52 protein-coding genes (1 of these 52 running past the window's edge) are annotated in these 56319 nt (G+C 71.7%); 31 read left to right on the top strand and 21 right to left on the bottom strand.

The genetic code is table 11. The features are described from left to right. A protein-coding gene (locus tag ACZ7MG_RS20370) for a hypothetical protein (RefSeq protein WP_471389037.1) crosses the window boundary here: on the top strand, positions 1–317 show its 3' portion. 154 nt of this gene lie to the left of the window's left edge; the window shows 317 of its 471 coding nt (coding positions 155–471); its start codon lies beyond the left edge, outside the window; its stop codon occupies positions 315–317. A 16-nt stretch (positions 318–333) separates the two neighbouring features. Here ACZ7MG_RS20370 and ACZ7MG_RS20365 read toward each other — a convergent pair whose 3' ends face one another. The 6 genes from ACZ7MG_RS20365 to ACZ7MG_RS20340 form a co-directional block, all read right to left on the bottom strand. Next, positions 334–702 (bottom strand): DUF952 domain-containing protein, encoded by a 369-nt coding sequence (locus tag ACZ7MG_RS20365; RefSeq protein ID WP_471389040.1) that lies wholly within the window; start codon positions 700–702, stop codon positions 334–336. A 26-nt stretch (positions 703–728) separates the two neighbouring features. Beyond that, positions 729–1448: an SGNH/GDSL hydrolase family protein gene (locus ACZ7MG_RS20360; RefSeq protein WP_471389043.1), complete on the bottom strand. Its 720-nt coding sequence runs from the start codon at positions 1446–1448 to the stop codon at positions 729–731. Beyond that, positions 1445–1912: a cupin domain-containing protein gene (locus ACZ7MG_RS20355; protein WP_471389046.1), complete on the bottom strand. Its 468-nt coding sequence runs from the start codon at positions 1910–1912 to the stop codon at positions 1445–1447. Before ACZ7MG_RS20355 ends, ACZ7MG_RS20360 begins: the two co-directional genes overlap by 4 nt. An 83-nt stretch (positions 1913–1995) precedes the next feature. Then, entirely contained in the window at positions 1996–2832 is an 837-nt protein-coding gene (locus tag ACZ7MG_RS20350) for a helix-turn-helix domain-containing protein (protein WP_471389049.1), read from the bottom strand. A gap of 87 nt (positions 2833–2919) precedes the next feature. After that, on the bottom strand, positions 2920–3222 hold the full coding sequence (locus ACZ7MG_RS20345; RefSeq protein ID WP_471389052.1) for a hypothetical protein: 303 nt from the start codon (positions 3220–3222) through the stop codon (positions 2920–2922). After that, a complete protein-coding gene (locus ACZ7MG_RS20340) occupies positions 3222–3494 on the bottom strand; it encodes a hypothetical protein (RefSeq protein ID WP_471389055.1) in 273 nt (90 codons plus the stop codon). Before ACZ7MG_RS20340 ends, ACZ7MG_RS20345 begins: the two co-directional genes overlap by 1 nt. A gap of 167 nt (positions 3495–3661) precedes the next feature. On the opposite strand from ACZ7MG_RS20340, the gene ACZ7MG_RS20335 reads away from it, so the two are divergent. Next, a complete protein-coding gene (locus tag ACZ7MG_RS20335; protein WP_471389058.1) occupies positions 3662–3925 on the top strand; it encodes a GntR family transcriptional regulator in 264 nt (87 codons plus the stop codon). Here ACZ7MG_RS20335 and ACZ7MG_RS20330 read toward each other — a convergent pair. Then, positions 3850–4170, bottom strand: a complete 321-nt coding sequence (locus ACZ7MG_RS20330) for a hypothetical protein (protein WP_471389061.1) — start codon at positions 4168–4170, stop codon at positions 3850–3852. The genes ACZ7MG_RS20335 and ACZ7MG_RS20330 overlap by 76 nt on opposite strands. After that, complete coding sequence (locus ACZ7MG_RS20325; RefSeq protein ID WP_471389063.1) at positions 4167–4391, bottom strand: hypothetical protein; 225 nt, start codon at positions 4389–4391, stop codon at positions 4167–4169. Before ACZ7MG_RS20325 ends, ACZ7MG_RS20330 begins: the two co-directional genes overlap by 4 nt. A gap of 231 nt (positions 4392–4622) precedes the next feature. On the opposite strand from ACZ7MG_RS20325, the gene ACZ7MG_RS20320 reads away from it, so the two are divergent. From ACZ7MG_RS20320 to ACZ7MG_RS20295, 6 genes are all read left to right on the top strand, one after another. Continuing rightward, complete coding sequence (locus tag ACZ7MG_RS20320) at positions 4623–4883, top strand: hypothetical protein (RefSeq protein WP_471389066.1); 261 nt, start codon at positions 4623–4625, stop codon at positions 4881–4883. Beyond that, positions 4855–5382 carry a DUF6879 family protein gene (locus ACZ7MG_RS20315; RefSeq protein ID WP_471389069.1) on the top strand — a complete coding sequence of 176 codons (528 nt, stop codon included), beginning with the start codon at positions 4855–4857 and terminating at the stop codon, positions 5380–5382. The genes ACZ7MG_RS20320 and ACZ7MG_RS20315 overlap by 29 nt, the downstream gene beginning before the upstream one ends. A 22-nt stretch (positions 5383–5404) precedes the next feature. Next, entirely contained in the window at positions 5405–6256 is an 852-nt protein-coding gene (locus ACZ7MG_RS20310) for a helix-turn-helix domain-containing protein (protein WP_471389072.1), read from the top strand. Between the two features lie 66 nt (positions 6257–6322). Next, on the top strand, positions 6323–6916 hold the full coding sequence (locus ACZ7MG_RS20305; RefSeq protein WP_471389076.1) for a UTRA domain-containing protein: 594 nt from the start codon (positions 6323–6325) through the stop codon (positions 6914–6916). A 115-nt stretch (positions 6917–7031) separates the two neighbouring features. Then, entirely contained in the window at positions 7032–7586 is a 555-nt protein-coding gene (locus tag ACZ7MG_RS20300) for a SigE family RNA polymerase sigma factor (RefSeq protein ID WP_471389079.1), read from the top strand. After that, positions 7583–8965: an outer membrane protein assembly factor BamB family protein gene (locus ACZ7MG_RS20295; protein ID WP_471389082.1), complete on the top strand. Its 1383-nt coding sequence runs from the start codon at positions 7583–7585 to the stop codon at positions 8963–8965. The genes ACZ7MG_RS20300 and ACZ7MG_RS20295 overlap by 4 nt, the downstream gene beginning before the upstream one ends. A gap of 125 nt (positions 8966–9090) precedes the next feature. Here the strand turns inward: ACZ7MG_RS20295 and ACZ7MG_RS20290 are convergent, their stop codons facing one another. After that, positions 9091–10152: an EamA family transporter gene (locus ACZ7MG_RS20290; protein WP_471389085.1), complete on the bottom strand. Its 1062-nt coding sequence runs from the start codon at positions 10150–10152 to the stop codon at positions 9091–9093. Positions 10153–11225: 1073 nt separating this feature from the next. On the opposite strand from ACZ7MG_RS20290, the gene ACZ7MG_RS20285 reads away from it, so the two are divergent. The 9 genes from ACZ7MG_RS20285 (at position 11226) to ACZ7MG_RS20245 (ending at position 23529) form a co-directional block, all read left to right on the top strand. Continuing rightward, the gene (locus ACZ7MG_RS20285) at positions 11226–13145 is read left to right on the top strand and encodes an ABC transporter ATP-binding protein (protein ID WP_471389088.1); all 1920 of its coding nucleotides are present in this window, start codon (positions 11226–11228) and stop codon (positions 13143–13145) included. Between the two features lie 86 nt (positions 13146–13231). Then, a complete protein-coding gene (locus ACZ7MG_RS20280) occupies positions 13232–14110 on the top strand; it encodes a TIGR03084 family metal-binding protein (protein WP_471389091.1) in 879 nt (292 codons plus the stop codon). Then, complete coding sequence (locus ACZ7MG_RS20275) at positions 14107–15798, top strand: acyclic terpene utilization AtuA family protein (protein ID WP_471389095.1); 1692 nt, start codon at positions 14107–14109, stop codon at positions 15796–15798. The genes ACZ7MG_RS20280 and ACZ7MG_RS20275 overlap by 4 nt, the downstream gene beginning before the upstream one ends. Continuing rightward, entirely contained in the window at positions 15753–17399 is a 1647-nt protein-coding gene (locus ACZ7MG_RS20270; protein ID WP_471389096.1) for an acyl-CoA carboxylase subunit beta, read from the top strand. Before ACZ7MG_RS20275 ends, ACZ7MG_RS20270 begins: the two co-directional genes overlap by 46 nt. Before the next feature lie 11 nt (positions 17400–17410). Beyond that, positions 17411–19294: an acetyl/propionyl/methylcrotonyl-CoA carboxylase subunit alpha gene (locus ACZ7MG_RS20265; protein ID WP_471389098.1), complete on the top strand. Its 1884-nt coding sequence runs from the start codon at positions 17411–17413 to the stop codon at positions 19292–19294. Positions 19295–19377: 83 nt separating this feature from the next. Further along, positions 19378–20541 carry an acyl-CoA dehydrogenase family protein gene (locus tag ACZ7MG_RS20260; protein WP_471389099.1) on the top strand — a complete coding sequence of 388 codons (1164 nt, stop codon included), beginning with the start codon at positions 19378–19380 and terminating at the stop codon, positions 20539–20541. A 50-nt stretch (positions 20542–20591) separates the two neighbouring features. Beyond that, on the top strand, positions 20592–22160 hold the full coding sequence (locus ACZ7MG_RS20255) for a 4-coumarate--CoA ligase family protein (protein ID WP_471389101.1): 1569 nt from the start codon (positions 20592–20594) through the stop codon (positions 22158–22160). After that, a complete protein-coding gene (locus tag ACZ7MG_RS20250) occupies positions 22157–22894 on the top strand; it encodes an enoyl-CoA hydratase family protein (protein WP_471389104.1) in 738 nt (245 codons plus the stop codon). The genes ACZ7MG_RS20255 and ACZ7MG_RS20250 overlap by 4 nt, the downstream gene beginning before the upstream one ends. Continuing rightward, a complete protein-coding gene (locus tag ACZ7MG_RS20245; protein WP_471389107.1) occupies positions 22882–23529 on the top strand; it encodes a TetR/AcrR family transcriptional regulator in 648 nt (215 codons plus the stop codon). The genes ACZ7MG_RS20250 and ACZ7MG_RS20245 overlap by 13 nt, the downstream gene beginning before the upstream one ends. Here ACZ7MG_RS20245 and pdxH read toward each other — a convergent pair. After that, positions 23526–24188, bottom strand: coding sequence for a pyridoxamine 5'-phosphate oxidase (gene pdxH, locus ACZ7MG_RS20240; RefSeq protein ID WP_471389110.1), 663 nt, complete (start codon positions 24186–24188; stop codon positions 23526–23528). The two genes, ACZ7MG_RS20245 and pdxH, sit on opposite strands and share 4 nt — an antisense overlap. 157 nt (positions 24189–24345) lie before the next feature. On the opposite strand from pdxH, the gene ACZ7MG_RS20235 reads away from it, so the two are divergent. Further along, positions 24346–25458 (top strand): citrate synthase 2, encoded by a 1113-nt coding sequence (locus ACZ7MG_RS20235; RefSeq protein ID WP_471389113.1) that lies wholly within the window; start codon positions 24346–24348, stop codon positions 25456–25458. Between the two features lie 12 nt (positions 25459–25470). Here ACZ7MG_RS20235 and ACZ7MG_RS20230 read toward each other — a convergent pair whose 3' ends face one another. The 3 genes from ACZ7MG_RS20230 to ACZ7MG_RS20220 all read right to left on the bottom strand — a co-directional run bounded on the left by ACZ7MG_RS20230 (position 25471) and on the right by ACZ7MG_RS20220 (position 29429). Beyond that, positions 25471–26499, bottom strand: coding sequence for an isopenicillin N synthase family dioxygenase (locus ACZ7MG_RS20230; protein WP_471389115.1), 1029 nt, complete (start codon positions 26497–26499; stop codon positions 25471–25473). A gap of 456 nt (positions 26500–26955) precedes the next feature. Beyond that, positions 26956–28455, bottom strand: coding sequence for a PAS domain-containing protein (locus ACZ7MG_RS20225; protein WP_471389118.1), 1500 nt, complete (start codon positions 28453–28455; stop codon positions 26956–26958). A gap of 212 nt (positions 28456–28667) precedes the next feature. Beyond that, entirely contained in the window at positions 28668–29429 is a 762-nt protein-coding gene (locus ACZ7MG_RS20220; RefSeq protein ID WP_471389121.1) for an SIS domain-containing protein, read from the bottom strand. A gap of 446 nt (positions 29430–29875) precedes the next feature. Here ACZ7MG_RS20220 and ACZ7MG_RS20215 point away from each other — a divergent pair, with 446 nt between their 5' ends. Together ACZ7MG_RS20215 and ACZ7MG_RS20210 are read left to right on the top strand one after the other, a co-directional pair. After that, positions 29876–30568: a metal-dependent transcriptional regulator gene (locus ACZ7MG_RS20215; protein WP_033525889.1), complete on the top strand. Its 693-nt coding sequence runs from the start codon at positions 29876–29878 to the stop codon at positions 30566–30568. Between the two features lie 875 nt (positions 30569–31443). After that, complete coding sequence (locus ACZ7MG_RS20210; RefSeq protein ID WP_471393397.1) at positions 31444–32301, top strand: alpha/beta fold hydrolase; 858 nt, start codon at positions 31444–31446, stop codon at positions 32299–32301. A gap of 120 nt (positions 32302–32421) precedes the next feature. On the opposite strand, the gene ACZ7MG_RS20205 is transcribed toward ACZ7MG_RS20210, so the two are convergent. The 3 genes from ACZ7MG_RS20205 to ACZ7MG_RS20195 all read right to left on the bottom strand — a co-directional run bounded on the left by ACZ7MG_RS20205 (position 32422) and on the right by ACZ7MG_RS20195 (position 36621). Then, positions 32422–34794 (bottom strand): hypothetical protein, encoded by a 2373-nt coding sequence (locus tag ACZ7MG_RS20205; RefSeq protein WP_471393400.1) that lies wholly within the window; start codon positions 34792–34794, stop codon positions 32422–32424. A 203-nt stretch (positions 34795–34997) separates the two neighbouring features. After that, positions 34998–35714, bottom strand: a complete 717-nt coding sequence (locus ACZ7MG_RS20200; protein WP_471393403.1) for a DUF6333 family protein — start codon at positions 35712–35714, stop codon at positions 34998–35000. Positions 35715–35937: 223 nt separating this feature from the next. Further along, a complete protein-coding gene (locus tag ACZ7MG_RS20195) occupies positions 35938–36621 on the bottom strand; it encodes a bifunctional DNA primase/polymerase (protein WP_471393406.1) in 684 nt (227 codons plus the stop codon). Positions 36622–36925: 304 nt separating this feature from the next. Here ACZ7MG_RS20195 and ACZ7MG_RS20190 point away from each other — a divergent pair, with 304 nt between their 5' ends. Both ACZ7MG_RS20190 and ACZ7MG_RS20185 read left to right on the top strand, forming a co-directional pair. Further along, the gene (locus ACZ7MG_RS20190) at positions 36926–38308 is read left to right on the top strand and encodes a transcriptional regulator (RefSeq protein ID WP_471393409.1); all 1383 of its coding nucleotides are present in this window, start codon (positions 36926–36928) and stop codon (positions 38306–38308) included. A gap of 163 nt (positions 38309–38471) precedes the next feature. After that, positions 38472–40184, top strand: a complete 1713-nt coding sequence (locus ACZ7MG_RS20185; protein ID WP_471393412.1) for a hypothetical protein — start codon at positions 38472–38474, stop codon at positions 40182–40184. Between the two features lie 164 nt (positions 40185–40348). Here the strand turns inward: ACZ7MG_RS20185 and ACZ7MG_RS20180 are convergent, their stop codons facing one another. Then, complete coding sequence (locus tag ACZ7MG_RS20180) at positions 40349–41653, bottom strand: ABC transporter substrate-binding protein (protein ID WP_471393415.1); 1305 nt, start codon at positions 41651–41653, stop codon at positions 40349–40351. Between the two features lie 128 nt (positions 41654–41781). On the opposite strand from ACZ7MG_RS20180, the gene ACZ7MG_RS20175 reads away from it, so the two are divergent. Together ACZ7MG_RS20175 and purU are read left to right on the top strand one after the other, a co-directional pair. Beyond that, positions 41782–42282, top strand: coding sequence for an SCO4402 family protein (locus ACZ7MG_RS20175; RefSeq protein ID WP_471393418.1), 501 nt, complete (start codon positions 41782–41784; stop codon positions 42280–42282). A gap of 117 nt (positions 42283–42399) precedes the next feature. Further along, entirely contained in the window at positions 42400–43281 is an 882-nt protein-coding gene (gene purU / locus ACZ7MG_RS20170) for a formyltetrahydrofolate deformylase (protein ID WP_471393420.1), read from the top strand. Between the two features lie 168 nt (positions 43282–43449). Here purU and ACZ7MG_RS20165 read toward each other — a convergent pair whose 3' ends face one another. Both ACZ7MG_RS20165 and ACZ7MG_RS20160 read right to left on the bottom strand, forming a co-directional pair. Then, positions 43450–45300, bottom strand: coding sequence for a zf-HC2 domain-containing protein (locus tag ACZ7MG_RS20165; RefSeq protein WP_471393423.1), 1851 nt, complete (start codon positions 45298–45300; stop codon positions 43450–43452). After that, the gene (locus ACZ7MG_RS20160; protein ID WP_471393426.1) at positions 45297–45875 is read right to left on the bottom strand and encodes a sigma-70 family RNA polymerase sigma factor; all 579 of its coding nucleotides are present in this window, start codon (positions 45873–45875) and stop codon (positions 45297–45299) included. Before ACZ7MG_RS20160 ends, ACZ7MG_RS20165 begins: the two co-directional genes overlap by 4 nt. A 500-nt stretch (positions 45876–46375) precedes the next feature. Between ACZ7MG_RS20160 and ACZ7MG_RS20155 the strand changes: the two genes are divergently transcribed. Together ACZ7MG_RS20155 and ACZ7MG_RS20150 are read left to right on the top strand one after the other, a co-directional pair. After that, a complete protein-coding gene (locus tag ACZ7MG_RS20155) occupies positions 46376–46792 on the top strand; it encodes an STAS domain-containing protein (RefSeq protein ID WP_471393429.1) in 417 nt (138 codons plus the stop codon). 157 nt (positions 46793–46949) lie between these two features. Next, entirely contained in the window at positions 46950–47462 is a 513-nt protein-coding gene (locus tag ACZ7MG_RS20150; protein WP_471393432.1) for an EF-hand domain-containing protein, read from the top strand. Positions 47463–47481: 19 nt separating this feature from the next. Here the strand turns inward: ACZ7MG_RS20150 and ACZ7MG_RS20145 are convergent, their stop codons facing one another. Then, positions 47482–48990 (bottom strand): class I adenylate-forming enzyme family protein, encoded by a 1509-nt coding sequence (locus ACZ7MG_RS20145; protein ID WP_471393875.1) that lies wholly within the window; start codon positions 48988–48990, stop codon positions 47482–47484. Positions 48991–49158: 168 nt separating this feature from the next. Here ACZ7MG_RS20145 and ACZ7MG_RS20140 point away from each other — a divergent pair, with 168 nt between their 5' ends. From ACZ7MG_RS20140 to ACZ7MG_RS20125, 4 genes are all read left to right on the top strand, one after another. Then, a complete protein-coding gene (locus tag ACZ7MG_RS20140) occupies positions 49159–50388 on the top strand; it encodes an amidohydrolase family protein (RefSeq protein ID WP_471393435.1) in 1230 nt (409 codons plus the stop codon). Positions 50389–50400: 12 nt separating this feature from the next. Further along, complete coding sequence (locus ACZ7MG_RS20135; RefSeq protein WP_471393438.1) at positions 50401–51531, top strand: acyl-CoA dehydrogenase family protein; 1131 nt, start codon at positions 50401–50403, stop codon at positions 51529–51531. A 136-nt stretch (positions 51532–51667) separates the two neighbouring features. Further along, entirely contained in the window at positions 51668–52555 is an 888-nt protein-coding gene (locus ACZ7MG_RS20130; RefSeq protein WP_471393441.1) for an acyl-CoA dehydrogenase family protein, read from the top strand. Between the two features lie 529 nt (positions 52556–53084). Beyond that, positions 53085–53642, top strand: a complete 558-nt coding sequence (locus ACZ7MG_RS20125) for an ATP-binding protein (protein WP_471393878.1) — start codon at positions 53085–53087, stop codon at positions 53640–53642. A gap of 562 nt (positions 53643–54204) precedes the next feature. On the opposite strand, the gene ACZ7MG_RS20120 is transcribed toward ACZ7MG_RS20125, so the two are convergent. Beyond that, a complete protein-coding gene (locus ACZ7MG_RS20120) occupies positions 54205–55146 on the bottom strand; it encodes a cyclase family protein (protein WP_471393443.1) in 942 nt (313 codons plus the stop codon). Between the two features lie 129 nt (positions 55147–55275). Here ACZ7MG_RS20120 and ACZ7MG_RS20115 point away from each other — a divergent pair, with 129 nt between their 5' ends. Continuing rightward, positions 55276–56187 (top strand): SDR family NAD(P)-dependent oxidoreductase, encoded by a 912-nt coding sequence (locus ACZ7MG_RS20115; RefSeq protein WP_471393446.1) that lies wholly within the window; start codon positions 55276–55278, stop codon positions 56185–56187. Positions 56188–56319 lie beyond the last annotated feature (132 nt).

Raw genomic sequence — 56319 nt, 5'->3', positions numbered from 1 at the left:
CGGCGTGGCCGCTCGGTCTCGTGGTGCACGTGTACGAGTGTGACCTCGGGCCGTACCCCGACCTGCGCCTCGCGGAGCACCTCGGGGAACGGTTCGGCGTGGACGTCCTGTGCGGCGTTCATCCGTCCCTCGTCGATGTCGACCCCTGGGACCCGTACTACGCCCTGGCGCTGGTCGGCGGCCGGTGGTACCTGGCCGGCACCGCCGGTACGCGGCTCATGGGGCCGTACGACGTGTATGACGCCGACGGGGTCCGGGAGGAGCGGGGCGACGAGCCCGTCGAGCTGATCCGGCCGGTCGTGGTCGACACGGGCTGAGCCGCGCTGACCGCCGCTACCCGCGCCGGCTCGCCGCCAGCCCCACCGCGCGCCCCTCCCCGTCCCACCGGATCTCCAGGACCTGTACGACGGCGTCACGGTCGAGCGGCCCGAACACGTGCGGGAACAGAACGTCCGCCCCGACCCCCGGCGGCGGCGCGGGATCTGCCGCCTCGAACTCCACCCGCGCGCCGAGCCGTTCCTCATCGAGCACCAGCACATGCAATGGCTTCGGCGCGTCCCGATAGAAGGCGTTCACGACGGCCAGCGTCGTCCCCTCGTCCGGCGAACAGTGCACGAACCCGTCCTCGGGGAGCGAGGAGGGGGCGTACGGCTGGTCGGGGCGGGCGTTCCAGGCATCGAGGGATACGACGTGGTAGATCATGCGCCTGTTATACGTCCTGGGTACGGCTACGCGCTCCGGGTCGGGAGCCAGGTGTCGATGACCTCGGCGACAAGGGCGGCGCCGCGGCTGTTCTGATGGATGTGGTCGGTCGTGAGCACGAGACCCCGACGCCGCGAGATCGTGTCGAGGCTGCGGTGCGGCAAGGCGCGCCGGACGAGGACGCCGACGCTTGCCGCGGGCGTCGGGTCCCGGTAGGGAATCGGCAGCGGGTCCGCCTGGCGTAGTTCCTCGGTCTGGCGTTCGTGGAGCGGGAGATAGGTCGTGTTGGTGGTGGTGGCGACCTCGGCGATCATGCGGCTGTATGCCTGTGATGCCCGCGCCGCGGCTCCGTCGAGTTGCTGGCCGAGGACCGGGAGGGACAGCAGAGCGATCGTCGCGTCGGTCTGCGTTCGCAGCCGTTCGACGACGGCTCCCAGGCACTGCTGGAACCAGCCGGCCGACGGGCGCTCGGGGAGTTGTTTGCGCTTCATGGCCCGCTCGACGGGGTAACCGGCGAGGCTCGCTCGGGCGTCGTTGGTCCCGATCAGCACGGTGATCACGTCCGGTGGGTCCGCGACGACGGCATCGAGGCGCCGTGCGAGGTTGTGGGCGAAGTCGCCGTTGACGCCGAAGCGGGCGAGCTGTACGTCGCCGGGAGGGCGGCGTCGTTCGAGAAGGTCCAGGTAGTCGACGCTGAGTTGCGCGCGGGTGAGGCTGTCGCCGAGGCATGCGACACGGGTCGTCACGGTGTTCGCGGGCCGGACGTGCCGGTGGGCTCGGTCGGGCGGGCTTCGGTCCGGGAGCGGTGGTCGGTGCCGAGGCCGGCGGTGATGGTCAGGATGGACGTGGGTCCCGCCATGTCGACCGCGTGCCACGTCCCGGCCGGGTTGACGGTGGCCTCGCCCGGCCCGAGCACAACCCGGTCGGGCACTCCGTCCACCTCGCGGGTGACCGTCGCCGACCCGCTGAGGCAGACGACCAGTTCATCGCCGGCGGGGTGGCGCTCCCAATGGTCGCCGAGGCCGTCGCCGTCGAAGATCGTCACCATCCGGCCTTCGGCGCCGTCCGCCGCGACCGCGGCGCTGTAGGCCTGGAGCACCTCCGGGTCCCAGGCGAAGCCCTCGACGGGTTGCGCTCTCGACCCCAGCCCGAGGTGCACGGGGGTGGTCCGCAGGTCGATGGCGTTGGGTTCGTGATCGACGAGTCTCATGCCGACGATCGTCACAGGACAGCCATGGGGTGGTCTTGAAGGAAAGGGAACGGAAGCCGACGCGATGAGCGGCCGGTGGGCGACTAGCCAGTCCCGAGCAGGACTTCGCCGCGACGCCATGCTGTCGGCGATCGGCCCGTGAACTCGCTCCAGTCCCGGACCAGATGGGCTTGGTCGGCGTAGCCGGAGACGGTCGCCACCTCGGCCCACGGAAGCGGGTCGTGCGTGGTGGCCAGTTCGTGAGCGTGCTCGAAGCGCAAAATCCGGGCGAAGGTCTTCGGCGACAGGCCCACCTCACCGCGAAACCGCTCGGTGAGGTACCGACGGCTCCAGCCCAGTTCCGCGGCGACCCCTCCCACCTGGACGCGGCCCCGCGCGGCCAAGAGGCGGCGCCAGGCCTCGGCCACCTCGGGGCGCACCCGGGAGACGGGGTCGCCGCCGGCGCCGCGGCCGACGGCTCGCAGGAGCGACTCGTCCAGCGCGGCGAACCGCGCGGCCCATGTCGTCGCCGCGCGGAGCCGGTCGACCAACTCGACGCCGAGCGCTCCGAGAAGCTCGTCGAAGGGGACCAGTCGGTTGGCGAGATCAGCGGCGGGCATGCCGTAGACGGCCCGGGCCCCGAGCGGTGTCAGCGACACCTTCACGCCTTCCTGGCGTCCGTCGTGGTGGATCGCGACGGACCGGCGCATCAGACCGCCGGCCACGCTGCCGAATCGGGCGACCGGTGCCCCGTCGCCGACGCCCGCCGCCACCTCCAAAGGGCCGGACAGACTGATCACCGTAGTGAGCATGCGGCCCGGCGGACCGCAGTGCACCCCCGCCGGGAACCCACGAAGATCGAAACCGACGTACGAGCCGACGTACCGCCGCAACGCGGGCGCCGGACGTGCGTGGATCCTGGTGGCCGTGTGGTCTTCCACCCTCGCAGTGTACGAACCGGCATGCGGTGACAGCGGCATCCGGCGAGGGGCGCCAGTCCGCCACCGCCACCGCCCCTCACCCGTGCCTCAGTTCAGCCGCCCCGACTGCTCCAACCGCCGCCCCCGACTCTCGGCCACCCGAAGCGCGTCATCGAGCGCCTCGGTCAACCGCTCGGCGAGGAACCGGAGTTCACCGCGCGGAGTGTCCGGCAGGAGGTCGCGGGCGTGGGCGAGGAGTTCGCCGCCCATACCGAGCTGAATGGCCTCGGTGGCGTCGGCGAGCCGAGAGACCGGCCCGCCTTGCCCATCGGTGATGAGAAAGCAGGGCTTGCCTCCGGCACCGGCCCACGGCAGCAGCCGCAACTCCCCCTCCTCCTCCGCTGCCGACATCAGGCCGCCACCTCCGTCCCCTGTGCCCAGTAGGGACCGGGTACGGCGATGACGTACGGGCGTACGGCGATGGTGGCGGCACCGTCGAGGGGGCCGTGCACGCCGTAGGGGCTGCGGTGAACGGGGAGCGGGGAGTCGGAGGTTGGGGGCGGAGGGATGCGTACGGGAGGGGCGGACGGAAGTGTGCCGGGGTGTGCGACGCGACGATGTGCGCCGGTGGGGTTGAGCACGAGGCTCATCCAGGCGAGGAGGCGACCGATAAGGTCGGTCATTGTCATCAGCTCCGATCTGGGTCGGCTGGTGGCCATGCCCCGGGACGGCGGACATCCGTCGCCGGGGTTTTCCGTGTGCTCACGCTACGGGAGGCAATGCAGGCATGCTAGGGATCTTAGGGATTCCATGAATCGCTCAGATGTCCAAGCATGCGCATGATGGAGGGATGATGGAGTTCGTTCCCGACATCCCGCGCTGGCGCCAGGTGGCCAAAGTGGTGCGTGGTCGGATCGCCGACGGCACCTATCCCCCGCGTACGCGCGTCCCCTCCGTCGTCCAGATCACCGAGGAGTTCGGCATCGCGAACGCGACGGCCCACAAGGTCCTCCGGTCGCTTCGCGAGGCGGGCCTCACCTACACCGAACCCGGCCTCGGCTCCTTCGTCGCACAGAACCCACCGGCGGCCGACTCCACCGCGGAGGCGGACTGAGCGCAGGCGCGGCGCGCCATCCCCCAGGCGAGGTTGAGGCGCCGGGCGGTGTCGCAGTCGCCGTTCGCTTGGCCGTCCTCGTCCAGGGTGCGGCATGTGGGGCAGGTCATCCCGTGATCCAGGATGCGTCGGTACGCCGTCTCGGGGTCCTCGTCCACGCAGTCGTACACCTCCACCCGCACCGTGCGGCCGGGGCCCGAGCCGGTGTCGAGCCAGCGTTCCTCGGTACGGCTGTCCACGGTCATCGCCTCGCCTTCGGGCGTTGCGGGTGGTGGGCGCGGATGAGGACGTTGCAGTCGGAGACGCGCGACCAGTCGTTCTCGGCCCGCGCGGATGCCCGCTGCTCGGCCAGGCTCGCGCAGCGCTCGCAGTCGGCCGGCGGTACCGGCTCCTCGTTCGGGAGCCCGAGGAGGGGCGGCGGATCCATCGTGGTCCGCCGGGCCGGGCGGGGGGTGGACATGGCCATGTCGGCGCTCCTCTTGCAGCATTGGCCGCGCCCCGGGGTGTTCACGCACCGCCGGGGTCTTGTCATGCCTGGCAACGCTAGGAACGTGACATCTCCCATGGCCAGCAATGTTCATGAATGTTCGCAACGATTCGTTTCTACAGCTCCCCCGGGGTAGGTCCCCTTGACCGACCGTCTCCAGTGGCTGACGGTGTTGTACATACGTGCACACCAAGAGCGTCGGAGGCGGCGATGACACTACGGTTCGTCGGGATCGACCCGAACACAGGGACGGGCGAGAGTCCCACGGTGTGGGTCGACGAGAGCACCAACGATCTGGTCATCCAGGGGTGGAAGCCGGCACCGGAACTCGAAGCGGAATGCGCCGCGTTCGAGGCTCCGGGGCACGCGGCAGGCATCCCCGACCACGAAGCAGTTGTCCGTATCCCGGCCCGCATGGTGCCGATCCTGAGGAAGGCCTGCGATGTCGCAGAACGTGCCGAGCTTCGCTGAACTCCTCGACGGTGCACAGCACTCGGCCGTGCACCTGGAGATGCGCGACGTCTACGGGGTCAGCGGCGAGGCCGACGACTTCAACCACTGGAACCGCACGGGAGAACGGGACAACGACCCCGGCTCACCGTACTGGGCGCCCTGGGTGGCTCTGGTCCGGCGTACGGTCGGCCGCGGGGTCGTGGTCCGCCGGGCCCGTATCGTCTCGGAGCCGGTCAGTGACTACATTCGGTACGAGCACGCGGGCACCGGCGTGAACGTGGCGGCCGGAGAACGGGTGCGGTGGCTGCCGCGCCGACGCGCCTCCGACATCGCCCTGCCCGGCAACGACTTCTGGCTGATTGATGGCCGTCTCATCCGGTGGAACCACTTCACCGGCAATGGAGCCTCCGGCGGTGGCGAGATCAGCGAGAGCCCCGCTGCGGCGAAGCTGTGCGCCGAAGCATTCGAAACGGTGTGGGAACGAGCCGTCCCACACGAGGACTACAAGATCAGCTAGCGGAAGGTGTCCCGGTCAGCTCATGCCCAACTCCCCGTCCTCCTCGGCCCAGGCCGCGCGCGAGCGGGTCGCGCAACGGCTGCGAGACCTGCGCGCCGATGCGGGCATCACCGGCACGGAGCTGGCCGTGCACTGCGGCTGGACACACCCGAAGACCTCTCGCATCGAGAACGGCCACACAGCCCCGACTCCCGATGACATCCGTCGCTGGTGCCGAGCGTGCGGCGCCGAGGACCAGGCGGCCGACATCATCGTCCAGTCGCGGGACGCCGAGTCCCAGTACGGCGAATGGCGGCGCAAGGTCCGCTCCGGCTTGAAGCGTCTGCAGGACAGCTACGTGGAGCTGTACCAGGCCACCGAACTGTTCCGGATCTACTCGCCCACCCTGGTGCCCGGCCTCCTGCAGACCGAGGGGTACGCGCGTGCCCTGCTCTCCGCCAACGCCCGTCTTCTCGACATCCCCGACGACGCCGACGAGGCTGCCGCCGCCCGTCTCGAACGCTCACAGATCATCCACCAGCCGGGGCACCGGTTCGTCATGCTGATCGAAGAAGGGGTTCTCTTCTACCGGTTGGGTGACGAGGACGCGATGGCCGCCCAGCTCGGTTACCTGCTCACGGCCGGGGCCGTGCCATCGGTGTCGCTCGGCATCATTCCCAGCGCCACACGCGAGCGCGTGCTGTGGCCTCAGGAGTTGTTCCACGTGTACGACGACACCCTCGTGTCGGTGGAGCTGATGTCGGCCCGTGTGAGAGTCACCCAGCCCTCCGAAATCGCCCTGTACCTCAAGGCGTTCGAGCAACTGCGGAGCATGGCCGTGTACGGAGCCGACGCACGCGCCCTGATCCTCAAGGCCATCGCGGCGCTGCACTGATCAGCGGGCCGACCCCTTGGACACGATGGCCAGGTCGGGGAGCCCCCGAGCAGTCAGGAGGACGCGATGAGCGCGAACAGCTGGGTCAGTACCTCGGTGCCGTATCTGACCCCGAGGGGGAAGGGTCAGGGCGACGCCTGGGGTGCGGACGCGGCGGCTCAGGGGCGGCGCGGTGCCCAGCGGATTCTGTACGCGGGGGAGGTCGCGGCCCCGGCCGAGGTGGCGCGGGTGTTCGGGGTGGACGAGGGGGAGGTCGTCGTCGTACGCCGGCGGCTGATCCTTCTCGACGATCAGCCGAACGAGCTGACGGACACGTACTACCCGGTCGCCATCGCCCGCGGCACCGGCCTCGCCGGAACCGCCAAGATCCCGGGAGGGGCCGTCACCCTGCTCGCCGCACTGGGCCATGTCGGCGCCCTCGTCCGTGAGGACGTGACGGCCGACACCCCGGACGACGAGGAGCGCGAGACCCTCCGCACCGCTCCGGGCGAGCCGGTGCTCCGGCTGACCCGGGTCACCCTCGACCGCGACCACCGCCCGATCCAGGTCGACCACATGGTGATGCCGGCGAGGCGTCAGCGACTGCGCTACGAGATCGCACTCGGGACGCGACCGGAGGCTCGGGGCGAAGGTGAGGGCGAGGGCGAGGGCGAGGGCTGATACGGGGAGGGGGCTCTCTCCGTGGGGCGGGCGCACAATCTTCCTCGGCGAGGGATAGCCCGGTGCGGCTCAGCACGTCGTGAGGGGTGCCGAGAAGGGGGAGGGTTGAGGGCTGATGAAGGCGTCGAGTCATGACGAGTTCCGGGAGTTCGTAGCGATGCGCTCCACCGCGCTGCTGCGGCTCGCGGTGCTGCTCACGGGCGGGGACCGGCATGGAGCCGAGGATCTGCTGCAGATCGCGTTGATGAAGGTCTACGGACGCTGGTCGAGCATCGAGCAGCCCGAGGCGTATGTGCGCCAGGTCATGTACCGCCAGCAGGTCAACCGCTGGCGGCTGCGCGGACACCGAGCGGAGACGTCGGTGCCCGTACTGCCCGAATCGAGCACCGACGCCGACGCCGGGGCGGAGTCCGAGCTGCGGATCGCGCTGTGGGCGGCGCTCGCGCGACTGACGAAGCGCCAGCGGGCCGTGGTCGTCCTGCGCTACTTCGAGGACCTGCCGGAGGCCGAGGTCGCGGCACTGCTGAGGTGCCCGGTCGGCACCGTGCGCAGCACGGCCCACAGATCGCTCGCCAAACTCCGGGCCCTCGTACCGGAACTGGGGCCCGCCGGGCCCGCGGACGAACAGTCGCAGCAGCTCAGCTTTACGCCGAAGGGGGCTCAGGGATGACGACGGAACTGGTGGAGCAGAAGGTCCGCGAGACGCTGCACGCCGTCGACCTGGACCGCGTACGAGCGCCCGGCGACCTGGTCGAGAAGGTGCTGCGGCGGCGCGCCCGGCGCCGCTTCTCGCAGGTGGCGGGGACGGCGGCGGCCGTGGCCGCGATCACCGTGGGGGCGGTGCTCGGTTTCGGGGGCGGCGGGGCGGGCGACCAGGACCGGCCGGCGCGCCCGGCGCAGTCGCCGGAGGCCTGGCAGCCGTGGCGGACCGACGCGCGGGGCGCCGTCGAGCTGGGCTGCCTGGTGGACGGCTCGGCGCTGTACTGCGCCGGGTACAAGTACGACGCCGCGAAGTTCGACGCGAACACCGGCGAACAGCTGTGGACACTCAAGGCGAACGGCGACGGCTCCGGGCCCGTGTCCGTGTTGAGCCGACCGGTCGGCGTGCGCGACGGCGTGCTCTACGCCTACCGCAACCACACCACCGAGAAGGGGAAGGACGGGAACTACGCCCCCGGCACCGACCTGACGGCGGTGGACACCGACAGCGGCAAGGTGCTGTGGTCGGTGGAGTTGGCGAGCGACAACCGCGACGACCAGGCCGCCCTGCTCATCGACGGCGCGGTCCTGGCCAACACCCCGAGCGACCGGACGCTGACGGCCGTCGATCCGCGGACCGGCAAGGTGAAGTGGCGCCACAGCTGGGGCAAGGGCATCTGGTGCGACCGGGTGGCGCTGAGCGGCGTCCCCTACCTGCTGTGCTCGCCGGAGACCGAGGAGCCCGTCCCGACCGACGTCCTCCGTCTCGACCCGGCCACCGGACGGACCACCAAGGTCACGTCCCTTCCCGGCAGGCAGCAGATCGTCGGGACCTGGGAGGACCGGATCGTCCTGACCAAAATGCCGGAGCGGTCGAGTGTGGTCTTCGAAAAGGAGGAGCAGAAAGCGAGGACCGAGAGGCTGACCGTCGTCGACAGCTCGGGCAGGCAGACCCCGCTGTCCTACCCGGTCCAGGGGGCGCAGGCCGCCAAGGCCCTGGTCGGGGACCGTCTGATCTCCGTGTCCCGTGCGGGCCAGGCGTCCTCCTACTCGCTCACGACGGGAAAGGTGTTGTGGACCGCCCCGGTCGGCATCAAGGTGCCCGACAGCGAAGCGAACTGGACCGACCTGGCGAAGCCGGTGGTGTCGCCGAACCGGAACGTCGTGTACTTCTTCGGCCCGGACGGCGACCTGTCCGGCCTCGACGCGGACACGGGCGAGCGGATCTGGAGCGGTCACGTCGACGCCGGCAAGCAGGGGGCCATGCCCCAGACCCTGCTCTACGAGGACGTACTGATCGCCCGGAGCGGCAGCAGGCTGGTCTCCTTCCTGCCCAGCCTGGACAACTGACCGCGAACGGGAACGGGGACAGCCGGGACGGGAACGGGGGCAGTTGGGAGGCGCGGGCCGGTCGCCGGCGCGCCTCCTCCGCTCCACGCGCGCACCACTTCCGCTCGCGCGCGCACCACCTCCGCTCACCCGGAAGCCCCCGACTTCCCCCGCACCGACCTCCCCCGCCGCACCTTCCCCCGCACCGACCTCCCCCGCCGCACCTTCCCCGGCCCCGGCCGCACCTTCCCCCGCCCCACCTGCGTCCGCACCGCCCCCATGCTCGCCCCGATGACCAGCGCGATCGCGAGGGCCTCCGTGGCGGCGAGGGCCTGGTCGAGGATCAGGAAACCGGCGGTCGCGGCGATCGCGGGCTCCAGGCTCATGAGGACCGCGAAGGTGGACGCGGGCAGGCGGCGCAGGGCGAGGAGTTCGAGGGTGTAGGGGAGGACGGAGGAGAGGACGGCGACGGCGGCGCCCAGGGCCAGCGTCTTCGGGTCGACCAGCCGCGTCCCCGATTCGACGAGCCCCAGCGGCAGGAACAGCACCGCCGCGACGGCCATGGCCAGCGCCAGCCCGTCGGCCTGCGGGAACCGCCTCCCCGTACGCGCGCTGAAGACGATGTACAGCGCCCACGCCGACCCGGCGGCGAGTGCGAAGAAGACGCCCAGGGGGTCCAGCGCGCCGAAGCCACCGCCACCACCGCCTCCGCCGAGGAGAAAGACACCGCAGAGGGCGAGCGCGGCCCACACCAGGTTCATCGCCCGGCGCGACGCCAGGACGGAGAGGGCCAGCGGGCCGAGCACCTCCAGGGTGACGGCGGGGCCGAGGGGGATACGGGCGACGGACTGGTAGAAGAGGCCGTTCATCGCGGCCATGGTGATGCCGAAGACGACCACCGTGCTCCAGTCGGACCGCGAGTGCCCGCGCAGCCGGGGGCGGCAGATCACCAGCATCACCAGCGCGGCCACCGCGAGCCGCAGCGTCACCACCCCGAGCGCCCCGGCGCGCGGCATCAGCGTCACCGCCAGCGCCCCGCCGAACTGCACCGATATCCCACCGGCCAGCACCAGCCCCACGGGCCCGAGGGAACCCGGACCACGGGGAGCGCGGGGAGCGCGGGAGGCGAGGCCGGCCTGCGGTGTCGTCGGTGTCGTCGGTGTTGTCGCGGTGGTGGGCGCGGACTGGTCAGCGCTGGGGAGTGTCACGAGGGCCGTCCAAGAGAGCGGAGAACCGGGGAAGGGGACGCTTCGTTCAGTATGGGCGACCTTGCAGTGCAAAGCAATGGACTAAGTCAGGCACGTAACCAGCTTTGCCCCTGTCGTCCACGGCTCGCAACCTTTGAGATCACCCCCGTCGCACGCCCCTCCACCGCCACCCGGCCGTGGTCGCCCGCCCCCGTCCCCACCTGTGGATTCCCCGTGGTCCCCGCCTGACGGACAGTCAAATCCCAGCCCGGACCCAGCCGGATCCTATTCATTTCCCAGGTCATTCCTAGGTTCGCACAGAATTGATCGGCGCCTTGAATTCTGAGTTTTCTCTTTCTTCTCTCCCGGTCGTGTTAAGTTTCCTTTCATCGAGCGGAGGGAACGCCCGCCGCTGGAAACTCGTAAGGAGTCGGTATGAGCTTCAGGGTCATCGCACCGCTTACCCCTCGCCGGAATGCCAACCCGAACCCCAACACGGACCCCAACGCCAACCCCAATCAGGTGCCCCCGCCGGCGCAGCAGCAGCGTCGCCGCCGGCCGCGCCCCGGTGAGCCGGCGCCGCAGCGGCCGGGCTTCTGATCGGACGCCAAGGGTAAAGCCCCAGGTGGGGCGGGAGGGTCGCCGGTTCTCCGTCGGCCCTCCCGCCGTGTCCGCCCCCTCCGTGGCGTTGTGCGCGGGCTGTGGATCCCCTCGGAACCGCCTGGCGATCAGGCAAAGTCCCGGGTGCCGTGGCGCGCTCGCCCCTACATTGTTCTTGCTCGACAGGGAGAGTTATGCGAGCACCCAAGGGCCGTGGTTCGGCGGTTGATTTCCCTCGGAGTGTTCCGGCGGGTCTGGAATTGTCGCCGTACGGATTTCCGGTCGTCCGCGGAAAGGAGGAAGAGGGTCGCGGCGGATATCTCCAAGGCCCCTCGGATGACGCCGAAGAATTCGATCCCATCGAATATCTGGAAGATGAGTGCGATCCCGGCCCCGTCGAGGCCCCCACCGGCGCCCCTCTCGGCACCCCCGCCGAGACCCCCACCGGCACCCCCACCCTCCCCGCCCGCGCCGCCTTCCGTCGTTTCTGGCCCATGACCAAGGGGCTGCGCCGCTGGCTCGTGGTCATCTGGCTGTGCACCGTGCTGGGCGCGCTCGCGGAGACCTCGGCGATCCTGCTGTTCAGCGAGCTGACGGACAACGCGCTGCAGAAGGGCGAGCTGGACGCGTTCTGGGTGCCGGCGGCCCAGTGGCTGGGCATCGCGGTCGTCGGCGCGGCCATCGGGTACGCGGGCGGCTCCCTCTCCGTCTGGGTGTCGGAACGGTTCGTGATGCGGCTACGCGAACACGTCTTCGACCACGTCCAGAAACTCCCCCCGCACTTCTTCCAGCGCCACCGCCAGGGCGACCTGCTCTCCCGTCTCACCGGCGACGTCGAAGCCATCGAACAGATGGCCGTCTCCGGGCTGCTCGGCACCGCGACGGCCCTGTTCAGCGCCGTCTTCTACGCGGCGGCCGCGTTCTGGCTGCGCTGGGACCTGGCGGCGGCCACCTTCGTACTCGCCCCGCTGTTCTGGCTGGCGGCCCGACGGTTCTCCGCCGGCGTCAAGTCGGTCGCGCGGGAGGGCCGGGTCGCCGACGGCGCGGTCACCTCGGTCGTCGAGGAGTCCCTCGGCAACCTCGTCCTCACCCAGGCGTACGGCCGTGAGGACGCCGAGCGGCGGCGGCTGCGGCGGGAGGCGACGGCGTGGTTCCGGGCGGCGGTCCGCTCGGCCCGCCTCAACCAGGCGTACGGGCAGCTCGTCCAGGTCATCGAGACGGTGTGTGTGCTGGCGGTCATCGGCATCGGCGTCTGGGAGATCTCCGCGGGCAAGATGACCCTCGGCCAGCTCCTCGCCTTCGCCGCCCTCCTCAGCTACCTCTACCCGCCCATCCGCAGCCTCGCGCAGCTGGGCCTCCTCGTCACCGCCGCCACGGCCGGCGCCGAGCGGCTCGTCGAGATCCTGGACTCCCGCCCCGCCGTCACCGACCCGGCCGCCGGCACCGCCGCCGGGCGGAGCGACCCCGGCCGCCCCGACGGCACCGTGGAACTCCGCGACGTCACCTTCCGCTACCCGGGCGCAGCCACCGAGTCGACTACCGCTCCCGAGTCGACCACCGCTCCCGGTACCGCCACCGAGCCCCGCTCCGCAGGCACCGCCCCCACCCCCGCCCCCGCCCTGGACGCCCTCTCCTTCACCGTCCACCCCGGCGAACTGGTGATCATCACAGGCCCCAGCGGCGCCGGAAAGTCCACCCTCTCCAAGCTCCTCCTCCGCTTCTACGACCCCGACTCCGGCACGGTCCTCCTCGACGGCAACCCGCTGCGCGCCTTCCCCCTGGACCGGCTGCGCGAGTACGTCGCCCTCCTCCCGCAGCAGACCCTCGTCCTGCACGACACCGTCCGCGCCAACATCGCCTGCGGCCGGCCCGGCGCCAGCGACCGGGCCATCGAGGACGCCGCCCGCACCGCCGACGCGCACGACTTCATCACCGCGCTGCCCGACGGCTACGACACCCTCATCGACGCCCACACCGCCCGGCTCTCCGGCGGTCAGCTCCAGCGCCTCGTCATCGCCCGCGCCGTCCTGCGCGACGCCCCCGTACTCGTCCTCGACGAACCCACCACCGGCCTCGACGCCATCGCCGCCCGCCGGATCGTCGAACCCCTCCGCCGCCTCATGGCCGGCCGTACGACCATCATGATCACCCACGACCTCGACCTCGCCCCCGACGCCGACCGCATCCTCGTCCTCGACCGGGGCCGCATCGTGGAAACGGGCCGCCACCCCGACCTCATCGCCCTGGGCGGCACCTACGCCCACCTCCACGGCTCCCGGAAGCGGGAGCAAGCCCCCGGCCGGGCCACGGGCCACGACGAGGTCGAGCAACACGGCTGGAGCGCGGGCTACGGCCAGGCTGAGCCGTACGCCCCCTACGCCCCGTACCTCTACTACGAGGGCCACGCCTCCTAGAGGTCTCCGAACTAGAGGTCTCCCAAGAGGCCCCCAAAAATGCAAGCACGCTTGCTTGTTTCTTTCTCCACTGCCATGCTCCCCCCATGGCCGACCCAACGCCCGTGATCGACGCCCTCGTTGCCGAGAGCGAGGAACTCGACCTGCTCGTGGCCGAGTCGAGTCCGGAGAGGTGGGCGCGTGCGACGCCCGCCCCCGGCTGGACCGTGGCCCATCAGATCGCCCATCTCGCCTGGACCGACCACTCCTCCGTGCTGGCGGTGACGGACCAGGCCGCGTTCGCCCGTGAGGTCGAGGCCGCGCTGACCTCGCCGGGGGACTTCGTGGACAGGGGCGCGGAGGAGGGCGCCGGGAAGCCGCCCGGGGAACTGCTCGCGTGGTGGCGGGCCGGGCGCGAGGCCCTGGAGGGCGCGCTGCGTGCGGCACCCGAGGGGGCGCGGTTCCCCTGGTACGGGCCGCCCATGTCCACGGCCTCCATGGCGACCGCCCGCCTGATGGAGACCTGGGCGCACGGCCTGGACATCGCCGACGGCCTGGGCGTCCCCCGGATCGCCCCCACGGATCGCCTCCGGCACATCGTCCGACTCGGCATCCGCACCCGCGACTTCGCCTTCGGCGTGCACGGACTGACCCCGCCCTTCGAGGAGTTCCGCGTCGAACTCACCGGCCCTGATGGTGAGTTGTGGGTCCACGGCCCGGATGACGCGACCGACCGCGTGACCGGCCCGGCCCTCGACTTCTGCCTCCTGGTCACCCAACGCGCCCACCGCACCGACCTCGCCCTCCACACCGACGGCTCCGACGCCGCCCACTGGCTCGACATCGCCCAGGCCTTCGCCGGCCCCCCGGGCACCGGCCGCGAGCCCGCGCAAGCCAAGGCCCCCGGTGAAGCTAAGGACCCCGGCGAGACCGTGGCCCCCGGCGAAGCTCAGGCCCCCGGCGAACCCGGAGGCCCCTCCCAGTGACCGCCACCCCCCTCCGCATAGGCAACGCCTCCGGTTTCTACGGTGACCGCTTCGACGCGATGCGCGAGATGCTGACCGGCGGTGAACTCGACGTCCTCACCGGCGACTACCTCGCCGAGCTGACGATGCTCATCCTCGGCCGCGACCGCCTGAAGAACCCCACCGATCCGACCGCCGGCTACGCGCGCACCTTCCTCCGTCAGCTGGAGGAGTGCCTGGGCCTCGCGCACGACCGAGGCGTCCGCGTCGTCGCCAACGCGGGTGGCCTGAACCCCGCCGGACTCGCCACCGCCGTACGGGAGTTGGCGGACCGGCTCGGCATCCCGGTCCGGGTCGCGCACGTCGAGGGCGACGACCTCACCGCCGGCCACCCCGGCAGCCTCGCCGCGCACGCCTATCTCGGCGGCTTCGGTGTCGCGGCCTGTCTGCGGGAGGGCGCCGACATCGTGGTCACCGGCCGGGTGACGGACGCGGCCCTGGTCACCGGCCCCGCCGCCGCCCATTTCGGCTGGGGCCCGGGGGAGTACGACCGCCTCGCGGGCGCGGTCGTCGCCGGGCATGTGCTGGAGTGCGGGGCGCAGGCGACCGGCGGCAACTACGCCTTCTTCGGCGAGGGCGGCGCCACCCGCCCCGGCTTCCCGCTCGCCGAACTCCACGAGGACGGCAGCTGCGTCATCACCAAACACCCCGGCACCGGCGGCCTCGTCGACGTCGGCACGGTCACCGCCCAACTGCTGTACGAGACGGCCGGCGCCCGGTACGCGGGACCCGACGTCACCGCCCGCCTCGACACGATCCGACTCTCCCCGGACGGCCCCGACCGCGTCCGCGTCGACGGCGTACGCGGCGAGGCACCGCCCCCGACCCTCAAGGTCGGCGTCAACCGGCTCGGCGGCTTCCGCAACGAGATCGTCTTCGTCCTGACCGGCCTGGACATCGACGCCAAGGCCGCCCTCGTCCGCCGCCAGATGCGGGACGCGCTCGCCAAGTCCCCGCCCGCCGAGGCCCGTTGGACCCTCGCCCGCACCGACCGCCCCGACGCCTCCACCGAGGAGACCGCGAGCGCGCTGCTGCGGCTGGTCGTCCGGGACCCGGACCCGGAGAAGGCCGGACGGGCGCTCGGCACCGCGGCCGTGGAGCTGGCGCTCGCCAGTTACCCCGGCTTCCACGTGCTCGCCCCACCGGGAAAGGGCACGCCGTACGGCGTCTTCGAGGCGGCGTACGTCCCCCAGGCCGACGTCCCCCACGTGGCCGTCCTCGACGACGGCCGCCGCATCCCCGTACCCCCGGCCCGAGACACCGCCGTACTCGACGCCGTACCCGAACCGCCCCTCCCGGAGCCACCGGCACCCGGGCCCACCAGGCGCGCCCCGCTGGGGCTGGTCGCCGGGGCCCGCAGCGGGGACAAGGGCGGGGACGCCAATGTCGGCGTATGGGCGCGGACGGACGAGGCGTGGCGCTGGCTGGCGCACGAGCTGACCGTGGACCGGTTCCGGCAGCTGATCCCGGAGAGCCGCACCCTCACCGTCACCCGGCACACCCTCCCCAACCTCCGCGCCCTCAACTTCGTCGTCGAGGGCATCCTCGGCGAGGGCGTCGCCGCGCAGGCCCGCTTCGACCCCCAGGCCAAGGCCCTCGGCGAATGGCTGCGCTCCCGCCACCTGGACATACCGGAGGCCCTGCTGTGACGATCATCAACTCCGCCCTGGACACGGCGGGTTCGGACCACCGGGCCAACCGGGAGGCCATGCTCGCCAAGTTGGACGAGCTGACCGCCGAGCACGCGAAGGCCCTCGCGGGCGGCGGCGAGAAGTACCTCGCCCGGCACCGCGAGCGCGGCAAGCTGCTCGCCCGTGAGCGCATCGAACTGCTCCTCGACCCGGACACCCCCTTCCTCGAACTCTCCCCGCTGGCCGCCTGGGGCAGCGAGTACACGGTCGGCGCGTCCCTCGTCACCGGCATCGGGATCGTCGAGGGCGTGGAGTGTCTGATCACGGCCAACGACCCGACCGTGCGCGGCGGGGCCAGCAACCCCTGGTCCCTGAAGAAGGCCCTCCGCGCCAACGACATCGCGCTCGCCAACCGCCTGCCCTGCATCAGCCTCGTCGAGTCCGGCGGCGCCGATCTCCCCTCCCAGAAGGAGATTTTCATCCCCGGCGGCGCGATCTTCCGCGACCTCACCCGGCTCTCCGCCGCCGGCATCCCCACCATCGCCGTCGTCTTCGGCAACTCCACCGCCGGCGGCGCCTACATCCCCGGAATGTCCGACCACGTGATCATGGTCAAGGAACGGGCGAAGGTGTTCCTCGGCGGCCCGCCCCTCGTCAAGATGGCCACCGGCGAGGAGAGCGACGACGAGTCCCTGGGCGGCGCCGAGATGCACGCCCGCACCTCGGGCCTCGCCGACCACTTCGCCGTCGACGAGCCCGACGCCCTGCGCCAGGCCCGCCGCGTCGTCGCGCGCCTCAACCACCGCAAGGCGTACGCGGATCCGGACCCGCACCTGGTCCAGCCCCCCAAGTACGACCCGGAGGAGCTGCTGGGGATCGTCCCGGGGGACCTCCGCGCCCCCTTCGACCCCCGCGAGGTCATCGCCCGCATCGTCGACGGCTCCGACTTCGACGAGTTCAAGCGCCTCTACGGCACCAGCCTCACCACCGGCTGGGCCACCCTCCACGGCTATCCCGTCGGCATCCTCGCCAACGCCCAAGGGGTCCTGTTCTCCGAGGAGTCCCAGAAGGCGGCCCAGTTCATCCAGCTCGCCAACCAGCGCGACATCCCCCTCCTCTTCCTCCACAACACCACCGGCTACATGGTCGGCAAGGAGTACGAGCAGGGCGGCATCATCAAACACGGCGCGATGATGATCAACGCGGTCAGCAACAGCCGCGTCCCCCACCTGTCCGTCCTCCTGGGCGCCTCGTACGGCGCCGGCCACTACGGCATGTGCGGCCGCGCCTACGACCCCCGCTTCCTCTTCGCCTGGCCCAGCGCCAAGTCGGCGGTCATGGGCCCGCAGCAGCTCGCGGGCGTCCTGTCGATCGTCGCCCGCCAGTCGGCCGCCGCGAAGGGACGGCCGTACGACGAGGACGCCGACGCCGCCCTCCGCGCGATGGTGGAACAGCAGATCGAGTCCGAGTCGCTCCCGATGTTCCTGTCCGGACGGCTCTACGACGACGGCGTCATCGACCCCCGCGACACCCGCACCGTCCTCGGCCTGTGCCTGTCCGCCATCCACACGGCCCCCTACGAGGGCGCCCGTGGCGGCTTCGGCGTCTTCCGGATGTGAGGTTGTCTCCCTTGAACGCACCAGTGATCCAGACGATCAACTCTCTCCTCGTCGCCAACCGCGGCGAGATCGCCTGCCGCATCTTCCGCACCTGCGCCGACCTGGGCATCCGAACCGTCGCCGTGCACTCGGATGCCGACGCGAACGCCCTCCACGCGCGCGTGGCCGACGCGACCGTACGGCTGCCGGGCGCGGCCCCCGCCGACACCTATCTGCGCGGCGACCTGATCGTGAAGGCCGCCCTCGCAGCCGGCGCCGACGCCGTCCACCCCGGCTACGGCTTCCTCTCCGAGAACCCGGCCTTCGCCCGAGCCGTCCTGGACGCGGGCCTGGTCTGGATCGGCCCGCCCCCCGAGGCGATCGAGGCCATGGCGTCCAAGACCCGCGCCAAGCACCTCATGGGCCTCGCCCCCCTCGACGCGGCCGAGGTCACCGAGAAGGACCTCCCCCTCCTGGTGAAGGCCGAGGCGGGCGGCGGCGGACGCGGTATGCGCGTCGTACGCGACCTCGACGACCTGCTCGCCGCCCTGGAGAGCGCCCGCGCCGAGGCCGCGAGCGCCTTCGGCGACGGCGAGGTCTTCGTCGAGCCGTACCTCGAGAACGGCCGCCACGTCGAGGTCCAGATCCTCGCCGACACCCACGGCACCGTCTGGCCCCTGGGCACCCGCGACTGCTCCCTCCAGCGCCGCCACCAGAAGGTCGTCGAGGAGGCCCCGGCCCCCGCCCTCCCCGAGGACCTGACGGCGGAACTCCACACCCTGGCCGTACGCGCCGCCCGAGCCGTGGACTACGTCGGCGCGGGCACGGTCGAGTTCCTGGTCGCTGCGGGCCGGGCCCACTTCCTGGAGATGAACACCCGCCTCCAGGTCGAACACCCCGTCACGGAAGCCGTCTTCGGCCTCGACCTGGTGGCCGAACAACTCCGCGTCGCCGAGGGCCACGCCCTCCCCGCCGACCCCCCACGCGCGCGTGGCCACGCGATCGAGGCCCGCCTGTACGCCGAGGACCCGGCCGACCACTGGACCCCGCAGACCGGCACCCTGCACCGGCTGACGGTCCCCGCGAGCGTCCGCCTGGACACCGGCTACGAGGACGGCGACACGATCGGCGTCCACTACGACCCCATGCTCGCCAAGCTGATCGCCCACGCCCCCACCCGCGCCGAGGCGATCCGCAAGCTGGCGGGCGCGCTGGACCGGGCGACGATCCACGGCCCGACCACGAACCGCGCCCTGCTGGTGAACTCCCTGCGCCACGAGGAGTTCACGACGGCCCGCATGGACACCGGCTTCTACGACCGCCACCTCACCGCCCTCACCACCGCACCCCCCGACCCGCACGCCCCCCTGGCCGCCGCCCTCGCGGACGCCGCCGTCGAGGGCGACCCCCGCTTCGGCGGCTGGCGCAACGTCCCCTCCCAGCCCCAGATCAAGCGGTACGCGATGGCGGGGGGCCAGGAGCACGAGGTCCACTACCGCCACACCAGGACCGGCCCCGAGGCGGACGGGGTCCGCGTCGTCCACGCCGACGCGCGGCACGTCGTACTCGAAGTGGACGGCGTACAACGGAAGTTCGACGTGACACGCCACGGCGACCGCGTCCACGTCAACACCACCACCCTCACCGCCCTCCCCCGCTTCCCCGACCCCACCACCCAACAGCCCCCGGGCTCCCTCCTGGCCCCCATGCCCGGCACGGTCGTACGCGTAGCCGACCACCTGAAACCGGGCTCACCCGTGAAAGCGGGCCAACCCCTCCTCTGGCTGGAGGCGATGAAGATGGAACACAAGATCACCGCCCCGACCACGGGCACCCTGACGGCCCTGCACGCAGTACCTGGCCAACAGGTGGAGATGGGCACCCTTCTGGCCATGGTCGAAGCCGAGCCCACCTAAGGGGCGCGGGGAACTGCGCGACAAGCCACGACCCACCCGCACCCTCCAAACAACGAATGCCCCCTCCCCCTTAGGAGCCCCCAATGTCCCCCGTGCTGGAATCCGAAGAACACAAAGCTCTACGCGCCGCAGTATCCGCCCTAGGAAAGCGCTACGGCCGTGCATACATAGCCACCGTCAACAAGGAGGGCCGCCACCCCGACGAACTCTGGTCCGAGGCCGCCAAACTCGGCTACCTGGGCGTCAACCTCCCCGAGGCATACGGCGGCGGAGGCGGCGGCATCACCGAACTCTCCATAGTCCTGGAAGAACTCGGCACGGCGGGCTGCCCCCTCCTCATGCTGATCGTCTCCCCGGCGATCTGCGGCACGGTGATCGCCCGCTTCGGCACGGAGGCCCAGAAACAGACCTGGCTCCCCGGACTCGCCGACGGCTCACACCTCATGGCCTTCGGCATCACCGAACCCGACGCCGGCTCCAACAGCCACCGCATCACCACCACGGCCCGCCGCGACGAAGCCGGGGACTGGCTCCTCACCGGCCGCAAGGTCTTCATCTCCGGTGTCGACCGGGCGGACGCCGTCCTCATCATCGGCCGCACCGAGGACGCCCGCACCGGCACCCTCAAGCCCTGCCTCTTCATCGTCCCCACGGACACCCCCGGCTTCGCATACCGCCCGATCGAGATGGAACTCCGCGCCGCCGAGAAGCAGTTCGAGCTGACCTTCGACGACATCCGGCTCCCCGCCGACGCGCTGGTCGGCGACGAGAACGCCGGTCTCCTCCAGCTCTTCGCCGGCCTCAACCCCGAGCGGATCATGACGGCCGCCTTCGCGATCGGCATGGCGAGATACGCCCTCGCGAAAGCCGTCGAGTACGCCCGCGAGCGCACCGTATGGCGCCAGCCCATCGGCGCCCACCAGGCGATCGCCCACCCCCTCGCCCAGTCCCACATCGAACTCGAACTGGCCCGCCTGATGATGCAGAAGGCGGCCCACCTCTACGACGCGGGCGACGACGCGGCGGCCGGGGAGGCGGCCAACATGGCCAAGTACGCGGCGGGGGAGGCCTGTGTGAAGGCCGTCGACCAGGCCGTGCACACCCTCGGCGGCAACGGCCTCACCGCGGAGTTCGGCCTCGCCTCGCTGATTACGGCCGCCCGCGTCTCTCGTATCGCGCCGGTGAGCCGGGAGATGATTCTCAACTACGTCTCCCACCAGACCCTGGGCCTGCCGAAGTCGTACTAGACACCGGGCCCGCAGCGGGTCGGGCCGCATCCGGTCGCCTTGGAGGAACCGTGTTCCGCAGCGAGTACGCAGACGTCCAGCCCCTCGAACTCCCCATCCACGAAGCCGTCCTGGGCCGCGCCCCCGAGTTCGGCGAGCTGCCCGCGCTGATCGACGGAGTCGACGGCACGACCCTCACGTACGAACAACTGGACCGCTTCCACCGCCGGATCGCCGCCGCGCTCGCCGAGGCCGGCGTCCGCAAGGGCGATGTCCTCGCCCTGCACAGCCCGAACACGATCGCCTACCCGACGGCGTTCTACGCGGCCACCCGCGCGGGCGCCACGGTCACCACCGTGCACCCGCTGGCCACGCCGGGCGAACTGGCCACCCAGCTGCGGGACGCGGGGGCGAGCTGGATCGTCACCGTCTCCCCGCTCCTGGAGACGGCCCGCGCCGCCGCCGAACGGGTGGGCGGCATACGGGAGATCTTCGTCTGCGACAGCGCCCCCGGCCACCGTTCGCTGATCGACATGCTCGCCTCCGCCGCCCCCGAACCGGACGTCGCCCTCGACCCGGTGCACGACCTCGCGGCCCTCCCGTACTCCTCCGGCACGACCGGCGTCCCCAAGGGCGTCATGCTCACCCACCGGTCCATCGCCACCAACCTCGCCCAGCTGGAGGAGGTCATGCCGGCCGGCCCCGGCGACCGCATCCTCGCCGTCCTGCCGTTCTTTCACATCTACGGCCTGACCGCCCTGATGAACGCCCCGCTGCGGCTCGGCGCCACCGTCGTCGTCCTGCCCCGCTTCGACCTGGAGACCTACCTCGCGGCGATCGCCAAGTACGCCATCACCCACCTCTACGTCGCCCCGCCGATCGTCCTCGCCCTCGCCAAACACCCGGCCGCCGAGCGGTACGACCTCTCCACGGTCCGGCACATCCTCTCCGCCGCCGCACCCCTCGACGCGAACCTCGCCGCCGCCTGCTCGGCCCGCCTGGGCCTGCCGCCCGTCGTCCAGGGCTACGGCATGACCGAACTCTCCCCCTGCTCCCACCTCGTGCCCCTCGCCCAGGCCGCCGCCGCGCCTCCCGGCACCGTCGGCAAGCTCATCGCGGGCACCGAGATGCGGATCGTCTCCCTCGACGACCCCGGCACGGAGGTCGGCGTCGGCGAACCCGGCGAGATCGTCGTCCGGGGCCCGCAGGTCATGAAGGGCTACCTCGGCCGCCCCCAGGCCACCGCCGAGATGATCGACTCCGACGGCTGGCTCTCCACCGGCGACATCGGCCGCGTCGACGCCGACGGCTGGCTGTACGTCGTCGACCGTGTCAAGGAACTGATCAAGTACAAGGGGTTCCAGGTCGCCCCCGCCGAACTCGAAGCCCTTCTCGTCACCCACCCCGGCATCGCCGACGCCGCCGTCATCGGCCACTACCACGACGACGGCAACGAGGTCCCGCACGCCTTCGTCGTCCGCCGCCCCACGGCCGCCGACCTCTCCGAGGGCGAGGTGATGATGTACGTCGCCGAACGCGTCGCCCCCTACAAGCGCGTCCGCCACGTCACCTTCATCGCCGACGTGCCCCGCGCGGCCTCCGGGAAGATACTCCGCCGCGAACTCAGGGAGCGCCTGTGACCGACCTCATCGGACACGCCCACCACCGGGGCGTCACCACCCTCACCCTCGACTCCCCGGCCAACCGCAACGCCCTCTCCGCCCAGCTGGTGCGCGAACTGACGGACGCGCTCACCCGGTGCGCCAAGGACGACGACGTACGCGCCGTCGTCCTCACCCACACCGGGAACACGTTCTGCGCGGGCGCCGACCTGCGCCACCCTCCCGACCCGGCGGCCCTGGTCGGCCTCCTGCGCCGGATCCTCGACCTGCCCAAGCCCGTCGTCGCCCGCGTCACCGGACACGTCCGCGCGGGCGGCCTCGGCCTGCTCGGCGCCTGCGACATCGCCGCCGCCGGCCCCGAGGCCACCTTCGCCCTCACCGAGGTCCGCATCGGCGTCGCCCCCGCCGTCATCTCCCTCACCCTCCGCCCCCGCACCGACCCGCGCGCCCTCGCCCGCTACTACCTCACCGGGGAGCGGTTCGGCCCCGCCGAGGCCGCCCGCATCGGCCTCCTCACCGCCACCGGCGCGGATGTCGACGACGTCCTCGCACCCGTCCTCGACGGACTGCGCCGAGCCTCCCCGACGGCCCTGGCGGAGACGAAACACCTGCTCACGGCTAAGGTGCTGGAGAACTTCGACCAGGACGCGGGCGAACTGACCCGCCTCTCGTCCCGGCTGTTCGCCTCCGCCGACGCCCGCGAGGGCATGACGGCGTTCCTCGAAGGACGGGACCCGGGATGGGTGTTGTGAGCATGACGGAAACAGGTCCGGTCGTGGATCGCGGCCCCAAACAGGACCGCAGCCGGGTCACCCGCAAACGCCTCCTGGAGGCCGCCGTGTCCTGCCTCGCCGAACACGGCTGGGCCGGCTCCACCGTCTCCGTCGTCGCCGAGCGGGCCGGTGTCTCCCGGGGCGCCGCCCAGCACCACTTCCGCACCCGCGAGGACCTGTTCACCGCGGCCGTCGAATACGTCGCCGAGGAGCGCTCCCTCGCCCTGCGCGCCCTCTTCCCCGAGGGCGCCGCCGACCGCCGGGCCGTCGTCGCCGCCGTCGTCGACCTCTACACCGGCCCCCTCTTCCGCGCCGCCCTCCACCTCTGGGTCGCCGCCTCCAACGAGGACCAGCTCCGCCCCCGCGTCACCGAACTCGAAGCCCGCGTCGGCCGCGAGACCCACCGCATCGCCGTGGACCTGCTCCGCGCCGACGAGACCGTCCCCGGCGTCCGCGAAACCGTCCAGGGCCTGCTCGACATGGCCCGCGGCCTCGGCCTCGCCAACCTCCTCACCGACGACACCGGACGCCGCGACAAGGTGGTGGCCCAGTGGGCGGCCCTGCTGGACGAGGTACTGGACCGGGAATCTTCGTATCGGGGATCTTCGGCCTAGGGACTCAGCCGCTCCACCCGCCACGACCCGTCCGGCTCCGCCACGTACCGCAGCCGGTCGTGCAGCCGGTTCCACCGGCCCTGCCAGAACTCCACGCTCTCGGGCGCCACCCGGAACCCGCCCCAGTGCGGCGGCACCGGCACCTGCTCGCCCTCCGGATAGCGGGCGTGCAACTCCTCGTAGGAGGCGTCCAGTTCGGCCCGCGAGGAGATCACCGAGGACTGCGCGCTGGCCCACGCGCCGAGCTGTGAACCGTGCGGCCGGGTACGGAAGTACGCCGCCGTCTCGTCCCGCCCGGTCCGCCGCGCGGTCCCCGTCACGATCACCTGCCGGGAGATCGAGTGCCAGGGGAACAGCAGCGAGACATACGGGTTCACCGCCAGGTCACGGGCCTTGCGGGAGTCGTAGTTGGTGTAGAAGACGAAGCCCCGCGCGTCGTACGCCTTCATCAGCACCGTACGGGAGGCCGGGCGCCCCTCGGCGTCCGCCGTGGACACGACCATCGCGTTCGCCTCGAACACCGCCCCCTCCTGTGCGGCCTGCGCGAACCACCGCCCGAACTGCTCCATCGGATCGGCGGCCAGCTCGCTCTCGTCGAGCCCGTCGGCGCGGTACTGCTTGCGCATGAGAGCGGGATCAACAGGATCGTGATCGTTCACATGGTCATCCTGCCGTATGAACGCCAGGAGGGAGCGGGAGGCCAGAGAGTGGCACTGAGTGCCGCGAACCCTCCCCAAAAGTGGCACTCAGGCGTATGGTGCTGGAACCGCCTGTTTCCCCGTTCTCCCTGTCGCCCACATCAAGAGGAGCCGCCTGATGTCCGACTTCGACCCCGGCTTCGTACCTGGCCTCGAAGGAGTCGTCGCGTTCGAGACGGAGATCGCCGAACCGGACAAGGAAGGCGGCGCGCTCCGCTACCGCGGCGTCGACATCGAGGACCTCGTCGGCCACGTCTCCTTCGGGAACGTCTGGGGCCTCCTCGTCGACGGCGCCTTCCGCCCCGGACTGCCGCCCGCCGAGCCGTTCCCCATCCCCGTCCACTCCGGCGACATCCGCGTCGACGTCCAGTCCGCGCTGGCCATGCTCGCCCCGGTCTGGGGCCTCAAACCCCTCCTGGACATCGACGAGGAGCAGGCCCGCGCCGACCTCGCCCGCGCCGCCGTCATGGCCCTCTCCTACGTCGCCCAGTCCGCCCGCGGCCAGGGCCACCCCATGGTCCCGCAGCGCGAGATCGACAAGGCCCAGTCCGTCGTCGAACGCTTCATGATCCGCTGGCGCGGCGAGCCCGACCCCAAGCACGTCGCGGCCGTGGACGCGTACTGGACCAGCGCGGCCGAGCACGGCATGAACGCCTCCACCTTCACGGCGCGGGTCATCGCGTCGACGGGCGCGGACGTGGCCGCCGCCCTCTCCGGCGCCGTGGGAGCCATGTCCGGCCCCCTCCACGGCGGCGCCCCCTCCCGCGTCCTCGGCATGATCGAGGAGATCGAACGCACCGGCGACGCCGACGCCTACGTCAAGCAGGCCCTCGACAAGGGCGAACGCCTCATGGGCTTCGGCCACCGCGTCTACCGCGCCGAGGACCCCCGCGCCCGCGTCCTGCGCCGCACCGCCCGCGACCTGGGCGCCCCCCGCTTCGAGGTCGCCGAGGCCCTGGAGAAGGCGGCCCTCGCCGAACTCCACGCCCGCCGCCCCGACCGCGTCCTCGCCACGAACGTCGAGTTCTGGGCGGCCATCGTCCTGGACTTCGCCGAGGTCCCGGCGCACATGTTCACGTCGATGTTCACCTGCGCCCGCACGGCCGGCTGGTCGGCGCACATCCTGGAACAGAAGCGCACGGGCCGCCTCGTACGCCCCTCCGCCCGCTACGTCGGCCCGAGCGCCCGCGGCCCCCAGGAGATCGAGGGCTACGCGGACATCGCCCAGTAGTCCTCTGCGGCATCACGCGGGGCTGAGCAGCCCCGCGTGATGCCGCTCGGCGACCAGCGGATGCGCCCGCAGCTTGCCCTTCAGCTCGTTGAACCCGTACTCCGCGAAGAGCGGGTTGTCGGGATCGTCGGTGACGCCGGGCGCGGTGGAGGCGTACGGGAAGACGAGCGGCTCGACCCGCGCGTCCAGCCGCGGGTTGTAGAAGAACGGCACGGAGAACCGCTCGGTGGCACCGGGCGGGCTGACCACGCGGTGCCGGGTGGCGAGCAGATACCCGTTCGTCGCCACCTCCAGCAGCTCCCCGAGGTTGACCACGAACGCCCCCGGGACCGGCGGCACGTCATGGAACAGCCCGTCCGCCCGCTCCACCTGAAGCCCACCCACCTGGTCCTGCAACAGCAAGGTCAGAAACCCGTAGTCCTTGTGGGCCCCCACCCCCTGATCGCCCCCGTCGCCCGCGCTCCCGGGATACCGCACCAGCTTCAGCTGCGGATGCGCCCGCTCCCCGAAGACCGGGTCGTAGAAGTCGGCGGGCGCCCCGATGGACACCAGCAGCTCCCGAAGCAGCCGCTGAGCCACGGCACTGAGCCGGTCGATCCACGCGAGAGCCGCGGTCCGCAGCCCCGGCAGGGAGGCGGGCCACTGGTTCGGCCCCTCCAGCCACCAGTACGCGGGCTCACCGGCCCCCGGTGCCCGGGCCTCCCGCTCGGCCCCGACATCCAGCTGGTCCCGCCAGTCCCGGCTGCCACCCGTCCGCTCGTCCCCGGTCCGCGTGTACCCGCGGAAATGCGGCGAGTTGACGTTGTCGACGGCCAGCCGCTCGGCCTCCGGCAGCGCGAAGAACTCCCGCATCGCACCGGTGAGCCGCGCCGTCTCCTCCGCACTCACCCCATGCCCGACGAGCTGGAAGAACCCCACGTCATGCGCGGCACTGTGCAACCGCGCGTGCAACAACGCCCGCGCCTCGGGCCCGCGATCGGCGGCCGAGAGATCGATGAGGGGCAGCTGGAGATACGACGATGCCGTCGCTGAGTTCGTCATGGGACGCGTCCGAAAGTGAGAGGAGGAAGTACCGGGCCGGGCTCCGAGGTCAGACGGAAACCCGACACCCCATGCTCGTGACGCGCACGAAATCCACGTGCCGGCGTCGAACGAGTATCGGAAGCATGCCAAAAGCATACTGCGCCCTAAGAAACGCAGACGACCCGCAGACTCGGGTCCCTCCGCCCAGTGGACGAAGAAGCCGGCCGGACGTACCGGCGAGCCTGCGGGTCGGGTGACTGCTTGAGATTGGGCCGGCTGGCGTGCTCAGATCACACGCTGGTCCGACACCGCACTGAGTATGGTGACGGGCTGCTAGCCCGCAGCCACCTCGCGCGTCCGGGTTTCATACATGTACCCGATCACCTCCTTTCGGCGTGCGCCCCACACTAGGAACCGAGGCGACGCCGCTCAAGCGATTTTCCGAAGGAACCGTCCGACCGGCCCGCTCCCCGCCTACTCCGAGGACCTCTCCAGCGCCTCCAGGTCCAGGGCGGAGGCGATGCGGAGGGCGACGCCCTCGGCGTAGGTCGCGTCCGTGCGTTCGAAGGGGGTGCGGCCGGGGCCGCGGAGGAAGGTGACGACGCCGAGGGTGCGGCCGCGGCTGCGGAGGACCGCGCAGAGGGCGTGGACGGTGTCCGTGGGCCACTGCCGGCCGGCGGCCCATTCGCGGGCCGCCTCCGCCGTGGCCGTACCGGCGCTGGCGCGGACCGACCCCGCCCGTTCCACGCACTGCAGGGCGGGGTGGCCGGGCCCGTAGCGGACGGGGATGCCGGCGTGTCCGGCGAGGTGGCTGGGGCCGGGCTGGCCGGAGGGGGTGGCGGCGGCCCGTACGAGCCGGGCGGGGCCCTCGCCGTCGGTGAGGGAACCACCGGCGACCCGGTCGATGAGGGCGTGGTCGGCGAAACCGGCCAGGGCGAAGTCGAGGTGGACCGTGGCGGCCTCCCCGGGATCCTCGCACTCGGCGGCGGCCCGCGCGGCCCGGTGCAGCTGGTTGACGCGGAAGCGGAGCTGGGCCGCCTCCTGCTCGGTCTGTTTGGCCTCGGTGATGTCCTGGAAGAGCCAGCCGACGCCGAGCGGGACCGGTTCCTCGGCGAGGGGCGAGGCGAGCCTCAGGAAGCCGCTGCGCCAGCAGCGGCGCCGCTCGCCGTCGGGGGTGCGGACGCCGACCCAGATCTCGGCGGGCGCGGGCGGCGCGCCCTCGGCGAGGACATGGGTGAGGGCGCTCTCCAGTTCCTCGGAGCCCTGGGCGAGCAGTTCGCCGAGGGGGCGTCCGAGGACCGCCGTACGGCCGATGCCGAGCGAGCGGGCGGCGTGCGCGTTGACGACGGCGGGGCGCAGGTCGGCGTCGACGAGGACGACGCCCCAGGACGCGTCCTCGAAGAGGGCCTCGCTGAGGGCGATGGACCGTTCGAGGTCGATCTGCGCGTGGACCTCGCTGAAGGCGCAGTACAGCCCGGCGGGCTTGCCGTCGGGTCCGCGTACGGCGGCGGACTGGGTGCGCACCAGGACCCGGCCGCCGTCCTTGGTGACCAGGGCGAACTCGTGCACCTGCCGGCCGCTGGCGTGCATGGCGGCCATCAGCCGCCCCTCGACCTCCTCGGCGTCGGCGGTCCGTACGGCCCAGCCGGCGAAGCCCCGGCGGCCGACGGCCTCCTCCGCGCTCCAGCCGAGGATGCGTTCGGCCTCGCGGTTCCAGTGGGTGACGACGCCGTCGGCGTCGAAGGCGCACAGGGCCGCGTCCATGCCGTCGAGGAGTGCGGCGAGCAGATCCGAGCCGCCGGGGTCCGCGGAGTCCATGGAGTCCTCGGTGCCTTCGGTGTCCTCGGTGTTCACCGTGCCCTCGATGTCCTCGATGTTCTCGGTGTCCTCGCTGCCCATGTTCTTCGGACCGTCCCGCTCGGGCTTGTCGGGCCCGAGCTCGTCGGTGGCCCCGCCACGCCGGGAAGCACTCACCTGAACCCCCTCCAGGCTGCGTTGCGTCCGCATGTACGGCGGCATGCACGGCGCGTCGGTTCGCTCACTGGTCATCATTCAACTCGAACGTGACCCAGCCCACATCTGGTTCACGCAAGATTTGGACGAAATCGTTGTACGCCGGATTTCCGGCTCACCTTTCCTCGCCCTGCCTCTCCCTTCTCAACGTTCCCACGTCCCCGGCGACTCAGTCAGCGCAGGTAGAAGATCCGATCTCCGTACTCCCGCATCACCCGGTCGTTCCAGGCGAGCCCGCCGTCGACGTTGCCGGAGCGCAGCAGCGGCGGCTCGATGCCCCGGTCCGCGAGGGACGCGGCGGCGGTGGCCATGACCGACTGGAGGATCGCGGAGGTGACGACGGTGGAGGCCGGGGCGAAGGGGGCGGGGATGGTGTCGAGGGTGAGTTCCGCGTCGCCGACCGCGATCTTCGAGTCGAGGACGAGGTCGCAGTGGTCCTTGAGGAAGGTGCCGGAGGAGTGGCGGGATTCGGTCTCGGTGGCGTACGCGACGGAGGTGACGCCGATGACCTTCACGCCCAGCTCCCGGGCGTGGGCGGCCATCTCCACGGGCAGGGCGTTGCGGCCGGAGAGCGAGATGATCACGAGCAGGTCGCCGGCGCGCAGGGGGCTGGTGTCGAGCACGGCGGTGGCCAGGCCGTCGACCCGCTCCAGCGCGGAGCCGAGGGTGGCGGGGCGGACGTCTACGCCGACCGCGCCGGGGACGGCCAGCAGGTTCATCAGGGCGAGGCCGCCGGCCCGGTAGACGAGGTCCTGGGCGGCGAGCGAGGAGTGTCCGGCCCCGAACGCGAACAGCCGGCCCCCTTCGGCGACCGTCTCCGCGATCAGCTCCCCGGCCGCGGCGACGGCCTCCGCCTCCTCGTCCCGCACGCGCTCCAGCAGCCCGATCGCCGCGTCGAGAAACCGCCCGCCTGCCGCGCCGCCGTCCAGCCCCATGTGCCGACCCCTTCATCCTCACCGAGTCCTGAGTGACGCCGATCACGTTAGTGGTCTGGACCAGTGGGATGTCAATATGGCCGCGGGTCCGGTGGGGGCTGGTCGCGCAGTTCCCCGCGCCCCTGAAAAGCAGGGGCTGCGCCCCGTGCTTTTCGCCCCTGAGCGGCCGCAGGCCCTCAAGGGGCGCGGGGAACTGCGCGAGAAGCCCCACCGGACCCGCACCCGCCCACGCACCGGAACCGCCCGAGCTCCACCGCCGACACCCGATAACGCTCACCACGTCATAAATCGGCCACCCGACGGGAGTCATACCGCCGTCGTTCCCCCGCCACCACCCGGTTGTCAGTCGGATGCGTAAGAATTGAGTCCAGGGCCAGCGCAGCAAGCCGCAGCAAGCCGGTGTGGGCCGTCGAAAGCCTCCGGCTGAATCTCATCGAGGGGCACGTATGTCCGGACTGATCGACACGACGGAGATGTATCTCCGCACCATCCTCGAGCTGGAGGAGGAAGGTGTGGTCCCCATGCGCGCCCGGATCGCCGAGCGGCTCGACCAGAGCGGACCCACGGTGAGCCAGACGGTCGCGCGCATGGAGCGCGACGGCCTGGTGTCCGTCGCCGCCGACCGCCACCTGGAGCTGACCGAGGAGGGCCGCCGGCTGGCGACGCGCGTCATGCGCAAGCACCGCCTCGCGGAGTGTCTGCTCGTCGACGTGATCGGCCTGGAGTGGGAGCAGGTCCACGCGGAGGCCTGCCGCTGGGAGCACGTGATGAGCGAGGCGGTCGAGCGCCGCGTGCTCGAACTGCTGCGCCACCCCACCGAGTCGCCGTACGGCAATCCGATCCCGGGCCTGGAGGAGCTGGGCGAGAAGGACGGCGCCGACCCCTTCCTGGACGAGGGCATGGTGTCGCTCGCGGACCTCGACCCGGGCACGGAGGGCAAGACCGTCGTCGTACGCCGTATCGGCGAGCCCATCCAGACGGACGCCCAGCTGATGTACACGCTGCGCCGCGCGGGCGTGCAGCCCGGTTCCGTGGTGAGCGTGACGGAGGCGGCCGGCGGGGTCCTCGTGGGCAGCGGCGGCGAGGCGGCGGAGCTGGAGGCGGACGTCGCCTCCCACGTCTTCGTCGCCAAGCGCTGACGGCCGCCCCGGCCGACCGGCCCGGTCCGCGACGCCGCTCGGCGACCCCCTTCGCCGACCCCCCGTCGCCGACCGGATCCGACCACCCCGTGGCCACCCGTGCCACCCCTTGTCGGCAGGTGTTCGAGACGTGTCGCGGGATGTTCGCACCACCCGCCAACTCCCGGTGTGGGAGGGGTAGTTGTGACGTACTGGGGTCCACGTCCGGGATCCCGGCCAATCGAAGATTCAGTGCGCCGAATCGCAGCGCGCGGGCCGTTCGCGTGCGAGGCTTGCGCGTGAGGCATATGACCTGAGGGGCTCTTGGCCGCCCGAGACGGCGATCTCCGGTGGTAGGGGAGGGGGCGGGGCGGATGTGCCGTGAACATGGGGAGGGCCCCGGCGCCGTGCGGCGCCGGGGCCTGTCCTCCCCTGTGCTGACCCGGAGCCCCGAGCTCCCAGGGTCATTCCCCTCGGACCGTTTTCCCCGAGCGGTCCGCCTCCCGTTGAAGATCTCCCCTCGGCTGCGGCGGGCAATCCTTGAGGGAGGTCACTCGAACGAGGGGTGTTGCCGCCAGGAACGGCATCTTCGAATGTGTATTCGATAACGTGTGCGGCGTGGCGTCGCGTGCCCCGTACCCTGACCGACGCGCGCGCCCCGCACGTAACGTGTCAACCGATATGCACGCTGTAACACAAGTGCTCGCCGTCCGAGCGGAGAGCCACGGCGGAAGCGACAGCGGTATCGGCAGCGGTATCGGCGGCGGTATCGGCGGTTTCAGGGGTATCAGGGGTAGCAGCGGTACGACAGCAGTTGGGACGAGTGGACCGGCCGGCTCGACGCGCGGAGCGAGAGGCGGGAGCGAGCGGTCCGGGCGGGAGTCTGGGGGGTGCCAATGGTGCGGCGCATCGACGTGACAGGAGCCGGCGGTCTGAGTCTCGCCGCCTGGGAGTTCGACGACCCGCCCAAGACCGGCGAGCACGAACCCCGGCCCGGGGTGCTGTTATTGCACGGCCTCATGGGCCGCGCCTCGCACTGGGCCCCCACCGCCCGCTGGCTCTCCGAACGGCACCGCGCCGTCGCCCTGGACCAGCGCGGCCACGGCCAGAGCGCCAAGCCCGAGCAGGCCGCGTACACCCGTGAGGCCTACGTCGACGACGCCGAGGCCGCCGTCGAGCAGCTGGGCCTCGCCCCGGTGGTCCTCATCGGCCACGCCATGGGCGCACTGACCGCCTGGCAGCTGGCCGCCCGCCGCCCGGACCTGGTGCGCGGTCTGATCGTCTGCGACATGCGGGCCTCCGCGCTCGGCGCCGCCTCGCAGCGCGAGTGGGAGAACTGGTTCAAGGCCTGGCCGCTGCCGTTCGCCACCCTCGCCGACGTCCGCAAGTGGTTCGGCGAGGACGACCCCTGGGTGGAACGCCCGAGCCCGTCCCGCGGCGAGTTCTACGCCGAGGTCATGCACGAGGGCCCCGACGGCTGGCGGCCCGTCTTCGACCCCGAGCAGATGCTGAAGACCCGCGAGACGTGGGTGTACGACGCGCACTGGGAGGAGCTGACCCAGGTCCGCTGCCCCGCCCTCGTCGTCCGCGGCCTCGACGGCGAGCTGGGCCGCGCCGAGTCCCAGGAGATGGTCCGCGTCCTGCCCCACGGTCAGTACGCCGAGGTCGCCGACGCCGGCCACCTCGTCCACTACGACCAGCCGGACGCGTGGCGCGCGGCGATAGAGCCGTTCCTCGACGGCTTCACGGACTGAGCGAGCCCCCTTCCAGGACCGGACCGGACCGGACCATAAGGAGAAGGGCCCCGAATCGCTCCGGGGCCCTCCGCGTCGTACGTTCCGCGTCGTACGGCTCGGCCGCGCGCGCCGCGTCGCTCAGCCCTCCGCGGTCCTCCGGCGCCGCATCCACCACACCAGCGCGCCGCCCGCCGCGACGACCGCCGCGGCGATGCCGGAGAGCAGGCCCACGGGCAGTCCGGAGCCGGTGTCGGCGAGGCCGCCGTCCGGGTCGGGCCGGTTGGCCGGCGGGGACTGCCCGTCACCGCCGCCGGGGGTGGACGGGGACGGGTCGGGCGCCGGGGTCGACGGCGGGTCGCTCGGCCGCGGCTTGTCCGAGTCGGAGGGCGTCGGCTCGGGTGCCGGGTCCTCGTCGCCCGGGGCGGGCTGGGTGCCGTTGCTGTTGCCGCCCAGGAAGACGGTGTCGGTGTCCCGGTAGGTCGTCACGGCCTGGACGCTGGTCTTCGTCGTCTTGTCCAGGCCGGGGTGTTCGAGGTCGAACTGCACCCGGGTGACGTTCCGCTTGGGCGACTTGGAGAAGTCGACGCCGCCCACGGTGTAGACGTACACGTCCTGCCCGTTGCTGATCTCGTACTTGAACTCGCCCTCCTTGAAGATCTTGACGTACCGGTCGTAGACGTCGGTCTTCTTCCAGTTCTGGTTCGGGGCGCGCAGCGGCCAGCGGCTGACGTCGTCGCTGTTGATGATCTTCCGGTAGTCGGTGGCCGACTGCTGGTCCTTCTGCCGGATCCACTCGGCGGCGACCCGGGAGGTGTAGACGCGGCGCAGATCGGCGTAGTCGGAACCGGTGTTGATCCACTTCTCGACCAGCGGGACGATCGTGTTCTTCAGGACGCGGTCGTTCTGCTCGGTCTCGGCCTTGGTCAGGTCGCAGCCCGCGCCGCCGGGGCCGGGGGTGCTGATGTCCATCGGCTCGGTCTGGAGCTTCAGCGGGGCGTCGAGGATGTAGATGCCGCCGTCCTGCTCGCGGACCTGCGCGGTGTCGGGCTCGATCCAGTTGCGCAGGGAGTGCAGGCAGGGCCAGCCGTCGCGCTTGGCCATCCCGTCCCAGGCCCGCTTGCCGGTCTCGGTCTTGGGGTCCAGGGCCTTGAAGAAGTCGTGCTTGAGCTGGAGGTCGGCCTCCAGCAGCACCCGGCCGGCGTCGGTGGACGCGAACTGCGAGTCCATGATCGTGGACGGCTGGTCGGGGTTGAGGTTGACCCAGAACTTGTCCGGGGTGAGCGCGAGCCAGGTGAAGAGCGAGTCCGAGGCCATGGTCAGCTTGGCGTCGCCGCCCCAGCCCGGGTTGTTCTCCGGGTCCGGCACGTAGTCGGCCTTCATCGAGTAGTCGAGGCCCTTGCCCTTCACGGGCTCCCCGACGAAGTTCATCTCCAGAGAGGAGAAGTCGATGCCGCCGGGCCGGCCGAAGTAGCCCTTGGCGTTGTTGGCGTCGTACATCTTCTGCAGCCGCTTGGCCTCCTCCGGGGTCTTGCCGGAGCGCAGGGCCTCGTCGATGATCGGGCCGCGTCCGCCCTTGAGGGGGTCGGCGTTGAACCGCTTGTCGTAGTTCGTGTAGACGTTCGGCTTGCTGGTGCGCTCGATGCCGTTGGAGCGCTGTTCCCAGATACCGGCCTGGGTGCGGCTGGTGCCGCGGGCCTGCTTCAGCTCGTCGTCGAACGCCTTGATCTTGTCGATGGTGCCCTGGGTGGTCTTGGCGCCGGTGATGGTGTGGAACGTGGTCCTGGCGTACTTGGGGTCGCGGGCGATGATCCGGTCGGCCTCGTACTGGTTGTTGCGGATCGAGCCGTTGGACTTGCCCTCGATGTTCCGGTCGCCGACCCGGTCCCGGAAGTCCACGATCCGGTATCTGGTCTTCCCGGTCTTCGGGTCCTTGTACGGGATCGGGTCCTGGCACCACCAGTCCGGCCCGACCATGTTGTACTTCTTCACCATCCGGGCCTCGAACGTCTCGCCCTTGACCCGGTTGCCGGTGTTCCCGATGATCCGGATCCGCAGGTAGTCGTTGAAGTCCTTGTAGCCGGTGGTCTTGTTGCGCTGCGCGTTGTAGCGGGCGTAGATCTCCATCGCCCGGTCGGCCGGCTTGCCCGAGGTGGCGTAGGCGGCCTTCCACTTCGCGATGGCCTTCTTGGAGCTGCCCGCCTTCTTCAACTGCGCCTCGGTGGGCGGCCGCAGACCGTCGAAGGCCTTGTCGGGGTTGTCGAAGGTGTAGTTCTCGTCGTTCGGTGCCGCGTCGTACGGCGTGGAGCCGCTCGGCGGCCCGGAGTTCGCCGGCGTCCTGGCGAACTTCTGCTTCAGATACAGCTCGTCGCAGCGCACGCCCGCCTTCGGCGCGGCCTCCGCGTCCTGCGGCAGACCGGGCAGCCCGGTCAGGGTCAGGACGCTCGCGCCCGTGAGGGCCAGCGCGATCCTGCCCCAGAGGCGTCGCCCGGTGTGGGCTATCGGGTGAGTCACTTCGGTAAGTCCCCCTGAGGGCCCCGGAGGAGAGGTCCGGTGCGGTGCTCGGTGGGACGCCAGGGGCCCCCGTGCTCTGTGAGGCGCCGCCACCAAGCCATGCACCGTAGCGACCTAACGGCCCACTTACATAGGCGATTTGGTCACCGAAACGCCCCAACTGCCCGTCGGGGCCGAATCCTTACTCCTCGGTCAAGGGATCTTCACCCTTCGAGCCAGGTTTCCTCCAGGGCGAAGGTGGCGTCCTCGGTGTGCCGCACCCGGAACACGGACACGGTCCGGCCCTCCTGGTTCAGCGGCGCGACCCGGCCCAGCGCGAGCCGCGCGAGCCCGTCCCAGTCGAACACCTCGATGTCGTCGTCGAGGTCGACGCCGTCCTCCGCCAGCTTCTCCTCGTCGATCCCGAAGGCCGCCACGACGTCCCGCGCGTCCCCCTCGACGTCCCAGTCCCCCTCGCCGTGCCACCCCGCCGCGAAGACCCCGGCCCCGTCCGGATGCAGGATCGCCCACGCCCCGTACGTGGAGTCGTGCTCGACCGTGGCCGCCCCGATCACCGCCGCGTCCGGATACCGCTTCCGCAGCTCCTTCGCCTGCTCCCACACGGGGAAGTCGTCCCCGACGTTCCCGAGCGCCGGGTCGACGATCTCGGTCACCCCGCCCCAGCACCCGACCCGGACGACATCCAGATCCGCCCGCGTCTCCAGATCGGGGGCTTCGGTCGCGCTCACGGCCCCGAGTTCACCGAGCACGGTGTCCACGGTCCCGAACGACGCCACGAACTCCCGCGCCCGCTCCGGGTCATGGGCATCGACCGTCCCCGCCCCACCCGGGAACGGCGCCCGCACGACGGTCAGGGAGAACTCCCCGTACCGGACGACGTCCTGATCCTCGTCGACACTCCAGAAACTGTCCTCAGTCATGCCGGTCACCCTAGAGACGAGGGGTGTCGGAGATGTGGGGGAAGTGCGCGGAACCTCGGCCTGCGGGGTGCGTAGCGGCGGCTGTTCGGGGTCGACGTCCTCGAACGGCTCGTCGACCTTCACGGACCCCCATCGGGGCGGAGCAGTCCGGTGACCGACCACGACGACCTACCCGCAGCCGCGAAACCGACCCGCAGCCCCCACCCGGAGCGCTACCGACGCGCTACCGACGCCCGTCCCGCCCACACGCATAGGCGAGCGGAGAGATCAGTTCCTCCGCGTCCGGCAGCCATCGGTTCGCCGGCGTGGGTCGGCGGGCCCACTGCACGGCCCCCCGCGACCCGTACCGCGTCGGCGGTGCCGCGACGAACTCGCCCTCACCGAGCGCCTTGAGGTCGAGCGCCAGCGGCGACCAGCCCAACTTCCGTACCAGGTCCGGGACTTTGACCGACGCGCCGGGCAGTACGAAGAAGTGCATCCGCCGGTCCGGCGTCCAGGTCACCGGACCGAGGGTCAGCTCCATGCGTTCCATCCGGGCCAGCGCCAGCAGTCCCGCGGTCTCGGGAACGTCGATCGTGTCGAACGTATGGCCGGTCGGCAGCAGGATCGACGCGCTCGGCTGCTTCGACCACAGACGGCGTGCGACGGTCGCACTGCCTGTCGCCTGGGTCGCCCAGTCCTCGCGCGCCGGGTGCGCGCCGGGGGTGGCACACGCGGCGTTGCCGCAGGAGCAGATCTGCACCCCGTCGACGGCTTCCAGCCAAGTGCCGGGGAACACGTCCCAGTGGCGCTCTTCGGCGTATCGAACGGCGGTGTCCAGCAGCGATTCGCCGCGCTGCTTCGGGATTTGGGCAGCTTCAGGGCCCGCGATGGTCTCTTCCACGATGAACACAACTCTAGCGGTCATCAGGGGTTACGGAAGTCACATGCGCGGGGGAGAGCATCGTCAACGGGGCCGGGGCGCATGGGTGCATGGCCGGGGGCGCGCGGGAGGGATCACGGAGTGAGCCGGGTAGCCACGTGTGGGGTACAGCATCCGTGTTTACCCCGGCAATCCTGGCATGTCTCGCATCTTCGGTATGTCGGCGGGGCATTGATCTTCGAGGCCGGATCTTTTCGATGCATGGGTACACGTATGCGAGGCGATCCGGTCGCTGAAGACACGTCAACTCGGTGCGTGGGCAAGGCACCACAGCCACAGGGGGTACGCCATGGCCGCAAGGCCGCTCGTCGCCAGGCAGCCGAACGAACGACTGCAGGCGCTCATCCAGGAAGCGGGCTGCTCGAACGCGGGGCTGGCCCGTCGGGTCAACATGTGCGGCGCGGAGCACGGACTCGACCTGCGTTACGACAAGACGTCGGTGGCCCGCTGGCTGCGGGGACAGCAGCCGCGGGGCCGGGCGCCCGCGATCATCGCCGAGGCCCTCGGCCGCAAGCTGGGCCGTACGGTCACGATCGACGAGATCGGCATGGCCAACGGCAAGAACCTCGCGTCCGGGGTCGGTCTGCAGTTCTCGCCGACGGTGCTGGGTGCCATCGAGCAGGTCTGTGAGCTGTGGCGCAGCGACGTGGGACGGCGGGACTTCCTCTCCGGGTCGTCCGTGGCCGCCTCCGCGCTGGTCGAGCCCAGCCGGGACTGGCTGATCTCCGCGCCCGACTCCCAGGTGGCCCGCTCGGCGGGGCCCCGGGTGGGACTGGCCGACGTGGACGCCGTGCGCGCGATGACCCAGGCCCTCGTCGACCTCGACCACCAGTACGGCAGCGGGCATGTACGGCCGGTCGTCGTGCACTACCTCAACAGCGTCGTCTCGGGGCTGCTGGCCGGCTCCTACCGGGAGGCGGTGGGGCGGGAGTTGTTCGCCGCGGTCGCCCGGCTGACCGAACTCGCCGGGTACATGGCCGTCGACACCGGGCAGCCCGGCCTCGCCCAGCGGTACTACATCCAGGCGCTCCGCCTCGCCCAGGCCGCGGGCGACCGGACGTACGGCGGATACGTCCTCGCCGCGTCCATGAGCCACCTCGCCGCGCAGCTCGGCAACCCGCGGGAGATCGCTCAGTTGGCGCGCGCGGCGCAGGAAGGGGCGCGGGGCCGGTCCACGCCCCGGGCGGAGTCGATGTTCCACGCCGCGGAGGCGCGCGGGCACGCGCTGATGGGCGACGCGCGCGCGGCGCAGACGGCGGCGGGGCGGGCCGTGGAGGCGCTGGAGGCGGCGGATCCGTCGTCCGGGGACGACCCGGCGTGGATCAAGCACTTCGACGAGGCCTATCTCGCCGACGAGTTGGCGCACTGCCACCGGGATCTCGGGCAGGCGGAGGCGGCGGCCCGGCGGGCCGAGGAGTCGCTCGCCAAGCATCCGCAGTCGCGGGCGCGGCGGCGGGCGATCGGGTATGTGCTGCTCGCCACGGCGCAGGTGCAGCAGCGGGAGGTGGAGCAGGCCTGTCACACGGGGACCAAGGCTGTGGAGCTTCTGGGGTCGTTGCGGTCGAATCGGGGAGCCGAGTATCTGGAGGACTTCCAGCAGCGGTTGGAGCCGTTCCGGGAGGAGGCGGTGGTGCGGGAGTTCGGGGCGCGGATGGATCTTCAGGCTGCGTAACGCCCCGGGGTGGGGGCTTCCGGTGGCTCGCGGCCGCGGGTTCGGTGGGGGTTCTCGCGCAGTTCCCCGCGCCCCTTTGGGGCGCGGGTGGTGCTCGGGGGTTTTTGGGGAACCGGTAGCGTGAGGCGACGATTCCACAAGTCCCCCATTCGTAGGAGTCTCGGTGACGCAGAGTGGACAGGGCGAGGAGCCCTCGGCGCGGACCGCGCGCGAAGGCATCGTGCTGCCCTCGGACGGTGGGGCGCCGCTCCATCCGAGCGATCTGCCGCCGGCGCCGCTGCCGCCGGCCCCGGTCCAGCCGTGGGACCAGCAGCAGTGGGGCGCCGAGAGCGCCCCGGCCCCCGCCCAGCCGCCCGCCGACCCGTGGAACAGCGCGCCGCCCGCACAACCGTCCGCGCCGGAGTGGGGCGGCCAGGGGGCGCACGACCCGTACGGCACGCCGGGCGGGTACGGCGCGCACGGCACCCAGGGCGGGTTGCCGCTGCCTCCCGAGGGGGCGCAGGGGGCGTCGTACGGGAGCGAGGGGTACGGCGGGGCGGGCTCGGGCGCGCCGTTGCCGCCGGTCGCGGGTGAGGTGGCGCTGCCGTCGGCCGAAGCTCCGTCGCAGCCGCCGCAGAGCGCGCCGCTGCCGCCCGTGGACGAGGGCGCCACCCAGTACATCCCGTATGTGCCGGCCGCCGGGGCGATGCCGGTGGACGAAGGGGCGACGCAGTACATCCCGCCGGTCCCTCAGGCGCCCCACGCCGAGGCCGCCACCCAGTTCCTGCCGCCGGTCGGGCCGGGCGCGCTGCCGCCGGAGGCGTCGGCGGAGGCGACGACGTATCTGGGCCGGGTGCCGGACCACGGCGCCGGGCCCCTGCCGCCGGCCGCGCACACCGCCCCGCCCATGCCCGGGGCGCCCGCCGGGGATCCGGACGCGCAGGCCACGCAGTACATACCGCCGGTGGCCGGGCAGCCGCAGGGCCAGCCGCAGCCGCAGCCGTACGGTGCTCCGGGGCGGCAGGCGCCGCCGCCGCAGCAGCAGCCGGACGTGTTCGACAGCCTCTTCCGGAACGAGGCGGGCCCCGGGGGCGCCCCCGGGGCCACCCAGCACCTGCCGAAGATCGATGCCGGGTACTCCCCCCCGCAGCCACCGCACGGCCCCGGCGGTCACGGAGGCCCCGGCGGTCATGGAGGCCACGGCGGGCACGGCGGTCACGGCGGGCGGGCTTCCGCGAGACGGGACAGCGACCACGGAGGCGGCGGCGGTCGTAAGAGATCGCGGGTGCCGCTCATCGCGCTCGTCGGGGTGGGGATCGCCGTGCTCGGGATCGGCGCGGGAGCGCTGATGGCCGGGTCCGGGGACGACTCCGCGCCGACCGACAACAAGCCCGTGGCGGCGACCGGGGGCGCCGAGGAGTCGGAGTCCGCGTCGGCGGACCCGGCGAAGGCGCAGGCGGTCGCGCTGGACCAGCTGCTGGCGGACAGCGGTGACAGCCGGAGCAGTGTGATCAAGGCGGTCGCGAACATCAGGGCGTGCACCAACCTGGGGCAGGCCGCCACCGATCTGCGGGACGCGGCGAAGCAGCGCGAGGACCTGGTCACCCGGCTCGGCGGGCTGTCCGTGGACAAGCTGCCCGACCACGAGGCGCTGACCACGTCGCTCACCAAGGCCTGGGAGGCCTCGGCCGCCGCCGACAACCACTACGCCGCGTGGGCCGACCAGGCCGCCGGGAAGAAGGGCTGCAAGAAGGGTCAGGCCCGTTCCACGGGGCAGACGCAGGCCGGGAACCAGGCCAGCGGTACGGCGAGTGCGGAGAAGAACAAGGCCGCCGCGCTGTGGAACAAGATCGCCACGACGTACGGTCTGACCGAGCGCCAGTCGGTCCAGCTGTAGCCGTCAGGGGGCTTCCTGGGTCGTCGGTCGGCCGCGGGTCCGGTGGGGCTTCTCGCGCAGTTCCCCGCGCCCCTCAAGACGGCCCTGCGGGCCAGTCTTGACCGGCGCAGTTCCCCGCGGCCCTGAAGGCGCGGCCCTGCGGGCCTGTCTTCGGGGGCGCGGGGTCAGCCTTCCGCCTCCACCAGAGTTTTCTCCACGTCGACGAAGCCCCGGCGGGCGGCGACGAGTTGGCCCTTGCGGACCACCTGGAAGGTGACCTCGGGGTTGATGAGGCGGGGGAAGCCGGCGGAGGCGATGAGGTCCTCGAAGCGCCAGCTGAGGGGCGGGGTGAGGCCGCCCGTGTCCACCTTCAGGCCGGCGTCGAGGACGCGGCGGATCGCCTGGGAGGTGACCTCGCCGTCGCCGATCTTCTCGATGGCCGCCGTCAGCACGGTGTACGCGATCCACGTGGTCTGCACACCCGGATCCGCCGGGTCGATCCGGTTGTCGTCGAACGCGTGCTCCTGGATCACCTTCTTCATCTGATCCCACCGCTTGTCCTTCTCCACCGGGTACCAGCCGGTGACGTACGCCCCCTCGTACGGCCCCGACTTGCCGCCGGTCGCGTCGATCACCGTCTGGTCGACGCTGCCGAGCACGGTCCCGGTGCGCACGTTCGGGTAGTCCTCGCGGTCCCGGCGGAAGGAGTCCATGAAGGTGAAGGTGCGGTCGCCCAGCGCGGGCACCACACAGCCCTCGCCGGCCGGGTCGGTACTGGCCCGCCGCAGCGCCTCCCGGGCGTGCTCCCCGTACTCGGTCGCGTCCTCGGCCGCCAACTGGTCCTCGGACTTGTCGTGCCCCCCGGACCGCAGCCCGGAGTCCAGCAGCAGCGGCAGCTGGTCGCCGGCGATCGAGTCGGGCCGGACCAGGGCGACCGGACCACAGGCCTTGGCGAGCTGCTCGCCGAGGCCGGCCATGAGGGCGGCCTGACCGCCGTTGACCGGGTAGGACAGCGCGCTGGCGAACTCGTCGTCGGTGACGCCGTAGCCGCCGATGTACGGGATGCCCGCCGACTCCAGCGGGGCGAGGAAGGAGCGGCCGTGCTGGCTGTAGGACCCGACGACGGCGGTGACGTTCTCGTCGGCGGCGCGCCGGGCGCACTTCGCGGCGCTCACGGTCTGGTTGCGGTCGTTGCAGGTGAGGATCTTCAGCTCGTGGCCGTTGATGCCCCCGTTGGCGTTGACCCAGCGGGCGTACGCCTTCGCCATGGCGGGCATGCCGGGCTTGTTGGTGGCGGCCGTCTTCTCCGGTGCCCAGGTCATGATGGTGACGGGGCCGTCCCCGGAACCCCCCGTGGCTCCAGGGATGACCCCGCACCCGACGACGAGTGAGGCACACGCCGCCAGCGTGGTGGCTCTGACCAGGCCTTTGATGAGGCCCTTGGCTGGTCCTGTGGTCGGAGGGGTCCGTCGTGCCTTCAAGCCGGTCATGGCTCCGCACGATTCCGCCACATCACCAACCCGGGCGTGACGGGTGGTCAACGTGAGGTGACGTGGAGGTGAATAGCAAAGAGCTACGATCCTATTTTCGAGTGGTTTCAGAGAGGAACGCACGATCGATGACCGTCCAAGGTCCGGAGACCCCTTCCCGTCGCGGGCGTCGCTCATCCACCATGGGCGGCATGCCACTGAACGACATGCCGTGGTGGCGCTGGCGCAGCAATGTGCGCTCCGCGCTGCACATGCTCTCGGACCCCGCGTTCCAGCGAGACGTCTGGCTGGCCGGTGTCGACGGGTACGGGGACGTCACCGACGCCGTGTACCGCCTGGTCGAGGACACCTGGCTGGACAACTGGTCCGCCGAGAAGTACGTGGGCACGATCTTCCGTGACGCCCAGGAGGCGGCCCTCGTGGACACCGCCGTCCTGCGCGTCCTGCGGATCATGCACCAGGTCGGCCCGGACGCGCCCGTCTCCGCGTATCTCGACCACGACGCCTGGCCCGAGGCCGTCCGCGCCGCCCGGGAGGCCCACGTCCGCCTCTCGGTGAGCGACGGGGAGGAGCCGGACACAGCGCCGCGCACGCTGGAGGTGCTGCGGATCATGACGAGGGCGGCGTAGGCGCGTAGCGCCGGGCTCGGGTGGGGGCTGGGCCCGCGTGGTCCGGGGTCCGGGGTCCGGGGTCCGGGGTTCGGGACGATTGCCGACATGGGTAGGCCATATGGGACCCTGTCGGGCATGAACGAGCAGTCCACCCGAGCCGCGGCGCCCGCCGACCAGTACGTCCTCACCCTCGCCTGCCCGGACAAGCCGGGAATCGTGCACGCCGTGTCGAGCTATCTCTTCATGACCGGCGGCAACATCGAGGACAGCCAGCAGTTCGGCGACCACGACACGGGTCTGTTCTTCATGCGCGTCCACTTCTCGGCTGAGGCTCCGGTGAACGTGGAGAAGCTGCGGGCCAGCTTCGCGGCGATCGGTGACTCCTTCCGGATGGACTGGCAGATCAACCGGGCCGACGAGAAGATGCGCATCGTCCTCATGGTCAGCAAGTTCGGCCACTGCCTGAACGATCTGCTCTTCCGGGCGAGCATCGGGGCGCTGCCGGTGGAGGTGGCGGCCGTGGTCTCCAACCACACCGACTTCGCCGAGCTGGTGGGGTCGTACGACATCCCCTTCCACCACATCCCGGTGACCAAGGAGACCAAGGCCGAGGCGGAGGCGCGGCTGCTGGAGCTGGTGCGTGAGGAGAATGTCGAGCTGGTGGTGCTGGCCCGCTATATGCAGGTCCTCTCCGACGACCTCTGCAAGCAGCTGAGCGGCCGCATCATCAACATCCACCACTCCTTCCTGCCGAGCTTCAAGGGCGCGAAGCCGTACCACCAGGCGCACACGCGGGGCGTGAAGCTGATCGGGGCGACCGCGCACTATGTCACCGCCGACCTCGACGAAGGGCCGATCATCGAGCAGGAGGTCGAGCGGGTGGGGCACGGGGTGACGCCCGAGGGGCTGGTCGCGGTCGGGCGGGACGTGGAGTGCCAGGCGCTGGCGCGGGCCGTGAAGTGGCATGCGGAGCGGAGGATTTTGCTGAACGGGCGGCGGACGGTCGTTTTCGCGTAGGGGCTCCGCCGGGCTGGGGCGCCTAGTAGCTCGGGGGCGTCTGTCGTGTGGCGGGTGCGGGTTCGTCGTGGTTTGTCGCGCCCACGCGGCGGAGCCGCAGATTGATACAGCCCCGCGCCCCTAGGGGGTGACCGGGGGGCCCAGGTGCGGGTTCTGCCCGACCGCCCTTTACATGCGGCTCAGGGCCGCCGCCGCGAAGAGTACGTCCCTGATGGCCTCGCGGTCGCCGCCCTGGCCCGCGGCTGCTTCCTCCGGGGGGACGTGGCCGGCGGTGAGGCGGCAGAACTCGACGCCGTCGAGGGCCACGTGGGCCACCTCGTGGTCGGCGGAGCCGAGGGCCGCGGGGGAGTCGAGGGGGATGAGCCACTCGCCGCCGCCGGAGCCCTCGATCTCCAGGCGGAGACTGCGGCCGGGCGCGCCGGCCGGGACGAGGTGACGGCCGGGCGGGGGCGGGGACGCCAGCCCGGTCCGGCGGCGCTCCGCCAGGGAGACGGGCAGCATCCGGGCCGCCAGGTCGATCATGCCGTGCAGATGCCGGCCGGACGGGGGCTCGTACGGGTAGTCCACCGCCTCCGCGATGTCCTCCGCATGGATCCAGCACTCGAACGCCCGGTCGAGCATCGCGTCCCGGAGCGGCAGTTCGAAGCCGCCGTACGAGACCGCGAGGCGGCCCGAGCCGGCGGAGTCGTCCGGGCCGCCGCCGCCCGTGAACGACGTCGTACGGACGATGTCGTGGCTCTGCTGCCGCCAGGGGGCGCGGAGGGCGCGGCTGGGCGGGAAGTGGGAGGCCTTCCAGAACGCCTCGGTGCGTGCCGCGGGTGAACCGTCGCCCGGCTCCGCCTCCGGCTTCAGCCGGGCGAGCGGGTCGTCCAGGCCGAGCGCGGACGCGACGAGTCCGTCGACGGTGAGCAGATGGGCGATGACCCCGGCGACGGTCGTACGCCGGCTCACCGGGCCGTCGCCCTCGAACCAGCGCAGCCGGACGGGGGCGTGCCAGTCGGCGGTGCCGATGTCCTGGAGCAGGGCGTCCAGCCGGGCCGTCTCCGCGTCGTAGGGGGCGGCCCAGCGGGGTACGGGGATACGGGGCGGGCGGCGGCCCAGGCAGAGGTCGAGCACCTGGGTGCGCAGGGCCGGGTCCAGGTCGAGGCTCTCCGGCGGGTGCAGCAGCCCCACGGCCTCCCGCAGCCGCCGCGCCTCGTCCGCACACCCCCCGCACACCCCGAGATGCTCCTCCACCGCCAACGCCTCCTCCCCCGAACAGGCCGCCAGCGCCCACGCCCCGAGCAACGCCTTCAGTACCCGGTGCTCCAGCACGAGGGGAGGGGGAGGGGCGGGAGCGGCCGACGGCAGGGGAGGTACGGGCGACGCGGACTGTGGGCGCGCCGGCGGTTCCGTCGTCGCAGCCGCCTCGCGGGTGGGGTCCGGCAACGGCAACCCGGTGTCCTCCACCGAGGTGCGCGGGAGCGGTATCCGTGGCGGTCCGGCGGGCTCGTCACCGTCGCCGTCCCGGGGGCCGTCCGATCCGGAGCCGCCGCCGGCGTCGTCCGACCCGGAGCCGCCACCGGGGCCGGCGCCTCGGTGGCCGGGGCCCTCCGGGGCGCCTCCACCGGTCGCGGCGCCCGCGGGGTCCCCGGGGCCCGGCTCGCCGTCGAAGCCGTCCGGCTCGCCGGGGGCGCCGTCCGTGCTCGGGGCGTCGCCGTCCCGGGGGCCGTCCGACCCGGAGCCGCCACCGGCGTCGTCCGATCCGGAGCCGCCACCGGGACCGTCGCCCCGGTGGCCGCTACCCTCCGGGGCGCCGCCACCGGCCGCGGCGCCCGCCCGGCCCTCGGAGCCCTCGGAGCCCGCCCCGCCGTCGAAGCCGTCTGTCCCGCCGGAGGCACCGTCCGCGCCCAGGCCGTCGCCGTCCAGCGGCCCCCTGGCCGTCGGGACCCGGGCGGTGTCGGGGTGTCGGGCGGTGTCGGGGACCCGGGGGGCCGGGTTGTCGTCGTGTGCCTCGGAGGGGCTGGGGGTGTCGGTCATGGGGTGGGGCCGGGGTCGGGTGGGGCGCCGGAGGGGCGGGTGTCGTGGGCGGTGGAGAGGAGTTGGAGGCCGAGGCGGAGGCGGCGGCGGGCCTCGTCCGCGGTGACCCCGAGGTCGGTCGCGGTCTGCCGGTAGTCGCGGCGCTGGAAGTACGCCAGCTCCAGCGCGGCCCGCAGCGGCGTCGGCATCGCCTGCACTATGTAGTCGGCGCGGGCCGCGACCGAGGCATGCCGCACCTTGCGCTCCAGGTCCTCCGTCGTGCCCTCACCGCCCCGGGCGAGCGCCGCGGTCTCGGTCGCCCGCAGCCGCTGCACGGCCAGCCGGTGGGTCAGCGCCGCCACCCACGACCGCAGCGGGCCCTGCTTGGGGTCGTACGCCTCGGGGTTCTCCCAGAGCTGGAGGAACACCTCGCGGGTGAGGGAGTCGGCGGCCGTCTCGTCGCCGAGGACGCGATGGGCGAGACCGTGCACGAGGGACGCGAACCGGTCGTACAGCTCACCGAGCGCCGCCGCCTCGCCGCGCGCCAGCCGCTGCTGCATCCTGCGGTCCCAGCGGGGCGGTGCGTCCTTCGCCATACGGCCCCCTCACCTGCTCGTACCTGCGCCGTTCCTGATGACCGGCTCGGTCCGGTTCCGGCCCGTTTCCAGCCTGTGTGCACTGCCGTCCCGAATGTAGTCGGCACCGCTGACCGCGCACGCCCCTTTATGGCAATGTGCGCCCCTCGTGAGGCCGGAGGTGGTATGCACCTCCTGGGTAAGCCGTTTCCACGCCCCCACGTGGGCATCTGCCCGCCGTTCGTATGCTTGTACGACCTTGCGTGGCGCCTGAACTGCAAGAATCGGACCGCTCACGACCTCCTCTGGTCCATCTCTGACTGACCTCTGACCCATTCGCGATCAATAGTCGATCACATGTGACCGTACTCGATAGAAATCGCACCGAAAAGGCCCCGGAAATGGCTCGCTTACCACGCGCTTTCGGTGCGCCACGGGTGTTTCATGGAACGACGGCGGGGCAGCCGCGCAAGCAGGAAGCGGTGCATTGGCTTCCGGTTCGGCGACTGAGAGGCATCGCGGTGGCGTTCGAAGTGACCGACGGCGAGCAGAGCGGACAAGGCGGGCAGGGCGGGTGGGCCGTGCTGCGCGTGTCCGGGGAGATGGACCTGGTCACCTCGCCCGTGCTCCGTCAGCGGGTGCACGAGGCGGTGGCCGACGGCCGCCGAAGTCTCGTCCTCGACCTCTCCGGCGTCGTCTTCTGCGACTCCAGCGGTGTGGGCGTCCTGGTCGCCACCCGCCGCCTGATGCGGTCCTGCCGGGGCCGGCTCCGGCTCATCCTCCCCGCCGACGGCCGCGCGGGCGGCCCGACCGAGGGCGCGCACGTCAACCGCGTCCTCGCCGCCCTCGGCGTACGCCGCCTCTTCGACGTCCACCCGGACGTCCGCTCGGCGGTCGCCCCGGAGCCCGACGACGAGGCCGACCCCCTCTCGGCCTGACCCGCCGCACCTCACACAGTTGTCCCGGAATTCCCGCGGTCTTGGTACAAGCGCCGCTTTCCCGCGCCGCCCGGGGCCCTGACGTCGTACGCTCCGTCGGAGAAGCAACTGAGGCACCCCGAGACACCCACACCACGTAAGGCGGGCCTGAGAAGACATGGTCAGCAGCGAGTACGAGCGCCGGATCGCCGCCCGGTTCGCCACCTTCGACCAGGACGGCAACGGCTGGATCGACCGCGAGGACTTCAGCGCGGCGAGCAAGGCGGTTCTCAACGAGTTCGGCACCACCGCCCGTTCGGACAAGGGCCAGGCCCTGTACGGCGGCGCCGAGGCGTTCTGGCAGGGCATGGCCGGAATAGCGGACCGGGACGGCGATCAGCGCATCACCCGGGACGAGTTCGTGAACGGCGCGGTGAAGCGGCTGCGCGACAACCCCGACCGTTTCGCCGAGATCGCCCGCCCCTTCCTGCACGCGGCCCTCGCCGTCGCGGACACCGACGGGGACGGAAAGGCCACGGTCGAGGAGACCGCCCGGGTCCTCAAGGCCCTCGGCGCCCCCGAGGAGGTCGCCGCCGCGGCCGCCGCCACCCTCGACACCGACGCCGACGGCAAGGTGGACGAGGTCGAGGTCGTGAACGCGTTCGCCCGCTACTTCACCGTGCCCGAGTAGTTCTGACCGCCCTCATGCATCACGCATAGCGTTCCCGCAGCTTGTACTTGAGGACCTTCCGCAGGGTCTCGTTGCGCGGAAGGGCGTCCACCGCCTCCACCTGCTCCGGCAGCTTGTGGACCGACAGCCCTTCCGCGCGCAGGTACGACGTGACCGCCTCCAGCGTCAACGGCTCGGCCCCCGGCGGCTGTTCGGCCACTTCGACCACCGCGCAGACCCGCTCGCCCCGCTCCGCGTCCGGCAGTCCGATCACCGCCACGTCCTGGACCGCCGGGTGCCGGTGCAGCAGGTCCTCGATCTCCTTCGCCGAGATGTTCTCGCCCTTGCGGATGATGACGTCCTTGAGGCGGCCGGTGAGCACCAGATGCCCGCTGCCGGTGAGATGTCCGAGGTCGCCGGTGACGAAGAACCCGTCCGCGTCGAAGGCCGCCGCCGACTGCGCCGGATCCAGATACCCCTGGCAGACGGCCTCCCCGCGCAGCCGCACCTCCCCGTTCTCCGCGATCCGGATCTCCATCCCCGCCGGGGGCCGCCCCTCCGTCGTCGCCAGGTTCTCCACGGTGTCGTCCGGCGCCCCCATCGTGATCATCGGGACCTCGGTCATGCCGTACCCGTGGGTGAGCTGCACGCCCAACTCCCGTACGACGGAGTGGTACACCTCGGGCGGCTTCGGGGCGCCGCCGCCCGCGAGCAGCCGCAGGGAGGGGATCACCGGCTCGCCCGGCCGCTTGCGCTGCTCGGCCAGGAACATCGAGTAGAACGCCGTCGACCCGCCCGCCACCGTCACCCCGTGCTTGCGGTAGCCCTCCAGTGCGGCCGGCAGCGCGAAGTGCTCGAACAGCACCGCCGGGAAGCCGTACAGCAGCAGCATCACCATGTAGTCGGGGCCGCCTATGTGCGCGTACGGGAAGGCGATCGAGCCGACGTCGTCCCCCGTGAGCCGGAGTGCGTGGGCGAGGCAGGAGCCGCCCGCGATCAGTGAACGGTCCGTGTGCAGGACGCCCTTGGGGTCGGAGGTGGTGCCCGAGGTCCAGTAGATCCAGCGGACGGAGGTGCCGTCGGCGGGCGGGGCGGGGAGGGCCGTCGGATCGCCGTCCGGGAGGCGGTCGTACGCCTCGAAGACGCCTCGCGCGTCCAGCCGCCGGGCCATCGCCGTGTGGTCGAAGCCCCGCCACGCGCCGGGTACGGCGAAGAACTCGGCCTTGGACTCCCGGAGGGCGAAGCCGACCTCGCGGTCGCGGTAGAAGGGGATGACCGGGGACTGGACGGCGCCGAGGCGGGCCAGCGCGAAGGAGAGCAGGACCGTCTCGATCCGGGTGGGCAGCTGCCAGGCGACGACCGTGCCGGGGCGTACGCCCCGGGCGTACAGCCCGGCCGCCACGCGCTCGGCGCGGGCGCGCAGCTCGCCGAAGCTCAGCGTCCGGTCGTCCTGGAGCAGCACGGGCCGGTCGGGGGTGAGGTCGGCGCGGCGGTCGAGGAGTTCCCAGAGGGTGCGGGACTCGCTGAGCGCGTGGGCGGTGTCGGTCACATCGGTCGCATCGGTCACGGAGGGCCCCCTGCCGGCTTCAACTGACGATGTGTCAGATCGTGGGCAGAGCGTAGGGCCGGGCGCCTTGTCGGTCCAGGGGTGCGCCACTAGCCTGCTGGAGAGGACCTAACTGACGGTCCGTCAGAAGCGGCCCGGTGGAGGGGACCCATGACCGAACTGCCCCGCATCATCAGCGTCGACGACCATGTGATCGAGCCCGCGCACCTCTTCGACACCTGGCTGCCGGAGAGGTACCGCGACCGGGGGCCGAAGCCCCTCACCGCCGGGATCGGCGAGCTGGCGTACGTCGCCGGCAAGTACCAGATCACGATGGACCCCGAGGGGCAGCAGACGGACTGGTGGATCTACGAGGACCTGAAGTTCCCGTACAAGCGGAACATCGCGGCGGTCGGCTTCGACCGGGACGAGATGACGCTGGAGGGGATCACCCGCGAGCAGATGCGGCGCGGCTGCTGGGACCCGAAGGCACGGCTCGCGGACATGGACCTCAACCACGTCGAGGCCTCGCTCTGCTTCCCGACCTTCCCGCGCTTCTGCGGACAGACCTTCGCCGAGGCGCACGACAAGGAAGTGGCCCTGGCCTGCGTCCGCGCCTACAACGACTGGATGGTCGAGGAGTGGTGCGGCGACAGCGGCGGCCGGCTGATCCCGCTCTGCCTGATCCCCCTGTGGGACATCGACCTCGCGGTGGCGGAGATCGAACGGAACGCCGCCCGGGGCGTCCGCGCCGTCACCTTCTCCGAGATCCCCACCTACCTCGGCCTGCCCTCCATCCACTCCGGCTACTGGGACCCCTTCTTCGCCGTCTGCCAGGAGACCGGGACGGTCGTCAACATGCACATCGGCTCCAGCTCCCAGATGCCGGCCGCCTCCCCGGACGCCCCGCCCGCCGTACAGGCCTCACTCTCCTTCAACAACGCGATGGCCTCGATGATGGACTTCCTCTTCAGCGGCGTCCTGGTGAAGTTCCCGACCCTCAAACTCGCCTACAGCGAGGGGCAGATGGGCTGGATCCCGTACGCCCTGGAGCGCGCCGACGACGTCTGGGAGGAGCACCGTGCCTGGGGCGGGGTGCGCGACCTGATCCCCGAACCGCCGTCGACGTACTACTACCGGCAGATGTACTGCTGCTTCTTCCGCGACAAGCACGGGGTCGCCTCGCTGGATGTCGTGGGGAGGGACAACGCGACGTTCGAGACGGACTACCCGCACGTGGACTCGACCTTCCCGCACACCAAGGAGGTCGCCCTCGACCATGTGAAGGGCCTCGACGACGAGACGGTCTACAAGCTGATGCGCGGGAACGCGATCCGCATGCTCGGCCTGGACTTCGATCGCGACCGCGGTCTCGGTCTCGGTCTCGGTATCGGCAAGTAGGGGCCCCGGGGGATGGATCTCGCGTACAGCCCGGAGGAGGAGGCGTTCCGGGCGCGGCTGCGGGAGTGGCTGGCGAAGACGCTCCCCTCGCTGCCGCCCAAGCCGTCGCCCGACGACTGGCCGGGGCGGCGCGCCTACGACCTCGGCTGGCAGCGGACGCTGTACGACGCCGGGTACGCCCACGTCCACTGGGACGCCTCGCCGACCCTGCGGCTGATCTTCCTGGAGGAGACGGAGCGGGCGGGCGCCCCGTACGTGGGCGCGGGGTTCGTCGGGCTGCTGCACGCCGGGCCCACGATCGCCGCCGAGGGGACGGCCGAGCAACGGGCGCGCTGGCTGCCGCCGATCCTGCGCGGCGAGGAGGTCTGGTGCCAGGGGTTCAGCGAGCCGGACGCCGGGTCCGACCTCGCGGCGCTGCGGACGCGTGCGCGCCGGGAGGGTGACGAGTACGTCGTCAGCGGCTCCAAGATCTGGACCTCGCACGCCGAAGTCGCCGACTGGTGCGAGCTGTTGGTACGGACGGACGCCTCGGCGCCCAAGCACCGGGGCATCTCCTGGCTGGCCCTGCCGATGGACGCGCCCGGTGTGACCGTACGGCCGCTGCGCACCCTCGCCGGCTCCACCGAGTTCGCCGAGGTCTTCCTCGACGACGTACGGGTGCCGGTCGCCAACCGGGTGGGGGACGAGAACGACGGGTGGCGCGTGACCATGGTGACGCTGTCGTTCGAGCGGGGGACCGCCTTCGTGGGTGAAGTGGTCGCCTGTCGGCGGGTGTTGGGGGAGGTCGCGCGGGCGGCCCGGGCGAACGGGCGTTGGGACGACTCCGGTGTGCGGCGGCGGCTCGGGCGGTTGCACGCGGAGTTCCGGGCGTTGTGGCGGCTCACGCAGTGGAACGTGAGCGAGGCGGAGGCCTCCGGCGGGGTGCCGGGGGTCGGGGGGTCGGTGTTCAAGTTGCGGTACTCGCGGGTGCGGCAGGAGTTGTACGAGGTGGCGGCGGAGGTTCTGGGGGCGGGGGCGGTGGATCTCGGGGAGCCGTGGGTGCTGGATCGGCTGAGTTCGTTGTCGTACACGATCGCGGCGGGGACGTCGGAGATTCAGCGGAACATTGTGGGGGAGCGGATTTTGGGGTTGCCGAAGGGGTGAGGGGGGCGGGCGCCTAGGGGCTCGGGGGTACGCGTTGTTTTGGCGGGTGCGGGTTCGGTGGGGGTTCTCGCGCAGTTCCCCGCGCCCCTGTCGGGCGCGCTGTTGTGCTCGGGGTTTCTTAAGGGGCTGGTGGCTGGTGCGGTTTCGGCTTACGGATGACCAACTGGCTTTGCGGAGCGGCGTGCGGGAGGTGTTGGGGCGGGTTTTCGGGCGGGAGGAGTTGTGGGCTGCCGTCGAGGGGGGTGGGTCGCTGGACCGGGGGCTGTGGCGGGAGTTGGGGGCGGCGGGGTTTTTCTCGTTGCGGTTGCCCGAGGGCGAGGGTGGGGTCGGACTCGGGGTGGCGGAGGCGGTGTTGGTGTTCGAGGAGGCGGGGCGGGCCTTGCTGCCGGGGCCGCTCGTGGCCACGCATCTCGCGGCGGGGGTGGTGCCGGGGGCGGCGGGCGGGGAGGCCGTGGTGACCGCTGTCGGGGGCGGCGGGCTGGTGGAGTGGCTGGACGAGGCCGATGTGGTGACCGGGGACGCGGCCGGGGCCGTACCGCTGAAGTCGGTGGATCCGTTGACGCCGTTGCACCGGGTGCCGGAGGCGGGCTCCCCCGTCCGTCCTGATGATCTGTTCGTACTGCTCACCGCCGCCGAGCAGTTGGGGACGGCTGTTCGGGCCTGTGAGGCAGCGGTGCAACACGCGCGGACCCGGGAGCAGTTCGGGCGGCCGGTCGGGGCGTTCCAGGCGGTCAAGCATCTCTGTGCCGAACTGCTGGTGCGGGTGGAGGTGGCACGGGCGGCGGTGTACGCGGCGGCCGTGACCGTCGACCCGGTGGACATCGCGGCCGCTCGGCTGCTCGCCGACGAGGCGGCGGTGCGCGGAGCCCGCGACTGCCTCCAGGTGCACGGGGGTATGGGGTTCACCTGGGAGGCCGACGTACACCTGTGTCTGAAGCGGGCGTGGGTACGGGCGGAACGTGGCGGATTGATCACGGAGAGTGAGGAGTTGTTGGCGGGGGAACTGCTGGTCGAGGCGGGGTGATCGCGCTGACCAGGGTGGGAGCGGAAATGTGTGGCAGCGGCTCGGTCGAATGTCGCGGAACGTGGCATACCGGAATTACCGAGCGTTGATACCGTGTTGTGTCCTAGGTGTGACTTGTCACGGCCTGGAGTCGGAGTTCCGCTCCGGTACCTTCTGGTGGATGCGAGTGGTTCCGAGGTCGAGCCGAGCCGGTGTTGCCCCTGTGGCGGCCCCGGGAGCGGCGGTGTGCGGCGCTCGTGAAGTGGGCCGGAGTCTCGACGCCCCGGTCTGTTCGACTCCCCGCGATGAGCGTCGCACAGTATGCCGTATGCGTACTCCTTCGCGCTGGAATATGCCCGAAGCGCTTGTTGGGGTGACTGTACGTCAACCATGCTGTCCTGTAAGGGGATCACGTTCCGTGATCCCGGTGCCGATGGTGTCGATGGCGGTGGCGTCGGCCAGGCAGCAGATGACCACGATCGTGGCCCCTCGGGGGCGTGCGGCGATGTGTCCGCCGGTTCGGATGGTGTGAGCGGTGCAGGTGCTTCAAGTGCAGCTGGAGATCCGGCCCGACCCCGCAGAGGTGGGTCGCGCACGGAGATGGGCCCGTTCACGGCTCGCCGGGTCCGGGATAGGGGACGACGAGCCCCTCGCCGAGACGCTGATCCTTCTCGTCTCCGAGCTGGTCACCAACGCGGTCGTGCACACCGGCCGTCCGGCGGTGCTACGGCTGCTGCTGTCCGCGCTGCGGGACGGCGCGGTCGGCAAGGTCCGCCTGGAGGTGGCCGACACCAGCGCGTGTCCGCCGGCGCCGCGGTGTGCCGACGGCGACGAGACGGGTGGGCGCGGTCTCGCCCTCGTCGAGGTCCTCGCGGATCGGTGGGGCTGGTCCTACGAGGGCGTCGGCAAACGGATCTGGTGCGAGCTGGACCGGGTGGTGCCGGGGGCCTCCGGCGCGGCGAGTGGTGTGGGTGCGTCCGGGGTCAACGGCGGTGGCGGTGTGGTGACTCCTGCGGTCTATCCCGCGTGCAGCGCGGTCACGGGTGTTGCGGCGGTGGCCCGGGAGAGTCTGGCCGTGCGTGAGGGGTTGGCGTACGAGGTGGTGTAGGGCGGGGGGTTCCGCTGCTCGGCGGTTGCGAGGTGCCGCCTGCGCCCACCCGTGCCGGCCCAGCGGCACGATTGCCCGCAGGGGGGTGGGGGCGGGGCGGGAAGGGGCAGGGGTGCAGCCCCTGCTTTTGAGGGGCGCGGGGAACTGCGCGATCGGCCACGTGCGGCCTGCAGGCGCCCTATGACGCGCACCCCCGAGCTATGAGGCGCACTCGGTCACCCGGACGCGCGCCGCACACGCCTGCGCACAAGCGCACGGCGTCGGCCGACCCCCGGCGGCAGCCGATCCGTGCGCCCGGGACGTGCTTCCGTACGCACCGCCACGACGCCGGTTCGGCACGGCTGATCCCCGAACGGGTGTTGACGCGTCGTGTCCGTCTGATCACGCTTGTGTTCAGCGATTCGCCGCGAGGGGACGACGAGGGTCTCGGTGACGGAGGCCCTCGACGAGCGTGGGTCGTGTGTGGGCGGCGCGCGGTGCCGTGCTCGGGGCGGGCAGCGGCGCGCCGCCAACCGCCCGGCGGCTCACCGGTGATGGCCCATGGTCCGGGGCCCGTGGCCGTCTACAGAATGGCGATCGGCGCCACAGGCGTCCCCGTCGCGCCGACGAACGGCTCGGGCATCGCCGACAGCAGGAAGTCGTACCGCCCAACTTGTCCACAGGTTGTGGACAACTCCTCCAGATTCCAGTTCTGCCCCTGCGGCATGCCCATCTCGACCAGGTCGAGCGCGTGCACCGGCAGCCACAGGTCCTCCACCTCCGGCGGGAAGATCTCGAACGTCAGGGTGTCATTGGCGACCGCCGCGACATCGCGCGCGTGGAACCACTCGGGGGTGCGCAGCGACAGCCCCGGCGACGGGAACGCGTACGCGTGCTTGTCCCCGGTGAGATAGACCTGCATCTGCCCCGTGCGGACCAGGACGATGTCGCCCGCCCGGACCCGCGTACCCGCCAACTCCTCGGCCGCGTCCAGGTCTTCGGGCGTGACGGCGTGGTGGCCGGGCAGGCGGCCGTCGCCCAGGCCCAGGGCGCGCGGGATGTCCAGGAGCACTCCGCGCGAGACGATGTGCCGGGCCTTGTCGATGCCGGCGAAGGCCGCGCCGCCGTGCGGGGTGATGGTGCCCGCCGGGCGGCCGTTGTAGATCCGGCCCGAGTGCGAGACGTGGGTGAGCGCGTCCCAGTGGGTCGCCGCCTGGAGTCCCATGGTCACGGCGTCGTCGCTGCACGCGACCGTGCCCGGACCGAAGATCTCCTGGTTGATCTGCACCATCGCGTGCAGCGGGTTCACCCGGCCCGGCATCATCCCCGTCTGCACACCGTCCTGCTGCAGGGGCAGCGCCAGCGGTACGCGGTGCCCGGAGCGGACCGAGGCGGCTGCCTCCCGGACCACCTCGTCGGTGATCAGGTTGAGGGTGCCGATCTCGTCGTCCGCCCCCCAACGGCCCCAGTTGTTCACGCGCTTGGCGATGTCGGTGAACGCGGCGAACTCCGTGGGCGATGACATCGGGCCTCCCCGGGGGCTTGTGGTGGCGTATCTGACGGGTCGTAGAATCGCCGTACGAGCAAATCTAACGATCCGTCAGATAATGGTCCAACGGTCTGTCAGAGACCGCGATGAGGGGAAGAGGCCGGGGTGGGAAACTTCTTGGCAGGCAAGGTCGTCGCCGTCACGGGCGCGGGGCGGGGCATCGGCCGGGCGGTCGCCCTCGGCGCCGCCGCCGAGGGTGCGCGGGTCGTCGTCAACGACTACGGCGTCTCCGTCGACGGCTCGGCGCCCACCAGTTCCGTCGCCGAGGCCGTCGTCAAGGAGATCGAGGCGGCCGACGGCGAGGCGGTCGCCGTCGCCGACGACATCTCCACGATGGCCGGGGGACAGCGGGTCGTGGACACGGCGGTCGAGACGTACGGGCGGATCGACGGGGTCGTGTGCGTCGCCGGGATCCTGCGGGAGCGGATGCTCTTCAACATGGCCGAGGAGGAGTGGGATCCGGTGATCGCCACCCACCTCAAGGGCACGTTCACGGTGTTCCGCGCCGCGTCCGCCGTCATGCGCAAGCAGCGGGCCGGGACGCTGATCGGGTTCACCAGCGGCAACCACCAGGGGTCCGTCTCCCAGGCCAACTACAGCGCGGCCAAGGGCGGGATCATCTCGCTGGTGCGCAGCGCGGCGCTCGGGCTGCACCGGTACGGGGTGACCGCGAACGCGGTGGCGCCGGTGGCGCGTACGCGGATGTCCGCCGGGGTGCCGATGGAGTTGACCGAGATCGGTGAGCCGGAGGATGTGGCGGCGTTCGTGGTGTACCTGCTGTCCGAGCGGGCCCGGGAGGCGGGGATCACGGGGCAGGTGTACACGGTGGCCGGGCCGAAGATCGCGGTGTGGGCACAGCCGGGTGAGCTGCGCTCGGCTTACGCGGAGGAGGGGTGGACGCCGGAGAGGATCGCGGAGGTGCTGCCGGGGTCTGTGGGGGTGGATCCGATGCCGATGTTGGAGCGGGTGGAGGGGATGGCTCGGGCGGCCACGTCTGGGGAACGGCCGAACGCGTGACGGGGTGGGGGGTGGGGTGCGTTGGCGGGTGCGGGTCCGGTGGGGGCTGGTCGCGGGGGTCCCCCCGCCCCCCCACAACCCAACCCCCGCGTGCCCTTGCAAAACAAAGGCGCCGCCCCGCCTTTTTCCGGG

This window comes from Streptomyces sp. NPDC107538 (assembly GCF_055657445.1).
This window is presented reverse-complemented; position numbering and strand designations above follow the sequence as displayed.

Bases quoted from the DNA above. Each gene is read 5' to 3' on its own strand.
- ACZ7MG_RS20365 (WP_471389040.1), bottom strand. From the start codon at position 702: ATGATCTACCACGTCGTATCCCTCGATGCCTGGAACGCCCGCCCCGAC.
- ACZ7MG_RS20355 (WP_471389046.1), bottom strand. From the start codon at position 1,912: ATGAGACTCGTCGATCACGAACCCAACGCCATCGACCTGCGGACCACC.
- ACZ7MG_RS20345 (WP_471389052.1), bottom strand. From the start codon at position 3,222: ATGTCGGCAGCGGAGGAGGAGGGGGAGTTGCGGCTGCTGCCGTGGGCC.
- ACZ7MG_RS20340 (WP_471389055.1), bottom strand. From the start codon at position 3,494: ATGACCGACCTTATCGGTCGCCTCCTCGCCTGGATGAGCCTCGTGCTC.
- ACZ7MG_RS20335 (WP_471389058.1), top strand. From the start codon at position 3,662: ATGATGGAGTTCGTTCCCGACATCCCGCGCTGGCGCCAGGTGGCCAAA.
- ACZ7MG_RS20330 (WP_471389061.1), bottom strand. From the start codon at position 4,170: ATGACCGTGGACAGCCGTACCGAGGAACGCTGGCTCGACACCGGCTCG.
- ACZ7MG_RS20325 (WP_471389063.1), bottom strand. From the start codon at position 4,391: ATGGCCATGTCCACCCCCCGCCCGGCCCGGCGGACCACGATGGATCCG.
- ACZ7MG_RS20320 (WP_471389066.1), top strand. From the start codon at position 4,623: ATGACACTACGGTTCGTCGGGATCGACCCGAACACAGGGACGGGCGAG.
- ACZ7MG_RS20315 (WP_471389069.1), top strand. From the start codon at position 4,855: ATGTCGCAGAACGTGCCGAGCTTCGCTGAACTCCTCGACGGTGCACAG.
- ACZ7MG_RS20310 (WP_471389072.1), top strand. From the start codon at position 5,405: ATGCCCAACTCCCCGTCCTCCTCGGCCCAGGCCGCGCGCGAGCGGGTC.
- ACZ7MG_RS20305 (WP_471389076.1), top strand. From the start codon at position 6,323: ATGAGCGCGAACAGCTGGGTCAGTACCTCGGTGCCGTATCTGACCCCG.
- ACZ7MG_RS20300 (WP_471389079.1), top strand. From the start codon at position 7,032: ATGAAGGCGTCGAGTCATGACGAGTTCCGGGAGTTCGTAGCGATGCGC.
- ACZ7MG_RS20295 (WP_471389082.1), top strand. From the start codon at position 7,583: ATGACGACGGAACTGGTGGAGCAGAAGGTCCGCGAGACGCTGCACGCC.
- ACZ7MG_RS20285 (WP_471389088.1), top strand. From the start codon at position 11,226: ATGACCAAGGGGCTGCGCCGCTGGCTCGTGGTCATCTGGCTGTGCACC.
- ACZ7MG_RS20280 (WP_471389091.1), top strand. From the start codon at position 13,232: ATGGCCGACCCAACGCCCGTGATCGACGCCCTCGTTGCCGAGAGCGAG.
- ACZ7MG_RS20270 (WP_471389096.1), top strand. From the start codon at position 15,753: ATGGCTGCGCTCCCGCCACCTGGACATACCGGAGGCCCTGCTGTGACG.
- ACZ7MG_RS20260 (WP_471389099.1), top strand. From the start codon at position 19,378: ATGTCCCCCGTGCTGGAATCCGAAGAACACAAAGCTCTACGCGCCGCA.
- ACZ7MG_RS20245 (WP_471389107.1), top strand. From the start codon at position 22,882: ATGGGTGTTGTGAGCATGACGGAAACAGGTCCGGTCGTGGATCGCGGC.
- ACZ7MG_RS20235 (WP_471389113.1), top strand. From the start codon at position 24,346: ATGTCCGACTTCGACCCCGGCTTCGTACCTGGCCTCGAAGGAGTCGTC.
- ACZ7MG_RS20230 (WP_471389115.1), bottom strand. From the start codon at position 26,499: ATGACGAACTCAGCGACGGCATCGTCGTATCTCCAGCTGCCCCTCATC.
- ACZ7MG_RS20220 (WP_471389121.1), bottom strand. From the start codon at position 29,429: ATGGGGCTGGACGGCGGCGCGGCAGGCGGGCGGTTTCTCGACGCGGCG.
- ACZ7MG_RS20215 (WP_033525889.1), top strand. From the start codon at position 29,876: ATGTCCGGACTGATCGACACGACGGAGATGTATCTCCGCACCATCCTC.
- ACZ7MG_RS20210 (WP_471393397.1), top strand. From the start codon at position 31,444: ATGGTGCGGCGCATCGACGTGACAGGAGCCGGCGGTCTGAGTCTCGCC.
- ACZ7MG_RS20200 (WP_471393403.1), bottom strand. From the start codon at position 35,714: ATGACTGAGGACAGTTTCTGGAGTGTCGACGAGGATCAGGACGTCGTC.
- ACZ7MG_RS20195 (WP_471393406.1), bottom strand. From the start codon at position 36,621: ATGACCGCTAGAGTTGTGTTCATCGTGGAAGAGACCATCGCGGGCCCT.
- ACZ7MG_RS20190 (WP_471393409.1), top strand. From the start codon at position 36,926: ATGGCCGCAAGGCCGCTCGTCGCCAGGCAGCCGAACGAACGACTGCAG.
- ACZ7MG_RS20180 (WP_471393415.1), bottom strand. From the start codon at position 41,653: ATGACCGGCTTGAAGGCACGACGGACCCCTCCGACCACAGGACCAGCC.
- ACZ7MG_RS20175 (WP_471393418.1), top strand. From the start codon at position 41,782: ATGACCGTCCAAGGTCCGGAGACCCCTTCCCGTCGCGGGCGTCGCTCA.
- purU (WP_471393420.1), top strand. From the start codon at position 42,400: ATGAACGAGCAGTCCACCCGAGCCGCGGCGCCCGCCGACCAGTACGTC.
- ACZ7MG_RS20165 (WP_471393423.1), bottom strand. From the start codon at position 45,300: ATGACCGACACCCCCAGCCCCTCCGAGGCACACGACGACAACCCGGCC.
- ACZ7MG_RS20160 (WP_471393426.1), bottom strand. From the start codon at position 45,875: ATGGCGAAGGACGCACCGCCCCGCTGGGACCGCAGGATGCAGCAGCGG.
- ACZ7MG_RS20150 (WP_471393432.1), top strand. From the start codon at position 46,950: ATGGTCAGCAGCGAGTACGAGCGCCGGATCGCCGCCCGGTTCGCCACC.
- ACZ7MG_RS20140 (WP_471393435.1), top strand. From the start codon at position 49,159: ATGACCGAACTGCCCCGCATCATCAGCGTCGACGACCATGTGATCGAG.
- ACZ7MG_RS20135 (WP_471393438.1), top strand. From the start codon at position 50,401: ATGGATCTCGCGTACAGCCCGGAGGAGGAGGCGTTCCGGGCGCGGCTG.
- ACZ7MG_RS20120 (WP_471393443.1), bottom strand. From the start codon at position 55,146: ATGTCATCGCCCACGGAGTTCGCCGCGTTCACCGACATCGCCAAGCGC.